This is a genomic window from Butyrivibrio sp. LB2008 (genome assembly GCF_000621565.1).
In the GTDB taxonomy this organism is placed as follows: domain Bacteria; phylum Bacillota; class Clostridia; order Lachnospirales; family Lachnospiraceae; genus Butyrivibrio.
The window spans coordinates 1-57,671 of record NZ_JHXZ01000022.1 but is presented as its reverse complement, the minus strand read 5'-3'; the positions used below and the strand labels follow the sequence as shown (position 1 = coordinate 57,671).

Sequence of the window (57,671 nt, the reverse complement as noted above, 5' to 3'; positions counted from 1 at the left end):
ATACGAAACGAACAACATAAATTTCAGAATATCTTTCTCGGCCGAGTACTTTTTTCTATATAAATCTATTAAATATCCCATTGATTGAAATGTGTAATACGAAATTCCTATAGGGATTGTCCACGAAAAAAAGAAAGGCTTATCTGAAAAGCCAAATAAAGAATTAATGCCGGCGAAAATGCCATTAAGCACATTACTATATTTTAGTGCAAAAAGGATACCAAAATTAAAGACAAGCGCAAATACCAAATACTTTCTTTTCTGTTTTTTACCATTTTGTTTTAAATCTTGCTTTTCGTCTTTTGAAACCAGTTCCCCTGCAATAACTTTTTTCTCTATAATTGCATCATATTCGATATTAATGCTATCTAGCTTCTTTCCCGTAAAAAACGTAGTCAAGCTTGTTAATATCAAAAAAACTATATTCTCCATCCCCGCAATCAGATAATACAAATAACTGATTATTAGCAATATTTTCCATTGAATTTTGCGCGGAACCACATAATACATAAATAGTGATACAAAAAGAAAAAATAAGAATTTTACAGATATAATCGACATAATATCATCCCTTATAAATTGATTCCCTTATTTTTTAGTATCGATATTCCTTGTTCATATGAAACAAACTCAATCATTTCTTCAGGTTCAAATTCTATTTCAAACTTATCTTCAAGCGCCGCCATAAGCTTCATATGCCCAATAGAATCCCATTGCTCAGTATCTTCCCTTTTAAAACTCGCAACACTATTCTTATCAGCTTCAAAAGCTTCAACAAATGCATTTATATATTTCTCCAAATTATCCATTATCCCACCTCCCTATTAGCCGTTTCATCTGTTCAGCAATCTGATAATCGCATATACCAGCCTGCTGCCATATGTACTTTCTTGATCCCGGATAATAAATCTCATCACGCATCCCCAATCTCACAATCCTTATTCCGCAACCTTTCTCGGCTAAATATTCTGAAACCGCCGTTCCAAGCCCTCCAATAATATTGTGTTCTTCAACAACAAAAATCATTCTATATTTTTGTATAACTATATCTAAGTATTCTGTATCAAGCGGCTTTACTGTATGAACATCAGCAACTGCTGCACCTATTCCGTTCTCTTTCAATAAATCTGCTGCCTTTAAAGATTCATTCACCATGCTCCCATGTGATAAAATCAGCGCATCCTCTCCGTCTTTCAAAACGATTGTTTTCCCTAATGAATACTCATAATCTTTCTCATAAACTATAGGATCATCTCTTACTCCACTAAGCCTTACATACATTGGTCCTTTGGTCTTTCCACTTTCTATCCCTACTTTATATGCTTCAAGATTATCCGAAGGACATACTACTTTCATATTGGGCAAGCACCTTGTCATTGCAATATCCTCCGTGGACCAATGTGATATTCCAAGATCTTCCATCGAGTATCCCGCATTAATTCCAACAATTATCAGATTTAATCCCAAAACCGAAGCATTATGCCTAACCTGTTCCATTGCTCTTAATACAACAAACGAAGCGTAAGTTACCACATACACTTTAGCACCTTGTAGTGCAAGCCCCGCAGCTATTCCAATCATATCTTGCTCTGCTATTCCAACATTTATTACTCTATCCGGAAACAGTTCTTTGACTTTAGATAATCCGCTATATCTACAAACATCAGCAACAAGAATATAAACATCAGAATCGTCACTCATGACTTCCTTTAACGCAAGTCCCAAAAAACTTCCACTACTTCCAATCTTTCTCATTGTCTTTATAGTAAGTTCATCAATATGCACCGTTTTTCCCCTTGCCATACACATTTTCTATTTCTGATATTGCATCTTCATATAACTTATCTGTCACAATTCCTCTATGCCATGCCGCAACATTTTCCGCATAAGAAACCCCTTTACCCTTTACCGTATTTGCTACTAATACAAATGGTTTTACAAACTTATTGCTATTGATACCCTTTATAAGTTGCTCAATATTGTTACCATCTTCAATCTCTTCACATTCCCATCCAAAAGCTTCAAATTTTGCTTTCAAATTGCCTAAAGACATAATATCTTCAGTTTTCCCATCACTCGATAAATGATTTCTGTCAACAATTGCTATCAAATTATTCAGTTTATAATGTGAAGCAGCCATAAACGCTTCCCATACCGCTCCCTCATCAAGTTCACCATCTCCAATTAGTGTATATACTTTATAAGCTTTTTGTTTTCGCTTTGCATCAAGCGCTACACCAACTGCAACCGGTAAAGCCATTCCCAATGAACAACATGAGTATTCTAATCCTAATTCAACATTTATTTGATGTCCCGCAAGTCTGTTTCCATCCACAGAACAATTATCCAAATCAGACTCTGACAAAAATCCCACTTCACATAACGCCGCATATTCCGCCAATCTCCCATGCTCTTTGCCTGCAATGAATCTGTCACGATTTTCCCAATATGGATTATCAACATCATATTTCAATATTTCTCCATATAAAACCGCATATATTTCAACAGCCGACAATGCGCCTCCTAAGTGAGCTCCTTTTTTTCCGGCATCATGTGCCATTTTTAGTACAATGCACCTCATGTTAAATGCCATTTTTTCAAGACATTTTATATCTGACACTATTTCACCCTGCCTCCATCAACCCTAATAATATGCCCACTAATATAACTTGCTTTATCAGATAATAAAAACATAACTATATCAGCAATTTCATCCGGATTTGCTTTTCTATGAATATTCATATTTGAAATAACCTTTTCTATTTCCACTTCATTACCTTTGTTAATATCCGTATCTGTAATTCCAGGTGCTACACCGTTAACAACGATCCCAAATGGTGCCAGCTCCCTTGACATTGTTTCCGTTGCCCAGTTAAGTGCATTTTTTGAAGCACCGTAGGCGAATGTCCCAATATTATGTTCAAATCCACTTGCAGAAGAAATATTTATTATTTTCCCACCACCATTTCTAATCATATTCTTTGCTAAAAGTTGGATCAGTCTTATTGGAGAATAGTAATTCACTTGAAATACATTCTTCATATCTTCTGCACTTGTCATCAAAAAACTATTTCTATAATTTATTCCTGCACAATTAATCAAATAATCAATCGCGTTTTTGTCCAAAAGAACTGTGCTGGCTGCTGTCCGGATACTATTCTCACTTGAAAGATCACAAAAAACATGCTTTATCCATACGCCATTTTCTTTTTCAAGCTTTTCAATATATTCAGAGAACTCCTCGGACCATGTCCTGCAAAGACACCATACATTTATTTTCTCTAATGCCAGCTTTTCAAGAATTTTCTTTCCTATACCTTTAGATGCTCCTGTTAAAACAGCATTTTTAACTTTGTCCATACAAAATCCACTCATCCATAATTGTTCCTGTCCATTTCGTTCCAAGTCTTTCGTGATATTGTAAAGAAGCTGTATTATTCTGCTCAACCCACGAACACATGAGTATTCCTTTTTGGCATATGAGTTTAAGCTGATCAACCATTAACATTGAAGCTAAGCCATAAACTCCTTTATACCTTTCAGCAACTCCAATCCAGCCATATGATTTATTTCCCTGCATAATAAGATGTCTTGCCGCTTGAATACTTCCTTTTGCATCAATTACGCAGGTCAACAATCCTTTTTCTGAATCAAAAACAAGTTCATCCGCAGAAAAGAAAGGTTGTTGATAAAACGGAATTTCTTTGATTGCATCCCTGAAGGCTAGCAACTCAGGCATCAGATTACGATGTACCTTCATCATCTTAAAACCTTCTTTCTCCATTATTCGCCTACTAATTTTTTCAGCTGGCAACAATTTTTCTAATACATTATTGGGATTTTCAAGAATAGCGTGCCTTAACACCCCTTCCTTTTTAAACCCGCTTTTTTCAAGGCTTATATCCATCTGGCATATATGATCTTTTTTCCTATCCGACTTATATATATTCTGTATAAGAATGGGTTTCTCATGCCTATCTATTTCAAATTTATTTACATCATCAATATAGTAATATCCCTGAAAAAAGCGTTCTTCATCTGAAAGAAACACTAACCCGCATTCCAATTTTTCTATCCATAGCCGCTTTAGATTAATGTATCTTTTCACAGCATCAGGAAACATGTAATCATTTGTCTTTAATCTTCCACGTTCAGCCTTTTCTTTTCTTATAATTTCGTAATAATCATCAAGGCTTTCAACCAGCCTCATCCCTACTCCTCCATTACTTTCTTTATTATTTTTTCTATTGTATCCAAAGAGTAAAAATTTTCAGGTATGATTTCTTCTACTGGGAAGTCAATATCAAAAACATCTCCAACTTCAGAGACAAACTCTATAACATCAAATGAATCAAGTAGTCCTCCTTCTATCAGATCTGTAGATTTTTCAATATCCAATTCCGGTTTTAATTCCTTAAAAATATCAATTATTTTCCCCCGTACATTCTCCATTTCTGTCTTCCTCCTGTTGTTTTTCTTCTTTTCTCTTTATGATTGTTGTTGCAATTAAACCAATCACACCGCCTGTGACAGCAATAATAATTGCAACTAAATATATAATGTTTCTAAGCCTCTCTTTTTGAAGTTCTTTTACTCGCTCATACGAATTTTCAGCAACTATATCTATATGCTCAAATTCCTGCTCAACTTCTTGCTGATTCTGCAAGTCATCTAGAAACATACTCCTTACATATCCATCGTAATCTTTGTAATGAACATAAGACCAATTACCATCATCGCTGATTCTAACTACAGTCATCCCCTCTTCTAACTCAAAAAGATTTTCTGCATTATATACTTTGTCTTTTTTGATTACTGTTGCAGTATTAACTACGGCAAGATTCAGTGGTGTAGTTTCCTCTTTTGCATTAGCAGTAACCATATAAAAACACGATAGAAATAAAAAAATAAACAAATACATATTCACCCAAACTATTGATTTGCCTCTTCTCACTGTAATCCCCTCTACTCTTTCTGATATAAATCAATAAGTTTTTTTCTATCGTATTTTCCATTAGGATTAATTGGAATTGCTCTAAGCTTTACTATCTCATCCGGTTGCATATACTTAATTAACTTATGTTTCGATTCATTAATTACCCCTTCTTCAGGCAATTCTCCCGAATAAAACAGTATCAATTTTTGCTTGTTACTAACATAAATGCATACACAATCTTCAACTCCATCGATTGCTGACATATTACTTTCTATTTCTCCAAGTTCAATCCTATATCCCATTTTTTTTATCTGAAAATCTTTTCTTGAAACATAGATAAGTAACCCCTCTTCATTGATGTATCCAAGATCTCCTGTTCTATATATTTTTTCAGGGAATCGCTTATTTAACGGATTTTGACAGAATACTTCTTTGGTTTTCTCAGGCATGTCTATATACCCACTTGCCAAAAAAGCCCCTCTAAAGCATATCTCTCCTTCTTCGTTTATCTTCGCCAGTTCATTTTTATCATTAAGCACAATACAGTCACAATTCACAAATGGTCTACCTATTGGCAAAGATTCATTATCCTCATATCTTCTATCAACAATATAATAGGTACCAGTATCTGTTATCTCAGTTGGCCCATATAAATTTGCAAACAAACAATTTTGCAAATTATCCATCCAATAATTCAAAAATTTTACAGGCATTACTTCACCTGCAAACAACACTCTTTTCAGATACTCAGGTTTAACAACTTTAAAAGTCTTGACTTTAGCAACAAAACTAAGCGCTGTTGGAACCCAATATATCGAGTTTACCTGCTTGTCATTCAAATATTCAATTAATTTTACAGGGAAACTAAAGAAACTCTTAGGTATTACAACATATGTTCCGCCCACCGCTATAGTGGTAAAAACATCTAAAATTGACATACTAAAATAAAGTGGAGTTTGACTTCCAAATATTACCGATTCATCAAACTTAAAAGTAGTAATTATTGAATCAATGTAACTTATAACTGAATTGTGAGAAACTACCGTTCCTTTCGGAACACCTGTAGACCCCGATGTATATAGAACATATGCCGGATCCGCATCAATGCTCTTGTTAACAGAATCGTACACTAATTCATCATCAAAAATATTTTTTATAATGTCTTCAATTAAAGCAATTTTAAAAGTACCTTCACAATCAGTCCTTAATTTCTCATAATTATCCGAATCAGTCACTATAACTTTGGGATTAAGCGAAGAAAAAATCGCATTCAAACGCTCTTTTGGGGATTCCACATCCAGCACGCTATAATAACAAGCTGAATACAGCGTTCCAAACATAGCAATTAGACACTCTATACCCTTAGGCATAAAAATAGCTATCGAATCTTTACAGAAACCTTCATTTATAAAGTAGTTTCCGAAACATTTAGATTTATCTATGAATTCTGAATAAGATATCTGATTGTCTTTTTCAACAAATACATATTTATCAGGATTATTCTTAGCACTTTCTTCCAGTAATCTTATAATGTTATTCAAAGCTGCCCCCCAAGTCAGTCTTAAATTTTTATGTAAAGGGCTGTCTCACAGCCCTTTACATATATTATGTCATCACTTCATGTGCCAAAACTTAATTCAAATTATTTATATGCAAGTGCAAATGCATTATTTCCAGGAATTGCATCGAACGTAACTGTATTTGGATCATCATCTAAATCTTTCAGGATGACAATCTTTCCTCCCGGCATTACAGCAATAAGGAAATATTCTTTACCCGGAATCAATGCACTATTGGGAATTCCCAGCACCATTGGAATAGTTCCTGTTGTTCCCGGAACATATTTACCTTTTTCAAGATACCCGGCATACATATTGATAACAGATACCAATGTTCCTGAGTATGCTTCAAGAGCACCATTTATACTCTGCATTGCAAGATAGCTTTTCTTTTTGTCTGTATCAAAAACCATAATATAAGGCTTCTGATCACCAGTAAGTCCCATTGACTGAGAAACAGTTGAAATGGGTGCAACAACAGCTATTCCCTTTACACTCCTTGCAGCATATATTCCATTCACTGAAGTTTTTACAACTTTTCCCCCCACATTTATCGGTGCATTTGCAACAAATACGTCGCTCAATGCAACAGATGTTTCCGAACTACTTGATTCTGATTTCTCATCAGATGAAGATGTACTTGATTTAGATGTTTCTTCAGACTTGGTTACTTCCTCTGAAGCGGGCGCATCTGAGCCACCAGAACCATCAACAGCGTAAGAAGTAACTGTTGAAGCTACCATCATGGACGCTGCCAATAAAACTGCCATAGCTTTCCTATTCATAAAACACCTCCTGTATCTTCGTTTTTTGTGAATATTCCTTGGCTTAATATCCACATTCTCAGCTTTATATCGCCAACCTTTTCTCGATATAAAGAACATCTATTAACATGATACCTCTCAAAAAAACATTTTGCAACACTTTAAGTGTTTACTTTTCACACCATTTGTGTTGCTTAGTTATACAAAATAGGCGGAGGGGTGTTTGTGTATGATAAATGGATTAAGCGAGAAATTAAAGACTCTAAGAAAACAATATAAATTATCTCAAAAAGAAGTAGCAAAAGCCTTAGATGTTTCGCCATCTATTATTTCAGGATACGAAACAGGCGAAAGAGCTCCAAGCCTTGAAAACCTTGTATCGCTCTCTTACTTATACAGATGTTCAACTGATTATTTGTTGGGAAAAGAAAAAAATATCTCTTTTGAACAGATTGATACCAGCAAACTCACAGCTCTGCAAATAAAACTCATATCAGATTTTGTAGACACAATTGAATGATAAAGGCGCCATCCTCAACATAAGGATGACGCCTGTTCTTATACTGACTTTTTCATCTCTTCTTACCCCTTCATCAGATCAAAGATACTGATCTGATTGGAGTCGGGAATATCGCCAAGGAGCCCCATGTCGGCCATCTTGTCGATAACTGCCTGAGGGCACTTTGTTCTTTGTTTAAAATCGTCCTTTGAGAGGAACGGACCGTCTTTAGCTGCTTCGACAATCTGATCGGCGGCTTTTTCACCCATTCCGTCTATGCTGTTAAGCGCCGGCATGATCTTGTCTCCGATAACCTGAAACTCTCTGGACTTGGCCTTAAAGATATCGATTGGAAGGAACTCTATTCCTCTCTCGTACATCTCTTCCACAAGTCTCATATCACCATACTCAGCCTGCTGTGCATTTGAAAGCTCATCTTTCCTGTTTTTGTAGTCATTCATAATGGCATGAAGGTGATTCTCTCCCTGGCACATATGCTCGTAGTTAAAGGCTTTCGCTCTTATACTGAACCACGCAGCATAGAATGCCTGCGGAACATAAACCTTAAAGTACGCGATTCTCCAAGCCATCATAACGTATGCGGCCGCGTGAGCCTTCGGGAACATGTACTTGATCTTTTTACAGGACCAGATGTACCAGTCGGGAACTCCCGCCGCTATCATGGCTTCTTCCATCTCAGGCTTAAGACCTTTCCCCTTACGCACAGACTCCATGGTCTTGAAGGAAAGAGACTTATCCATGCCCTTCTGAATAAGATAGATCATGATATCGTCTCGACAGCAGATACAGGTATCGATTGTCGCCTTACCCTCCTGAATAAGAGTCTGCGCATTTCCAAGCCAAACGTCCGTACCGTGTGAAAGTCCCGAAATCCTTATAAGGTGGGACAACGAGGTAGGTTTGGCGTCGATAACCATCTGCATGGCAAAGTCAGTACCAAACTCGGGAAGGCCGAGGCACCCAAGCTTCGTTCCTCCGAGCTGCTCAGGCGTAACACCGAGTGCAGTCGTATTCATAAACAGGCTCATTACATTCTTATCATCCAAAGGAACGAGCTTGGGATCAAGTCCCGTACAATCCTGCAAAAATCTTATCATCGTAGGATCATCGTGTCCCAGAATATCGAGCTTAAGCAGGTTGTGGTCGATCGAGTGATAATCGTAATGTGTCGTTATTGTTGCGGTTGTCATATCATTTGCGGGATGCTGAACAGGACAAAATGAGTTGATATCCTCTCCAACCGGCAAAACGATGATTCCGCCGGGGTGCTGACCCGTACCTCTTCTGATACCGGTACATCCCTGAACGATTCTGTTTATCTCGCACTTTCTCTTACTGGAACCTATAGCATCGTAATATTTCTTTACGAAACCGTAAGCTGTCTTATCGGCAAGAGACGCGATAGTTCCTGCTCTGAACGTCTGTCCGTAGCCAAAGATAACCTCTGTATACTTATGAGCCTTGGACTGATACTCACCCGAGAAGTTAAGGTCGATATCAGGCTCCTTGTCTCCCTTAAATCCAAGGAATGTCTCAAACGGGATATCAAATCCGTCCTTGTACAAAAGAGCTCCGCACTTAGGGCATCTCTTATCAGGCATGTCACATCCGGAATTACCGCCGTATTTAAGCACATCTTCCGAATCAAAATCGCTGTATTTGCACTTAGGACACACATAATGCGGGCTAAGCGAATTAACTTCCGTAATTCCCGAAGTAAAGGCAACGAAAGAAGATCCTACAGATCCACGCGATCCAACGAGGTATCCGTCCTCATTAGACTTCCAAACCAGTTTCTGAGCAATGATATACATAACCGCAAAACCGTTCTTGATAATTGAATTAAGCTCTCTTTCAAGACGCTCCTGAACAATCTCGGGAAGATTGTCTCCGTAGATCTCATGCGCCTTGTCATAACAAATTTTCGTAAGGATCTCATCACTGTTTTCAATGACGGGCGCGCACTTATCAGGTCTTACAGGCGATATGCTGTCGCACATATCAAGGATCATCCTGGTATTGTCTATTACGATCTCTTTTGCCTTATCTCCGCCCAGATAGTCAAACTCAGCCATCATCTCATCTGTCGTTCTAAGGAAAAGAGGTGATTCTTCCTCATCATTCATTCCCTTTCCCGCCATGATGATAGTCCTGTATATCTCATCCTCAGGATTTAAAAAGTGCGCATCACAAGTAGCGACTACAGGCTTATTAAACTGCTCGCCGAGTCTCACTATCTCTTTATTTATATTCTTGATATCTTCTTCACTGTTTATATCTTCATATCTCTCGGAGTCGATCATAAAGCGGTTGTTCGCTATCGGCTGTATCTCAAGATAGTCATAGAAATCAACAAGCCTTGCTATCTCTTCGGGCGGCCTTCCCTCAACCACAGCCCCGTAGAGTTCGCCCGCACAGCAGGCACTTCCGACGATCAGCCCTTCCCTGTGCTTTATAAGTTCGCTCTTTGGAACAAGAGGAAATCTCCTGAAATAGTCAACATGAGACTCACTTACAAGAGTATACAGATTAACCCTTCCGAGAGTATTCTTTGCAAGAATAATGCAATGATTGGGGCGAAGATGCCTTATCATCTCTTTTGTGGGCTTTCCTAGTATATTTACATCAGTAAGCGTCTCCGCCTTCTGCTCTTTTAGCATAGGCACGAATTTATTGAATATAAGCGCCGTACACTCCGCATCATCAACAGCTCTGTGGTGATGCTCAAGCACAACTCCCAAAGTCTTTGCGACAGCATCAAGCGTATGTTTTGCCTGAAGCGGGAAAAAGTATCTTGAAAGCCACAGCGTATCAACCGTTGTATAGTCAACATCAAGCCCCAGTTCCTTACAGTTCTGGTTGATAAAGCTTATATCAAATCCAACGTTATGTCCTACAAGAACCGCATCCTTACAAAACTCAACAAACTGCGGTATTATAACCTCTCTCGTCGGCGCATCAATAACCATATCATCCGTGATACTTGTAAGCTTGGTGATCCTGTACGGAATCGGAACCTCAGGATTTATGAACTCAGAGAATCTCTCAAGTATCTCTCCGTTTCTTACCTTAACGGCACCGATCTCGATTATCTTATTCTTAATAGGCGAAAAACCTGTCGTCTCAATATCAAATACAACGAAGGTCGTATCCTCGATAGGCTGCCCCTTGTCATTTACAACTATCTCTTTAAGATCGTCGACAACGTAAGCTTCCACACCAAGAATCAGTTTAAAGAAATCCTGCCTCTCTATAGGCGGCTCTCCCGCCTCTTTTCTTCTCTTTTTTTCGGCAGAATATAAATCTTCCCAAACGTGATTGGCATCTGTGAGTGCCTGTACTACGCCGTGGTCCGTAATGGCAATTCCGGGCATCCCCCACTTATAAGCCTGCTTAACTATGTCTTTAACTTCGGAAACACCGTCCATATCGCTCATCTTGGTATGGCAGTGAAGCTCAACTCGCTTTACCTCCGCTCTGTCAACACGCTTAGTCGTAAAGTCGGGAATCTTCTTAACTCCGGCAACCGACTGTATCGAAAGCTCGTGATCGAACTTATCGACCGCAGCAATACCCTTGATCTTAAGGAACGCTCCCATCTTGATATCCTTGGTTATCTCAGGAACATCCTCTGTCTTTACGAACATTTTTACCGTGATAGAATCGGTAAAGTCTGTTATATCAAAGATAAGAATACTCTTTTCGTTTCTTATATCTCTCTTATCATAAAGGATCACCTTGCCGTGAACGCAAACTTCTCCCAGCTCTCCGACAAGATCCGAAAGCTTCATTGTCTCATCGTCAAAGTCTCTTCCAAATACAACATCAGGATTATCCGACCTCTTGAAGCTTCCGCCAAAATCTCTCTTTCCGCTCCATTTGCCCTTTGAAAATCCGCCTTCTTTGCCGACCGGCTTTCCGGAAGGCTTCTCCACTGCAGCCTTCTTTGCCGAAGCTGCAGCCTCTTTTGCTGCTTCCTGCTCTTCTTTCTGCTTTTTCTTTTCCTCGGCCTTTTGCTCAACATCTTCAAGCTTCTTGGCCATCTTGGCAGATTCAGCGGAGTAATCGGGAGCTTCGGTGCTCTTTTCAACTTCTACAAATTGAGGAGTAATGGACGCAGAAAGACCGCATCTTTCATTGACTATCTTTGAAAGGACTCTGACAAGATCGGGAGCTTTTTTCTGCCCGACAACACTGTCTTCAAGCTGAATGACGATATTTCCGTCCTCGGGATAAACAAACTGCGCAGAACGAAAAAGACTATATTCCATATGGTCATAGTCTTTTAGCTCCAACTCAATACTTTCTTTGTAAATATCAATGAGATTCTTAGGCGTATACTGCGCCGAGAGGGAGAATTTCTCGTAAATCTTGACCGTAAGATCCTGATTTCCGAAAAACTGCTTCTTTATCCCCGTCTCAGTCTTAATAATATCCGCCTTATCAATCAGATTGTTACTGGATATATATATTCTTAAAAAATCCTGCTTTCTTGTTGTCGAAACCTTTTCAACCACGGTCTGTTCCATGATCTCTTTGGTCTTGGCATCAAGTTTAAGCGTAGGAAAAACCTCAAAAAAACTTTTTGACATCTACTCCCTCACCCGGTGTTTGCCGATTCCCCAAAAACTTCTTTCAATCTGCGTTCTGTTCGCAAAATCTTTTTTACTTCCAGTTGTCCAGTTCTTCCTTAAGAACAGCAAGAAGTTCATCTTCTTTAACCTTTTTAATTATCTCGCCCTTCTTGATAAGGAGCCCCTCTCCGATACCACCGGCAATTCCGATATCAGCTTCTTTTGCTTCTCCCGGGCCGTTTACGGGACATCCCATAACAGCAACCTTGATATTAAGATCAGGATAGTTCTGAACGAGCGTCTCTGTCTGATTTGCAAGTGAGATAAGATCTATCTTGGTTCTTCCGCATGTAGGGCATGAAATAACCTCTATTCCGCCCTCTCTTATTCCAAGAGTGCGAAGAATAGCTTTGGCTGTCTTAATTTCTTCTACAGGGTTACCTGAAAGAGAAACTCTTATTGTATCGCCTATTCCCTGATTTAAGATTATTCCGAGTCCTACCGACGACTTGATGTTTCCTCCCCACAAAGTTCCGGCTTCAGTGATACCGACATGGAGCGGGTAACTGCATTTTTCTGCAAGAAGTTCATGTGCCTTTACGCAGAGCATAACATTAGATGACTTGATACTTACAACCATGTTGTCGTATCCGAGCTCTTCAATTATGCCGATCTTATCAAGGGCACTCTCAACAAGTCCCTGCGCTGTTACACCGTTATATTTTTCTACGAGATCTTTTTCCAAAGAACCACTGTTAACGCCGACTCTTATAGGAATATTTCTCTCTTTTGCGCAGGAAACAACAGCTGCGATGCGGTCTTTTGAACCGATATTTCCGGGATTGATCCTGATCTTATCGGCGCCGTTTTCCATTGCAGCTATAGCCATCTTGTAGTCAAAATGAATGTCCGCAACAAGAGGAATAGAGATCTGTTTCTTTATCTCTTTTACAGCTTCGGCCGCTTCCTGAGTGGGAACTGTACATCTGATGATATCGCATCCCGCTTTTTCAAGCTCATGAATCTGGGCAACCGTTGCCTTAACATCCTCTGTTCTTGTATTTGTCATAGACTGAATGAGAATAGGATTGCCTCCGCCTATCACTCTGTCGCCTATCTTTATAACCTTAGTATTGTCTCTGTATGCCATAATAAGTCTCCTTCAAAAAATCATCTGGTAAACTTGGTAATATCATTAAATAATACAAATACCATAAGTGCTATGAGAAGTATCATTCCTATCATGTGAACAATGCCTTCTTTTTCGGGAGGAACGGGCTTTCCGAAAATAACTTCTATAAACTGAAATACAAGTCTTCCCCCGTCAAGAGCCGGTAACGGAAGGAGATTCATTACTCCAAGGTTTACCGACAAAAGAACCGTAAGTGACAACATTGTGAGAATAACCGCAGAAACACCGTACGGCTTAACTTCTTCATAAGTATCATCAACAATCTTAACCATTCCGACAGGTCCAGAAACATCATCCTTGGAAAGCTTACCCTTTACAAGGAGCGCAAGGCTTCTGTAAGTTGCCTTGAAATTGTATCTGACCATGTACCATGCATATTTTAAAGATGCAGGTCCCTTGATATCCTCATATTCTCCGAGGTAAACGCCCATGTAATAGCGCTTATCCTCATCGCTGTACTTTGGAGTAAGAACTGTTTTCTTAACTTCGCCGTTTCTCTCATAGACGATATCCATAGGTGAGCCTTCGGCAAACTGAGAAATCAGCATTACTTCGGATGCCATATAGACCTTCTCGCCATCGATGCTTATGATCCTGTCTCCAGCATCCATTCCTGCTTCCAAAGCAGCCGAATCATCTGTAAGAGCATTTATTGTGGGCATATCCCACGGTGAAAAAGTAACCAAAACAACCGCCAAAATATAGGCTATTATAAAATTCGCAAAAGGTCCTCCGAACAATGTCGCTATTCTGCGCCACACAGGTGCATACAAAAATGAATGCTCGTCATATCCTTCTTTTTCCTCAGCAACAGGATCCATGCCGTCAAACACGCACGCACCGCCTATGGGAAGAAGCTTTATGCTGTATAATGTATCTCCCTTTTGCTTTTTCCAGATCGTCGGTCCCATTCCGACAAAAAACTCGTTTACACGTATCCCTCCGAACTTAGCGATTATAAAATGTCCGAATTCATGCGAAGTTACCAAAACTCCGAATATTATAAAAAATATAATTACACTGGCTATCATTTTTTATCCTCAAATCCCATATTTACCGCCAAGGAAATCATAAACTTCCTTCTCGGCATCAAGTATCTGTGCCACATCAGGGTTCTCAATCTTGTTATGATGTGTCATTGCCTCTTCTATCATATCGTATATTTCAAGATACTTTATATCCCCCTTTAAGAATCTGCGAACCGCCATCTCGTTTGCGGCATTAAATACAGTAGGCATGCTGCCTCCCGCATATGCAGAATCAAAAGCAAGCTTAAGTCCTCTGAAAGTATCCGTATCGGGCTTTTCAAATGACAAAGTACCAAGCTCAAAAAGATCCAGTCTCTTTTCCGCCATAGGACGTCTGTCCGGGTAAAAAAGTGCATACTGAATCGGAAGTTTCATATCAGGCACTCCAAGCTGCGCAATAACAGCTCCGTCAACATACTGAACAGCGCTGTGAACTATGCTCTGAGGATGTACCAGAACCTCAATATTATCAAGGCTGACATCAAAGAGCCATCTTGCCTCCATGACTTCAAGTCCCTTATTTACAAGAGATGATGAATCTATCGTCACCTTAGGGCCCATATCCCAGTTAGGATGCTTTAACGCATCAGCCGCTGTCATCGCAGCAAGTTCTTCTCTCTTCTTTCCTCTAAAAGGCCCGCCGCTTGCGGTAAGAAGAATCTTCTCAACCTTATCCTTAGGCTGTCCCACAAGAGACTGGAAAATCGCACTGTGCTCACTGTCAACGGGAAGAATCTGTACATTCTTCTCCTTAGCAAGAGGCATGATGATATGTCCCGCACAAACAAGAGTCTCTTTGTTCGCAAGAGCTATATCTTTTCCGCACTCAATAGCCTTAATGGTCGGTCTTATTCCAATCATTCCGACAACTGCGGTAAGAACGGTATCGGCTTCCGGCACCGATACGATTTCCAAAAGGCCGTCCATTCCGGACATAACCTTGATACCTGTATCGGCTATCTTTTCCTGAAGCTCTTTAGCTGCTTCAGTGTCAAACATGCAGACATACTTAGGTTTAAATTCCCTGACCTGCTGCTCTACATCGCTTACCCTCTTATTTGCCGCAAGTCCGACAACCTTAAGCTCATCCTTATTGTTTCTAACAACGTCAAGCGTCTGAGTTCCAATGGATCCGGTGGATCCCAGTAATACTATACTACGCATCTTTTCTCTCTATTCTCCCAATACAAAAAAGATTTTCTATTACAAAAAGAGCATTTCGCTATCAAATAATAAAGAGCCGCTTCAGTTACTGCCTGCGACTCTCTAATGTCTTGCCTTATAACAAACGGTATAACACCGCAGCCAAAAAATATACACATGGTATCACAAAGATAACGCTGTCAAAGCGATCCATGATACCGCCGTGTCCCGGAATAACATTTCCGTAATCTTTGATTTTGTGGTCTCTCTTAATACCTGATGCAAGAAGATCACCAAGTTGTCCGATAATACTTCCCACAAAAGTAATAATGATCATAACGATAAGGAATTTGATATCATGTATCTTTTTAAGATAAACAACATATCCTATCACAAATCCCACTATTACCGAGCCAAGAACGCCACCGACTGCGCCTTCCACAGTCTTCTTCGGCGAAAGCTCAGGTGCAAGCTTATGCTTGCCGAAAGTTCTTCCCGCAAAGTAAGCACATGTATCACTTACCCATGCAATAAACGGTACCCACGCAAAAATCCATCCGTTATCGGGACGTATCCTGAGCAGATACACAAAAGACATGTTCACAGGTGCATATACAAAACTAAAAAATGCCGACATTGCCTTTGTCGAATTAAACTTAGGAAATGTCAAAACATAACATGCCATTATCAGGAAAAAAGCAAACATCAAAGAAAAAATATAATATCTGTAATCTCTTAGCAGTATCATTTGAAGATAATGTACCACTATCGATATATATCCGCATGTCTCAAGCGGATTAACTTTGGAACCGGAGTCATGAACTCCGGTAGCTTTTGTAAGTTCGTTATAACTGACAAGCGAAACAACAAACAGAACTCCTGCCAGAAAATAGCCCCCTGAAATCAGAACCGCCGCAAGTACAGCTGCGATCACAATTCCACTAATCACTCTCTCTTTCAATACACTAACCCCGCCTATTCACTCAATTTCATTTAGGATCTTAAATCTGATCCTGCTTGAGACCGCCGAATTTACGGTTTCTGTTTCCGTATGCTTCTACTGCCTTTTCAAGTTCAGCCTTATTAAAATCAGGCCAAGCAACGGGAGTAAAATAAAACTCCGTATATGCAAGCTGCCATAACAAGAAGTTTGATACGCGCTGTTCATTACAGGTCCTGATCAAAAGATCCGGATCCGGCATATACTCAGTATCAAGATTGGAAGCTATCATATCTTCTGTGATCTCACCGGGCTCAAGTTTGCCCGCTTTTACCTTATCTGCAAGTTTAATAAAGGATCTTCTGATCTCATCTCTGCTTCCGTAATTGATGGCAATAGTAAACGTAAGGCCGGTGTTTTCGGCTGTTGCATTCTCAAGATTCTCGATTGCCTCGATGATATCTTTTGCAAGAAGACTTCTGTCGCCGATAACACGACATCTTACATTGTTCTTCATAGACTTCTTTATACTTGTCTTAAGGTAATTACGAAGGAGCATCATGAGGGCAGAAACCTCTGCCTCAGGACGACTCCAGTTTTCTGTTGAAAAAGCATATACCGTGAGATACTTTATACCCATATCCTTGGCATCATACAAAATATCCTCAACAGCCTTTGCTCCCTGCAGATGTCCGGCATTTCTGGGAAGCCCCTTTGCCTTGGCCCATCTTCCGTTTCCGTCCAGAATTATCGCAACATGTGCGGGTATATTTTTATTTTCTTCCATAACAACTATCCTATTTAGCGGAAATCAGACTGTCATGATTTCCTTGTTCTTATCTTCTACAGCGGCATCAATATCCTTGATGAACTTATCTGTTACTTTCTGAAGCTCATCATTAAGATCGTTGATCTCATCCTCAGATACATCAGAGCCCTTAAGCTTCTTGAGTGCATCATTGCCGTCACGTCTTACATTTCTGACTGCAACCTTTGCATCCTCACCCTTCTTGCGAATATCCTTTGCAAGCTGTTTTCTTCTCTCCTCTGTAAGCTCAGGGAAAACAAGTCTTATTACAGCTCCGTCATTGCTCGGTGTGATTCCGAGATCTGATGTCATGATTGCTTTCTCGATATCCTTGATAAGTGTCTTATCCCAAGGTGCGATCTGGATGATACGGGCTTCGGGAACTGAAACGTTACCAACCTGCTGAATAGGTGTAGGTGTTCCGTAATAATCTACTTTTATCTTATCAAGCACATGGGGGTTGGCTCTTCCTGCGCGGATAGAAGCCAGCTCTTCCTTGAGAAAATCGAATGATTTCTGCATCTTATCGTTGTATTCTTTAATTCTTTCGTTCATAAATATGCCTCCATTAATTAAGTACCCAAAACGTCAAACAGTAACAGTCGTACCGTTAAATTTGCCGTCGGCGGCGTTTACAATGCTTTTTTCCTCCTGAAGAGCAAATACTCTCATAGGAATCTTGTTGTCTCTTACCATTATTGAAGCTGTCATATCGACAACCTGCAAGTTCTTGGCAATAACTTCGTCGATAGAAACCTCAGTATATTTCTTTGCATCGGGATTTGTGGCAGGATCGCTGTCATATACACCGTCAATTGCCTTTGCAAGCAAGATGCAATCAGCCTCTACCTCTATTGCGCGAAGAGCAACTCCTGTATCTGTTGAGAAATAAGGATGTCCCGTACCTCCCGCAAAAAATACAACCATTCCCTTAGCAAAGTACTTGTTTGCTCTGTCTTTGGAAAAGAGCTTGGTAAATGAGCCGCACTCAAAAGGAGTAAGTATATTTGTCATCATTCCTTCACTTCTGAAAATCTCAGAAACATAGATGCAGTTCATTATGGTTGCAAGCATACCTATCTGATCCGCTTTAACACGGTCGATATTTTCGCTGGTTCTTCCTCTCCAGAAATTACCGCCTCCGATAACAATTCCAACCTCGGTTCCTTTCTCGGTAAGTTCTTTAACCTGAAGGGCAACCTTTCTGACAGTTTCTTCGTCAAATCCTGTCTTCTTGTCACCTGCGAGTGCTTCACCACTAAGTTTTAATAATATTCTCATAATCTCTCCATATGCTTTAATTACTTATGCATTCTTGAACATGAAGTTCAAGAATGCATCAACCAAGCCAATTTAAATCGACTCCGTCGATAAGGCTTGATTGACTCCTGACTCATTTTCTCACGAAATCCGCAGCAGGTGCGGATTTCTGTAATTTCTTTTTAGAAGTCATCTATTCTTAAGTCCCTCGAAGAACTCTGAAGGATTTACATCAGCATATGCCTGTGAGCACATACCTTCAATAACAGCACCGTTATTGATCTGTACTGACTGAGACTTGATATTACCCATAACAATGGCTGTTGTATCAAGAACAACCGGTCCGTGAACGTCGATATCACCCTTTACAGCTCCTGCAATAACTGCGCTTGAGCCAAAGATATTACCAACGATAACAGTGCTCTGTCCAACCTTAACGCTGCCCTTACTCTTAACCTCACCTGTGATTCTTGCTGACTCGGCATAAATCTCTGCCGCATCCGAATCACCTACGATCTCACCTGTAACATTGAGTTTTCCAAGACATTTAACGTTACCATTAATCTTACCGATAAGATCAAGAGAGCCTGTTGTCTGCAAATCTCCTGTAAGTACCATTCCTTCTGTAATGCTGGCTGTTTCATCTGTAGGTGTCTGCTGATCAAATTCCATAGTTTCTTCTCCCCCGTTATTAGTATTTTTATCTGTAGCATTGCTCTCCGCAATGTACTCATCGATATTAGAATTATTGATAGCCTCAAGCGCGCTCATCGGCTCACCTGCCTTTACCTCTGATGTTGTCTGTGCCTCAATAAGCTGCTCAAGCGCACGCTCTTCACTTACTGTTTCAGCCTGTTCGTCAGAAGCCCCTTCATTTGTATTTTCATTATCGGAAGTTTCGTTATCAGCAGATTCCTCTTCGGAAGCCTCTACCGACACTGCCTCTCCCGTTTCTTCAGAATTATCAAGAGTCTGCTCCGACTCTTCAGATAAACCCTCTTCCTCGTTCACCACATCATCAAGCTTGATTTCATCAAGACGATCAAGCATACTGTCAAGATCCACATCTTCAGGTCTAACAGTTTCCCCATCAACACTTTCCTTATCAAGAACCCTTGTCTCATCAGCCTTATCATCAGGCATGAGAGTGTTAACTGCTTGGGATAAATCGCTCTTTAGCTCAGAAAAAAATCCCATTGTTTCTCCTCCGTTCACTTTTTCTTGTTAATACTTTTATTTGATATGTTGAACCGGTAACGTATTATCTGTTATCGGAACTATCACGGTATCATCCATAGCCTTGATATCTCTTATGATATCAGGCAAAGCGTCAACGGTACTACGCTTGTCTGCAGCGTCATGCATTAACACGATGCAGTGTTTAAATTTTGGGACATTATCTACTATATTAGCATAAATCGACTCTTTGGTGTTGCCCGCTTTGTCATCTTTCGCAGAAATATTCCAGTCATAGAAAGTGGCATCGGTACCTTCCAAAAAGTTCTCAAGCTCCTTGATATCAACCTTACTTACGGCATTGGAACTTCCTCCGGGAAATCTGTAATACTTTGCCCAGACGCCCGTGGTCTCATACAAAAATATTCTTAGCTTATCGAAATCCTCTTTAAATGAATCAAGGGATGCGTAAATATCACTGTATTTGTGGCTGTAAGAGTGCATTCCAAGTGTATGTCCCTCTTCTACAATTCTCTTGTAGGCATTGACATACTTGGCATCAGGTTTACCGCACACAAAGAAAGTGGCCTTTACATCATTCTCTTTTAAAATATCCAATATCTCTTCGGTATAAATACTCGGACCGTCATCGAAAGTAAGATATACATATCTTGTACCCTCGATGTCTTCGGGATTTTGAGCTCCACTGGTATCGACATCGGCATAGTCCTGTTCAAAGCCTCCCGTCTCAGCTCCCAGATCGCTTCCTGCAGCTCCTGCTGCATCTTCATCCGGTTGCATTGCGGAAAGAATTGAAAGTTCACTACCGTATCTTTGTCTATACCATTCAAGATCCGCAGTGCTCTGTTTATACTTGGCATTTAACCTGTCATACCTAACGGAAAGAATAATACAGATACACGTCGGGATTAGACACGCCGCCACAACAGTTATAACAATACCTCTGCGAAGGCGTTTAATCTTTTTACTATATGTTTTCTTTTTGCGATTCCCATCCAACATCCGTGTGTCTCTTTCATACCGTAAATGTATAACCAGTGAATAGTATAGCATATAAACGCCGCGGCAAAAAGAAAAAAATAAGGCTATTTCGTGGTGCAAACTGCATAGTAGCGTTACGATTTAATGCTATCCACTACTATGCCACTGCCTCGAAGGGGAATTGATGGATTCGCTTAGATTCTTGGCATTGCAGCATGTGCCCTGAAAAGGCTATGACTCAAAAACTCCGATCTTCCGGCTGATCGCCGAAAGATGCGTCAAACAGTTTGAGTCATAAACAGCCTTTTCAGGGCACATGCTGCAACGCTCAAGAATCTAAAGCTCATCCAAAAATTCCCCTTCGAGGCAGTGGCAAAGAGCGGAAGGCTAAATCGCACCTAACTTATCTACTAAATGCAGATAGAAAATTCTTTATATATTTTTTATATAGTAATCTATAGCTTCTTCACCGTTCTCAATCTCAAATATCACTCTATTTTCTAAATCTATTGCAGAAAAATCACTGAACATTTCGTTCTCAAAATAGATATAAAAAAATTCTTTGATATCAATTACGATAACCTCATACCATTTACTTCCTCCTCCAAAGCCAGGAATCAACCACTTAATGTTTCTATTATTTAATTTCAAATTTTCATATAAATAATCTACATATTCATAAGGATTATCAAAATACTCTGTTGTATACGATTTACTATACTCAAGCCTCCTAATTTCATCCAAGGCATTGATGAAAACTTTATCAACATCATCTCTTTCTTTTGTATTTAAAATCCTTATACAGTCTAGATTACTGTATTTTTGATATATTTTTTTATCTGTTATCTCCTGTTTTTTTCTTCTTATATTTTCATTCATAATTATCCCTTTCCTTAATTACCATAGTAAATATGTTCATTTTTATCAGGAATAGCAATGTTTTGATATCTATTATTTTTAAAATCATATGTAAAAGGGTCTGCACCAGGCTTGGCTCTTCCTGCATGATAATGCGGAACTCCATCACTTGTATGCTCTACAATTACAACCTTTCCATTAGGCGTATCGTACTCATAATACCTTCCGTGCGCCCCTGGATTAGCATCATACTTGTAATTTGCCAGATCGTATCCTTTTTTCGACACATCGTTACCAACCTTCCATTGCCTTACGGGCTGTTGCCCTCTTGGAATACCTGCTCTTTCTTTAGCTTCATTAAAAGCTTGTTTTCTTGTTCGCTGAGGAGCAGCATTTTTACCTTTACTATTAGTTTCTCCGCTTCCTGAAGAATTACTATTTCCATTTTGTTTAGATCCCGCCGCACTACTTCCTGCAGCAGCTTCTGTATATACCGCTTTATTTGTTGATGCATTTTCACAGGAGCAATAATCTGCATACCCATCTGCCAATACAGGCTCAGGAATAAATGAATATGGATTAAAAAGCCTATTCAAATTGTTCCTGAAGTTAAACATACTTTCTTGTAACCCTTTGACCATTCCCTGTTTTAGTTCATTATAATTCGACTTTACAGTATTTTTATACTCTGTGATTTTCTTACACTGTGCATTTATCTTCTTTCCGGTATTAGAAATCTCTTTTCCTGATAATACTCCTCCCAATGCCTTAAATCCAAGTATGGCCGTACCCGTCTCTGCCACGCCTCCGACTGTATGCCTTGCGACTCTTCCCCATCTAACTCCTTCTTTGTCGTCTGTTAATTCCTCACGAAGTGCCATTCCTCCTTTTACGATTCCACCGACAACCATTGCTGCCCCGGCTCCGAGTTTTCCAAAAACAGTTCCCATTACTCCACCGACTACTCCTCCTGTTGCAGTCGATGTTGCGATAGTTCCAAGTCCGTTTACAACAGATCCTGCTATATCCCTAGCTGAACCGCCTTTTTTTACTGTATCTTTGACATCATTTATAGCCTGTGCTGTGCCTGTTACAAATCCTGAGGCTGCTCCTGCGGCAGCTCCTACTATTGTCGGATCTACAACGCCCGATCCAATCAAGGCTCCTGCAGCGGCTCCTCCTGCGGCAGAGGCCAGCATCTGTGTAGCATCTATCTTTTCTCCACTGACAACAGCTCCGACAGTATATGATACAGCTCCAACTATCGCTCCGCCTACTGCTCCTACAAGGACTGTTGGCCACAATCCGTTTGTATCCACCATTATTATAGGATTTGACAGACAGTATGAATAATGGTTCTGTGTCTCAGGTATCGCTAGTATGCCTCTTACTTTATCCTCTCCCGTGAACCTTCCCGCTCCGGGATCATAGCTTCTTGCCTGCGCATAGTACAGGCCGCTCTCTTCTTCTCTATACCCTGTGAAAGCAAAGGGCTGTATAAGGTTTCCTTCTATGCTATAGCCGTGATTTTGAGATGTTGTCCTTCTCTTTCCTGTCACCGGGTCTATCCTGTTTCCAAACGGATCATATGCATACGGACTGTATGCTCCTCCGTCTGTTCCCGTCAGATACATAGTACTTCCCAGTTCATCAAGCTGATAGTAGTTTCTTTTTCCCTCCTGTTCAAAGCTTACTACATTATCGTCATATATAAAAGTTTTTGTTTTTCCGTTTTTTGTCTCTCCAAGGAGATTATAGTGGTCTCTTGTTACATCCGTAAGATATCTTACTTCTTCAAGGCCGCTCCTTTTTGACACCCTCTGTCCCGCAAAGTTATACGTATAGCTTATCTCTTTTCTAAGTTCGCTCTCCGGGTCAATGACTGTCTTTTCAAGCATTCCCTGATCGTTATAATCATAGATAGCTTTTAAGATATCTCCCTCATACTCACGTGTGAGGTTTCCTCGTCTGTCATAAGCATATGTGAACGTATTGTTTCCTGATGCTCTTTCTTCTGTCTTACTTATCAGTCTGTCTAGAACATCATAGCTGTATACCGTCCTGTTTCCTTCTTCTGTAAGGCTCTCCCTGTTTCCAAAGGCATCATATGTATAACCGGCACTCTTTATGCCATCTTTCTCTATCCCGGTAAGTCTTCCAAGCTCGTCATAGCTGTATGCATATACCCCACTTACGTTTGCAAGGCCTCTTCTGTATCTCTTTATCTGGGTTCTGTTTTCCTTTTCGTTATAAGCGTATTCGTACCTGTCAAGTATGCCTTCCTTATCAGCGCTTGTAAGGCTCTTTAAAAGCCCTCCCTGATAGTAGTCATAGAACGTTCCCGTACCGTTGGGGAATATCCTCTCTGACAGGTGTCCGTTTTCATTATAGGAATACCTTATACTTCCCTCTTCTCTGTCTGATACTTCCCTGAGCTCAATGAGATTTCCGAATGCATCATATCTGTACTCTGCTTTCTTTCCGTCAGGGTATACTACGGCCGTCTTTTCATCACGTGGTCCGTACTCATAGCCAACAGTCTCTCCGTTTGGATCTGTGACCAAGATAGTTCTTCCTACTTCATCTGTCTCTATCTTTGTAAGGCCTATCCTGTCCTGTACTTCCTTAAGGATATTTAATGCATTGTACTTATAGAGTATCTCTTTTCCGTCTGCATACTTTATCCCTGTTATGTTTCCGTTCTTATCCCTTGTATAGACGGTCTCATTTCCATCTCTGTCTGTAAGGCTCTTTAAGTCTCCCGCCTCATCATAGGTATATATGGTCTTCTGGCCAAGAGCATCTGTCTCGCTTACAAGTTTTCCTGAAAGGTCGTGTTTAAATACAGTCACATGACCGTTTCCGTCAGCAGAAGGATATCTTCTGTCCTGTTGTGTGTTTTCTTCTGTATCCTGTCCGTTTCCTTCTCTTTCTATCCTGCAAAGAAGGTCTAGTTCGTTATACTCATACGTTGTCCTGTTTCCAAGAGCATCTGTGACGCTCTTTAACTTTCCTGTTCCTGTATAGGTATAACGGGTCTTTGCTCCGCAGTCATCAGTCTCTACTACTCTTCCCATCGGATCATAGGAGTAAGTCATGACTCTTTTGTTTGAGCCTGTTACTGTTTTTATCCTTCCTGCCTTATCGTATTCATAGGCAAGTGCAAAGCCGTCTCTTTCTGTCTCTTTACTGATACGTCCACACAGATCATACTCATAGCTCTTTAGTGTGATCTCTTCTGTATCTTCCGCTTTCCGGGTGACCTTAATAAGCCTGCCTTTTTCATAGTGGTTTGTCGTCACTACTTTTGCAGGATCTGTGACTGTCTCTAAGTTACCGCTCCTGTCATAGGTATAGCTCGTGTTCCTTCCTATGGCGTCTGTCATACTTACGACTCTTCCGGCTGCATCGTACTCATAGCAGGTCCTTCCTCCAAGAGCATCCATCCTGCTGGTAAGGTTTCCGTTCTTATCATAGCTATAGGATGTCGTGTTTCCTTCCCCATCCGTTTCCGTCTTTATACGTCCAAGTTTATCATAGGTATAGGAAGTTCCTATCCTTACTTCTTTGTTTTCATCTTCTGTTCCCACGCTAAGAACGTTTCCGTTATTATCATGGCTGTATACGGTCTTTCTTCCTTCAGGATCTGTTACCTTTATCATATTTCCCAAAAGGTCGTAGGAATAGTGTATCTCTCCACCGTTTGGAAGGGTGATATTTTCTTCCTTCCATGATGTGTTATAGGTTATATGTGTTGTCCTGCATTCCTCATCTGTATAAAAAGCAGGCTTTCCTATCTCGTTATAAGTCCACGTCTTTATCGTCCCATTAGGGTTTACTATTTCTTCAAGAAGACCTGCTGTGTTATAGGCATATCTTGTGATATTTCCCAATGGATCTGTAACGGATGTGAGGTTATCATTCTCATCATATGTATAGCTTGTCTCATTTCCCTCTGCATCTATAGTTTTTGTTACTCTTCCGCTGTTATCACAGATATAACGTGTAGTCACGCCTGCCTTATCAATGATGGAAGAAATATTTCCTTTTTCATCATAAGTTACTGATATAGCATTGTTCTCAGCATCCCTTATTCTTACAACCCTGCCATCCTTATAGTCATACTTAATCCTGTTTCCGAGAGGATCGGTTACACTATAGAGGTTGCCATCAAAGTCATAAATATATCTATAAGAGTTTCCTTCTGAATCCTTCTTTACGATAAGTCTTCCTTCAGCATCATAGGTGTAGCTCTCGCTAAGACCTTCGGGACCTACTATCTTTGTAAGATTTCCTCTGTTGTCATAGCTAAATCTTACCGTATGACCGTTCTTATCTGTAACGGAAGTCTTCTGGTTTCTGTCATTGTATGTATACTTTTCTTCAATGATATTCCCTGCATCAGCTACATCCTGAGATGTATAGTCATCTGAAAGGCCTACATATCTTGTTCCTATATGTCTTCCACGCTCATCAGAGAGGTACTCTACCTTAAGTCCGTTCTGCTCTGTTGCTGTTGTTATATTCTTTTCATCGTCATAGCTGTAAGACATCTCACCACCATCAGGAAATATCTGATGGATGACACGTCTTTGTTCATCGTACTCGTTTGTGAGTGCAATAATACCATCAGGGCTTATTACTTTATGTATAAGGCCTGATTCGTTATAAGTATATCTTCTTGTGCTGCCGTTTGGATATGTAGCAGTTGTAAGGAAGTATTCATCTTCTCTTTTCTCGTATTCGTATGTTACATTCTTTCCTTGTGATGATGATACCCTTGTAAGGATTCCGTCTTCATTGTAGAAAAGTGAGATGTATGAGCCTTCCTTAGTCTCTATCTTTACCGGAAGACTGTATCTTATGCTCTCTCCATCATTATCTGTCTTAGTAAAGACGTCTAAAGTATATCTTGTATTCTCGCCGGTATTATCACCCTTAGCTACAAGATATCCGTCTTTGTCATACTCTTCATATGAGAAGTCTTCCTTTATGAGCTTATAGCCGTAGTTATCCTCTACAAGTTTCCCGGGTTCTCCATGAATCTCGTAGTAAGTCTCAGAAACAACAGATGTCTTCTGGGTATCTTCTTTCGCTCCATCAAAAGTAAGCTCAACAGCAGTCTCTTTCTTAGCCAGCTTACTATTTTCAGGCTTTCTGTAAATACCTTCTCTACCATCGATATAAATCGCTCTTATATCGCCGTTATCTTCTTTTATAAGGCGCACGTCAGAATTACAACTCCAGCCGTGTCCCATTGCGCCCTTAAAATCAGATCTTGCGTTATAGAACCTTCTGAAAGATATCTTTGTATCAGTTCCTATTTCAAAATCAGTTCTGTCATTTATATAGTTTCCGCTACTCATATTAACAGGATCGTATTTATAAACCTGACATCTATCTACCAAGCCCTGCAAATAAGCTTTATAAGTTTTAAGATATTCTTCCAGTCCTGCTATATCCTTAGGGTTAATCCACTTGATATTATCCCTAGTCTGTTCATACCTTGTAATATCAAATGTTCCTTTTTCCATGCCGGTAATTATAGACTTAAGAAGCTCTACAATCTGATCAAGTAGATCTTTGAATTCACTGCCTTCTATATCATTCGAATGTTCTTCATGGAATTTTAGGAATTTTTCGTTAAACTTAGGCACAAAACCATCTGTCTTATCCTTAACTGTAAAATCATCAAGTGCTTTTATCAATGCCGAAGGATTCGGTTTCGTGTAACTTTTTCTAGATACGGCGCCACATCCTTTTACAACTTCCTCAACATTATCATGTATCTCGCTAATCTTAGGATGCACTTCGCAATAGACTGTATTAAATTTTGCAAAATCTTCTATAATCTTAGTAAGGTGCTGAGTTTTTATAACAGGATCAGCTTTCTCTTCTTCTGAAAGATCCGAAAGAAAATCTTCAAGAAGAGGTACTGAACCCTGAAAACCTTTCCCTTGCATTTTGCCCTGAAGTTGCTGAATGCAGTTTACAATCATACCAATAATCTCAATCTGCTTATCATTCAAAAAAGTCTTAGCTGATTCAGCTTCAGGTCCTGTATGCGTCTCGTCATTTATAAAATCCACAAGAGCCGGAATAAGAAGAGTATCCGACATACTCAGAAATGGATTGTATACAGTGTTAAAACACTCGTCGAAATACTCTTTTATTTTCTTATGGTGCCATTCTATGTTCTCCCCCGAATAATTATTGTTCCCCATGATTCGTTAATTCTCTCCATTACCTAAAATAGCTTACGCTAAGTTACTAAAGATATCTTCCCCTCACAAAACGTGCTTATATCAAATAATATTACCACACAGTAAATTAGCATTTAACATTTGAATTATACGGTTTTCTAATTACTTATGCAACATTTTTCTCCCTCACATTTGTGTAAGGGAAATCCCAAAAAAATGGTCTATCAGCATTAAAACAAGCTGATAGACTCACTTTAAAAATGATATTTATGCCTTATATGGGAATAAGGGATATCTTAACTCGAATTTGTTTTATGGGATATACAAGTCAAGACAATAAATATCGAATGGCAACATTATGTTAATATTCCATCAACATTCTGTCAATATTTTTTTGATTACAACAATCATCCCTGAAAAATGACTATAATTTGTTTTTCCTCAAAAGAAAAAAGCCGCATCTCTGCGGCTTTTAACTCTCTATTATCAATTCTTATTAAATTCTTCAGCAATAGCATCAAGGAACTCTTCGCTTCCAAGCTTTACAGGGTTTGGAAGTGATGTGATAAGTGCGAGGTCTCCTGTCATGCGGCCTGACTCGATAACGGAAAGGGTTGCCTTTTCCATCTTGTCGGCCCAATCCATAAGCTCCTGAATTCCATCAAGCTCGCCTCTCTTGCGGAGCGCGCCTGTCCATGCAAAGATTGTTGCGACAGGGTTTGTTGATGTGGGCTCGCCCTTAAGGTACTTGTAGTAGTGTCTCTGTACTGTTCCGTGAGCTGCTTCGTACTCGTAAACGCCTGTGGGTGATACGAGAACTGAAGTCATCATTGCGAGTGAACCGAATGCGGATGAAACCATGTCACTCATAACGTCACCGTCGTAGTTCTTGCAGGCCCAGATAAATCCGCCCTTTGACTTCATAACGCGGGCAACGGCGTCATCGATAAGTGTGTAGAAGTATGTGATTCCTGCCTTCTCGAAGTCAGCCTTGAATTCATTTTCAAACACTTCATCAAAGATCTCTCTGAATCTTCTGTCGTATGTCTTACTGATTGTATCCTTTGTTCCGAGCCAGAGCTCTTTTTTCTCGGCAAGTGCATACTTAAAGCAGGCTCTTGCAAAGCTTCTGATTGAAGCATCCTTGTTGTGGATACCCTGGATGATTCCGGGCTCATTGAACTCGTGGATGGTTTCTCTTATCTCTGTTCCGTCAGCACCTGTAAATACAAGCTCTGCCTTACCTGCACCGGGAACTCTGATCTCTACATTCTTGTAAACATCGCCGTATGCGTGTCTTGCAAGTGTGATGGGCTGCTCCCATGTTCTTACATTGGGCTCGATTCCCTTTACCATGATGGGTGTACGGAAAACAGTTCCGTCAAGAATTGCTCTGATTGTTCCGTTAGGACTCTTCCACATCTTCTTGAGCTTATATTCCGTCATTCTCTCATTGTTGGGTGTGATCGTTGCGCACTTAACGGCTACACCGTATTTAAGTGTGGCATTGGCACTGTCTACAGTAACCTGATCGTCTGTTTCATCTCTATATTCAAGTCCAAGATCGTAGTATTCGCTCTTAAGATCAATATATGGAAGGATAAGCTTGTCCTTGATCATCTTCCACAAAACTCTGGTCATCTCGTCGCCGTCCATCTCAACGATGGGGGTTGTCATCTGAATTTTTGCCATATTCGCCTTTCCTTTCGATTCAATAATTTAGTATTATTCGAACATTTTAAGAAGTCCCTTGTCCACCATATTCTCATAGGCATTGATCATATGCTGGTTTGCAAGTTCCTCTGCCTTGTCGGGATTCTTCTCTTTTATTGCTTCCATTATATATTTATGTTCAACATTTGAGACCGCGCCTCTGCTGCTTGAAAGTGTCTTCTGTCTGACTCTCCATACATACTGATGATAGTCCTTTAGAAGATGCTCAAGCATCTTGGAATTGCATGCCTCATATAAGATGTTATGGAAACGGTTATCGAGCTCTGCCATCTGCTCCATATGTCCCCTTGCGGCATGAAACTCTGCAAGGTAGATATTCTCTTCCATTTCCTCAAGCTGTTCTTTTGTAATATTACCACAAGCCCATCTTGCGCAAAGGCCTTCAAGCTTGGATCTGATCATATAAATATCTTCGATGTCTTTAACTTTTATTCCGGTGACATACGCGCCCCTGTTGGGGATTATCTGAATAAGTCCCTCGAGCTCAAGCTGCCTGAAAGCTTCTCTAACAGGAGTTCTGCTGACTCCGAGTTCCTGACCTATGGCAACCTCTTTAAGTTCCTCGTGGTCCTTGTACTTACCGTTCAGTATATCCTCACGGATTCTGTGAAAAACTCTGCCTCGAAGGGAATACTTATCCGTAACCTCATGTTTTAAGTCTTGATTTTCCATATTTGCCCTCATTATTCGGAAATCTCTGTAATCTCTCCATCCCTGATAACTATGCCAAGTTCAGCGCTTGCCTTGTCAATTTCTCTTACAAGCTCTTCGTCAGTCATTACTGTAACTCTACCGCCTGCATACTCACTGTCAACCCACGCCTTTATCTTGGTAACGATAGGTGAAGTCTTTGAAACGGCATGTTCTTCCTTAAGCTTGTAATGTACATTCATCCAATGAGCGATGCCTGCAAGTCCCGAAGTATTGGAAACCGCACTTACAGGTGGCCTGTTAAGGAACTTATCCGTATCAAAGATATTGTAAATCTCCTCATTCTTCAAAAGACCGTCCGCATGGATACCTGCTCTTGTTACATTAAAGTTCTTTCCTACAAAAGGTGTATTTGCAGGAACTGTAAATCCGATCTCTTTCTCATAGTACTCAGCAAGTTCCGTGATAACCTGAGTATTCATACCGTTGAGAGTTCCCTTGAGCTGTGCATACTCAAATACCATAGCCTCAAGAGGTGTATTACCCGTTCTCTCACCGATTCCGAAAAGAGATGTATTAACTGAAGAACATCCGTAAAGCCAAGCTGTTGTCGAATTGGTAACAGCCTTATAAAAATCGTTGTGTCCGTGCCACTCAATAAGTTCGCAAGGAACACCTGCGTTTGTATTTATTGCATAAATAATTCCCTGTACGCTTCTTGGAATAACCGCACCTGAGAAGTTAACACCGTATCCCATTGTGTCGCATGCACGGATCTTAACAGGGATTCCGTACTCATCCTTGAGCTTCATAAGCTCTACACAGAAGGGAACTACAAATCCGTAGATATCCGCTCTTGTAATATCTTCAAGATGGCATCTCGGGCTGATTCCCGCCTCAAGGCAAGATCTTACGATACTAAGATAATGATCAAGTGCCTGTCTCCTTGTCATCTTAAGCTTCAGGAAAATATGATAATCGGAACATGATACGAGAATACCCGTCTCCTTCATTCCCATCTCTTTTACAAGCTTAAAGTCATCTTCGCTCGCCCTTATCCAGCTTGTGACCTCAGGGAACTTATAGCCTCTCTCCATACACTTATAGGCCGCATCGCGGTCGCTCTTACTGTATAAAAAGAACTCACTCTGCCTGATCATTCCATTTGGTCCGCCAAGCTCATGAAGCTTGTCATATATGGTAACGATCTGCTCTGTTGTATAAGGCGCTCTGGACTGCTGCCCGTCACGGAATGTAGTATCCGTTATCCATATGTCCTTTGGCATATTATGAGGAACAATCCTGTCATTAAAAGGAATCTTGGGAATCTCCTCATATGGAAACATATTTCTGAAAACGTTTGGCTTCTCCACGTCGTCAAGAATATACATATGCTCTTCTATCTGGAGCAAGTTATTCTTGTCATTCATGGTCACCGGTCTGTTCTGAAATGCACTTGTATCGTTCATAGTAAAGTAAACCTCTCTCTTATGTACAATAGCTAACCTCGTATAATTGTATACAATCATACGAGGTGTGTCAAGGCGCGTATTTAAGCAGATTTTTTCATTACTGCTTGATGTTTTTTGTTCAGAAATAAACTTCACACTGATAATTTATCAGTAGCTATGATGTAACTAGTGTCGTGTCCCTTAGCAATAGATCTGGCAAGAACGCATAGTCTCAAGAGCCGCAAGATGCTTTTCTACCGTCACACCTGCGCAGCAATCCTTATCTACGCTGATCTTAAGTTCAGGCATATTTGCCTTGAGCAAAAGAGCATTTGAAACAACACAGATATCTGTGCAAAGTCCGATGAGCTCAACTTCGATCTCTTCCTTTTCATATATATCTTTTATTGCCTTAACAAGATCAACAGATCCGAAAGTAGGCTTATTGATAAATGTAGCGCCTTCAACTTCTGCTGCCACAGTCTTATCAAGCTCCCAGCCTTCTGTATTTTCAACGCAGTGAACTACGGGAAGATTCTTTCCCTCCTGAGTCTCCATATAGTTCTCCTGATGAGTATCTCTTGTGACAAAAATGTCTTTTTTATCATACTGTCTGATCTTCTCAACAACAGCAGGAACAATCGCAACTGCCTCCTTTGTTCCAAGCGCTCCGTCAACAAAATCCTTCTGCATGTCAACAACAACTAATAATTTTCTCATGTTTCTTTCCTCTTTTCTTTTTACTTGCGTATTGTAAACTTCCGCAAAATTACATTACTTCAGCACTTCCGGTCGCGATAATATCACTTCCGGTCCCCGCAACATTTCTTATTATAACATCTCCGATCGAAATGGGTGCATGTGCAGAAGTTTTATTAATTTCTTCCATGATATCAAAAATTTTATTTTTGGGAATATCTTTATTTGTTTTTACAGAAACTCTGCTTTTGTCCCCTCCCGAAACTTTCACGGTACTTGTAACTATCCTCGTGGGATCTACAACTTCCTTTCTGGCATAGATATCACCTTTTTGACAGGTATTCCCTGAAACTGATACAGCTTCTCCGTTTTCTAACATAACTGTGAGAAAGCATCCCATGGGACAACCTATACATGTAAGTTCTCTTTTTTCCATAGCCACCGTCCTCCGTAAAATACATTATTACTTATTACGTCTGCATATCCTTAAGCTTATTTGCCTGCATAAAGATCTCGCCCAGAATGCTCTTAAATTCATCGAACTTCGTGGCAGCATCGTCAGAGGACTGAACTCCCTGATTAGAAAGAGAAGCAACTTCTTCACTGGTTGCGGACAGATTCGAGATTGAATCGTTGATCTCAGTTGTGGAAGCGGCTATCGACTTCATTCCTTCGCCGATTTCCTCAAATCTTGCAAGCATTTCCGTGACGTTATTATTTATGCTGTCAAAATTATCGCCAACAGTCTGAATCATCTGATTCTGCTCGGCTACGCTGTTTACAGTGTCATCAATACTCGCCATTGCCTTCTGGACATCTTCCACAAGCTCATTAATGATCTCTTTTATCTCACTTGACGCCGTATTGGTTTCTTCTGCAAGTTCACGAACATCATTTGCAACAACCGCAAAGCCTTTTCCTGCATCTCCCGCTCTTGCGGCCTCAATACTCGCATTAAGCGCAAGAAGATTTGTCTGCTTTGCGATAGACATAATGGATCCGACAATCTTCTGCACTTCCTGAACTTTATTTATAACCGCCTGTGTAGCCTCAACCGTCACATTGCTGGTCCGCTCAACATTAGCCGATTTTTCTTTTAACTCGGAAATTACCTGTACACCTTCATGAACTGTCTTCTGGGTATTCTCGGAAGCCTCTGTCATCTCTTTTCTGTGCATCTCCGTCGTCTCTGTCTCTTCCTGAATCTGCTGAACCTTCTGAGCCTGAGTGGTCACAGCCTGAGCGGTACTCTCCATACTGCTCGCAATGTCCTGCATTCCCGAATGCTGTGCATCCATGATATTCTGAAGATCGACCATTTCATCCTGAGACTTATTAAAAAGATCTGTGATCGTATTTGCAATATCAGCCATGGTATTTCCGGTCTCAAGTGCCTTCTCGGCATTCCTTGTGATCTTTTCATTATTCTCTTCATTAAACATGGTAAGTAACGTAACCGTACACAAACTCGCAATAAATGCAAGTGCCAGCGTGATCGCCGCCGGAATAAGTTCAAGATTGAATGAGCCGGAAACCACAACTTTTTTTATACATGTAATGATAAAAGAAATAATGATCGCACTGATACCGAATTTACAAAGCCTTACATTCAGATAGATAATACTGCAGATAAGAATAGGCAATCCGAAGGCAAAGTAAATCAGTGAATCTTCCGCGATAAGAATCACAAAATAGAATATAGTAGCGCCTCCCATTATCAAAATGGCGCCCTTCTTTTCTTCCGGATGCTTATAATTCCCGGCAGCACATATTCCCGCACACAAGAATGCGCTTATGACGATCGCCATTCTTCCTATATTTGCTCCGTACTGAACCAGAGAAAAAATTGTGAGAAAAAGTCCGCTCACTATGATTATGATTGTTACGTAAAAACTATTATTATTAGCTCTTTTGTACTGTTCTGCATTCATAAAATAATCCCTTTCACATACAATCTCATTGTTTAAGCTTCGTCTTGTCTTATACAGTAAAATTGTATCATGAAAGGGATTTGAGTAACGTTTTTTGAATATTAAATTAGTATAAAAAAGTCATCACGCACTCTTCTTTTCTTCGCCCGATTCTTCGGAAATTTCTTCTTTGACTTCTCTGTTTAAATACTTAATCAACATAAGACCTAAGATTACAACAGCTAAACCTGCAATTCCAAATATTGGTCTTGTGATCATCTCAGAAAAATGCTCAGTAGCGTATTTTCCGGCAATAACTGAGATGAAATTAATCGTAAAATGAGCAAACATAGAAGGGAAAATGCTTCCACTGTAATACAAAGTAAGGCAAAGGATAACACCCAAAATTCCTGTTGTAAAAAATTTAAGCACATCCATATGAAACACTCCAAACAGCACAGATACGATCATTACGGAAAATACAGGTTTTAACTTCTCCTTTAACGCACCAAACAAAACTCCTCTAAAAAACATCTCTTCCGCTATTGCAGGAGTAAGTGCTATACAAACAGTTGCTAAGACTACGTTATGCGAAAAGTATTTTTCAAATGTCTTAGCAAGAGCATCACTCACTGTAAGCCCAAACATATTTGAGATAACATTACCAACAAGCGCTGCGAATAAAAAGCCTCCGACTCCTATAAGCACACCAACTGCCGGGCTCAGCGGATTACACTTATTAAAGCTGTATACTTTCTTTAGATCCTTCTTGGAATATATGAAGAACGCAAGCGGTATACCCGCAAGTATCAGGAACTGGCCTAAAACAATTCCCGCAAGTTCATACTTAACCTGAAGCAGCCCGCCAAACAACAGATACATCAATAAAACAAAAGGAAAAATAAAGCACGCATCTCCGATTGTTACAGTCATACCTTTCTTTATATTACTTCTCTTTTCAAAAAGAGAAATCCCATTTTTCCCGTCACCAAACAGTAAGTTCTCACTGCTGTATGCTTTGGAAAGGAACATGATCGCAAACACCGAATACAGTACCATACTGCACAGTACCGGAATAACCATTGAGTAATTGAGTCTGAAATTCAGCGCCTCTCTGATCAAAAGTGTTACATTTAAAACAGGAACAACTGAAGTATACTGATTAAGTTCCAGGCTCGGAATCATTGAGCCATACGCAATGATCATAATAAGCATCATTGCGGGGCTTAAATAATTATTTGCTTCCTTATATGATTTGGCAAAACATGTAAAGCACATGATCACAGCACTCAAAAACAGTGCAGTTACCAATATTACAGGAAGTATCACGAGCATCGCTGAAATAAACGATGAAACTCCAACACCTGTTCCGTCCGTTCCCAAAAGCGCTTTTTGCTGCTCCAGAATAACACTGAACACAATCGACATCGACAAGATATTAAGAATTGAAGTAACCACACCACACAATGAAGTTGTGAGAATTTTAGCAGTCACTATCTGCTTTCCCGAAACAGGAAGCATCAAAAGTGTTTCAAGTGTTCCTCTCTCTTTTTCTCCGGCCGTAAGGTCTATACAAGGGTACATAACGCTAAGAAGTATAGAAAGAATAATTATCATCGGCAATATTGTACCAAGTAAAAATCCCGCAATCTGTTCATCACTTGATAAGCCGTTCTGTTCAAACGCTATCGGATTCAAAATACTATTCGCATCAAGCCCTGCATTTTCTACATTCTTTTCCCTGATAACATCGGAAATGTCATCAATTGCCGTTTTTACTCTGTTCATAGCCATCTGAGATTCATTTTCCGATTCCATATAAAAAGCCTTAACTCCAGCTTTTCCTTCACTATCTGATATTTCAAGATAAACATCAAAATCCTTGTCTTTAATCTTGTTTTTGCAATCTTCTTCGCTTATCTTTTCTTCAGTAGTTTCAAAATTTATCTTATAAAGCTGTTCTTCGCTGCCGTCTTTTTCGTTCGTCTCTATGGCATTATCATTTAATACCCTCTCAAGATTGTCCGTATCGAAATTCGAACTTTCATTATAGACAACAATGTCATAGACAGTGTCCTTATTTCCATACATCATGCTTGAAACCATTAACAAAACAAGCATAATAAGCGGATATACAACCACAGGGATAAGTACCATCATCATCACAGTCTTTTTATCTCTGAGAACATCTCGTATTTCTTTTAAAAACAGTGTTTTGGTAATCTTCCAGTTATTATTCATTTGCCGCACTCTCCATCTTGTTTTCTATAAGTTTCCTAAACACTTCTCTTAAATTCTGTGAACCTGTTTCCTTCTTTAAATTATCAGGGGAATCATTACATACAACTTTTCCGTCGCATATCATAACAATCCTGTCGCACATATACTCTGCTTCTTCCATGTAATGTGTCGAATAGATGACTGTCTTTCCTTTTTCTTTTTCAGCTTTCATAAAATCAACTATCGCTGAAGAACTGAGTATATCCAGTCCCAAAGTCGGCTCATCAAATATATAGATCTCGGGATCGTGTATAAGACACCTTGAAATTGAAGTTCTCTGAACCTGTCCCGTAGACAACTTATCAATCCTGTTGTCAGCAAATTTCTCCATATCAAGAACATCAATGATTTCTTCCGTACGTCTGTCAATATCCGCTTCCGTCATGCCATAAACCTGTCCATAGAATTTAAGTATCTCCCTTGCGGAAAAACGCCCGTACAGCTTTGTGTTGGCGGACATATAACCGATATGTCTCTTCAGATTTTCACCCTTTCTTATTACACCCGAATCGGTTTCTACAAAAACCTCTCCTTCCGTTGGCATCATAAGTCCCGCAAGCATCCTAAGAAGCGTAGTCTTTCCCGCACCATTTGGGCCGAGTACACCTACTATTTCTCCTTTTCCGGCTTCAAAAGAGATACCATCAACCGCATTGAACTCAATTTTTTTATTTTTTTGAACTGTCTTGGTGAATTTTTTTACAAGATTATTTGCCTTGATCATATGCACCCCTTCTTTTCTCATTGCTTATATGGTTCATTACTCATGTAATCAACCATATCACCACCTACATGAAGTGTCAACTTTTTTCTGCGATAGTGTGATAATTTTAAAAAGCAAAAAAGAACAAGCGGTGCAATTCGCCTGTTCTCTTAAGTTCACATCATTTATTCATTCTCGATCATGACAGTAATTTTCTTTAATTCTTTTCGCTTTATCAGTTCATCTTTCTTAAGAACTATCTGTTCCATCTCACCCGGAGACATGATGCGCTTCTTATTATGAACCACTCTTTCATCATCAAAATATACCGATACAAAAGAATCTTTGTATACATCACCGACTCTGAATCTCACGTTCAAAAGATCTTCCATTCTGCCGACATCTATGGTCTTTGGCACAGTATATCTTGCGCCATTTTCTGCTGATATTTCAACACTTCCCGTCGTATCGCCTTCTCTGCAGCCGTTTTCTATATATTTAACCGCATTTTGTCCCGCTCTCTTTGCTTCTTCAGAGACATAGTCAACAAGATCGTGTACATGAAGCACATTTCCGCAAGCAAACACTCCGGATATATTTGTCTCAAGAGACTCATTTACAAAAGGCCCTCCCGTCACAGGGCTCATCTCTATTCCCGCTGACACGGATAACTCATTTTCCGGAATAAGGCCGCAGGATAAAAGAAGCGTATCACACGTATACCTCTCCTCAGTTCCCGGAACCGGCTTTCTGTCAGATCCTACTTCTGCAATTGTGACCGCCTCAATATGCTCTTTTCCCTCAATATCAACGACTGTATGCGAAAGTTTTAAAGGAATTCCGAAATCATCAAGGCACTGAACGATATTTCTCTTAAGTCCGCCCGAATATGGCATTAGCTCAGCAACAAGTTTTACTTTGGCACCTTCAAGCGTCATTCTTCTTGCCATGATAAGTCCTATGTCTCCGGAACCTAAGATAACGACCTCTTTTCCCGGCATATAACCTTCGATATTAACAAGACGCTGCGCGCATCCGGCGGAAAAAATACCTGCAGGGCGATACCCCGGTATATTTAGCGCACCTCTTGCTCTCTCCCTGCATCCCATCGCAAGGATAACAGCCTTCGCAGGTATGGTGAACATGCCGTCTTCCCTGTTCATGGCCGTAACAGTTCTGTCGCGTTCAATATTCATCACCATAGTACCAAGCTTATAGTCTATTCCAAGTTCAAAAACTTTCTTTTTAAATCTGTCGGCGTACTCAGGGCCTGTCAGTTCTTCCTTGAAAGTATGAAGTCCGAATCCGTTATGAATACACTGATTGAGTATGCCCCCGAGTTCTTTGTCTCTTTCGATAATGAGGATGCTGTCATTTCCCGATTCTCTTGCTGCTACCGCAGCCGCAAGTCCCGCAGGGCCACCTCCGACAATAACTATATCGTATGAATTCATGGTCTTCACGCCTCCTCTTTCGTTCTCTCAAGAACTATATTGGAACTTCCGCCCGACTTAGTGATATCTTCATACTTAATCCCGAGTTCTCTGCTAAGTATCTCCATAGTCCTTGGCATGCAAAAGCCCGCCTGACACCTTCCCATTCCGGCTCTCGTCCTTCTCTTTATACCATCAAGTGTCGTTGCACCAAGAGGTCTGTGTATCGCATCGAGTATCTCACCCTCAGTTATCGACTCACATCTGCAGATTACATTGCCGTACGCGGGATTCTCTTTTATAAGAAGATTCATCTCTTCAGTTGAAAGACCTTCCGTCCGTCTTACTGCCTTTCTCTTTGTTATGACATTCTCTTTCTTCTTAAGATTCATAAGCTTATCAAGGATCACACACACCATCTCGCCAATTGCGGGACAGCTTGAAAGTCCCGGCGATTCAATGCCGGCGCAGTCGATAAAGCCCGGTACATCCTCAGCTTCTCCGATAATAAAGTCATTTCCGTCCTCATGTGCCCTTAGCCCCGCAAAAGAGGTTATAACTTTATTCATCGGAATGTTTTTTACATGACTTCCCGCTTTTTGCGTAAGTTCTCCTATTCCCTCAGCCGTTGTTCCCGTGCCCTCTTTATCTTCCGTCTCAATCGCGGTCGGACCGACGATCAGATTGCCGTGAACTGTAGGTGAAATGAGTACGCCTTTTCCAAGTTCCGTCGGCTGCGGGAAAATGACATGGTTTACATAGCCACCGGCCTGTTTATCAAGAAGACAATAGTCCCCTCTTCTTTGCGTTATATGCATCTTTTGAGTGCTGACCATGTTGTGAATTACATCCGCATAAACTCCTGCCGCGTTTACCACATATCTGGCTGTATATTCTCCATTACTTGTAATGATACGGAATTTACCGTCATTATCTTTTTTTATGTCTTTAACTTCCGTATTTAGCTTAAACTCCGCTCCGTTCATAGCTGCGATTTCTGCCATTCCGATATTTAGCTCAAACGGACAGATTATTCCCGCACTAGGAGCAAAAAGAGCTCCCTGCGTATCATCCGAAAGATTGGGCTCCATCGTAAGAGCTTCCTCTCTTGAAAGGAGCTTTAACCCCTTTACCCCGTTCTTTATGCCTCTGTCATAGAGTTCTTTCAGCCCCGGAAGAGCTTCTTTATATATGCAGACAACAAGAGAACCTATTCTCTTAAAAGGAATATCAAGATCTTCGCAGAGCTTATCCATCATCTCGTTTCCCCTGACGTTAAGCTTTGCCTTTAAAGAGCCCTCTGCCGCATCATATCCCGCATGAATGATCGCAGAATTTGCTTTTGAAGTACCTTCGCACACATCGCTGCATTTTTCTAAAATGCAAGTTTTGATATCGTATTTTGCAAGTTCACTTGCAATAGCAGCTCCGGTCACGCCTGCACCGATAATTACCACATCATACATAGCCCTCATCTCCTCTGCTTTTTGCGTAAATTACGAAATCAGAATAAGCATATCAGTCCTCTTTTGCCCAAAGAAGCGTAGCTTTGACGGCCTTATGCCAGCCCTTTAGCTCTTTTTCCCTCTTTTCTGAAGTTATATTTGAAGTAAATTCCTTATCTACCGACCGGTTCTTGATAACGTCCTCTTTGCTCTTCCAGTATCCAACAGCAAGTCCCGCAAGGTATGCCGCGCCCATCGCGGTAGTCTCAACGCATGAAGGGCGAAGAACCTTTGCATCAAGGATATCTGCCTGAAACTGCATCAGGAAATTGTTGTTTGATGCGCCTCCGTCAACTTTAAGAGAAGATATCTTTTTACCTGTATCAAGCTCCATGGCATGTAGAACGTCATATGTCTGAAATGCCAGCGACTCAAGCGTTGCCCTTACTATGTGATATTTGTTCACGCCGCGGGTAAGTCCCATTATCGCCCCTCTTGCATAAGGGTCCCAATAAGGAGCTCCAAGTCCCGTAAATGCAGGCACAACGTAGCATCCGTTCGTATCTTCAACTCTCGTTGCTAAATACTCCGAATCGGGCGATGAATCCACTATCTTAAGTTCATCCCTAAGCCACTGGATAGCCGCTCCAGCAACGAATACCGAGCCTTCAAGGGCATATTCGACTTTGCCGTCAATCCCCCATGCTATTGTTGTAAGCAGATCGTTCTTGGAAAAGATAGGCTTATCCCCGGTATTCATCAGCATAAAGCAGCCTGTTCCGTATGTATTCTTGGCATCGCCCTCAGAAAAGCACGTCTGGCCAAAAAGCGCCGCCTGCTGATCTCCCGCTGCTCCCGCAATCTTCACAGGGCCTCCGAAGAACTCGGGATCCGTCTCGCCATATATGCAGCTCGACGGCTTAACTTCGGGAAGCATGGACATCGGAATCTCCAATATGCTGCAAAGTTCCTCATCCCACTTAAGTGTATTTATATTAAAAAGAAGTGTTCTCGATGCATTCGAATAATCCGTGACATGAACTTTTCCTTTGGTGAGCTTATAGATGAGCCATGAATCAACCGTTCCAAAGCAAAGTTCACCTTTCTCTGCGCGTTCTCTCACTCCGCTCACATTTTCAAGAATCCATCTTATCTTGGTTCCCGAAAAATATGGATCAAACTTAAGTCCTGTCTTTTCCTGGAATTTCTTTACTATCTGCGGATTTTCTTCCATCTTCTCAGCCGCGTAATCCGCTGTTCGTCTGCACTGCCAAACTATCGCATTGCTGACGGGGTGTCCTGTTTTTCTATCCCACACTATGACTGTCTCGCGCTGATTGGTAATTCCTATTGCCGCGATATCTTCGTAAATTGCCCCAACATTCTGCATTGCAGCTCGCGCCACAGAAAGCTGAGTCTGCCAGATCTCATTTGCATCATGCTCAACCCATCCGGGTTTTGGAAAAAACTGTGTGAACTCCTTTTGGGATACGCTGCACATTTCCCCTTTTTCATTAAAAAGAATGCATCTGTTGCTGGTAGTTCCCGCATCCAATGCCATGATATATTTTGCCACGCGCTGTTCCTCCTTCAGCATATTCTTTACATTTCAGTGTGATGTCTTGTTGACAATTTGATGTATTATTTCACTTCGTAATTGATCAAAAGTCAGCAAGACAGCACCGGTTTTTCATATATTTTTTGACTATTCTTTCATGTATCATATACATTCTTGAACATGAAGTTCAAGAATGCATCAACCAAGCCAATTTGAATCAACTTCGTCGATAGGGCTTGGTTGACTCCTGAATCATGTTCTCACGAAATCCGCAGCCAGTGCGGATTTCTGTAATTTCATTTAAGATGTCATATTCCATTGTAAAATTCTATTAATTCAATTATACTTAAAAAGCTGCGGTATTGTATAAATACTGTTAAATAAGATATAATTTAGAAAGGAACAAACGAATATGGGGAGGGCGAGTATTATGGCAAACGAAAGAGAAGATCTCATTCATTCACTTGCAAAATCCATGGGCGTTGGCGATGCGCAAAAAGCACGCGGTACATCCGGAAAATATAATGCAGAAACCGGTACTATGTACTGTAACGGCCACATTATTTCCCGTACTACCATCGAGCAGGCAAGCGCATATTTCAATTCACAATATAGAAGACTTGCCGAGATTGATGACGAAAATGTCAAGCAGATGGCTTCAATCTATGAAGTCGCAAAAGAAGCAATCAACATGATCGTTACACCGTCAGATTCGACAGAATTATAAACATCAAAAAAAGGGCTACCATGCGTTTGTGTGGTAGCCTTTTGTTACGCCGGGGCGTGGAGGTATCCGTTTGGAAATGCTTGTTTTTCGTCTGCGGTGTGTTTTTCTAAAACTTATAAAGCTGCAAATGCCTCATTTCGACGTTGCTCAGAACAATCGGCATTTGCAGCTTTATAAGTTTTGAAAAACATCATCCTCGTACGAAGACGGCGCATTTCCAAACGGATACCTCCGTGCCCCGGCTGTTTACGAAATACTGCGGACATATAAAATTGCTATTTTGCCATCATTTAGTATGCTTTTGCGCCCCTGTGCCTTAGGAAATCGCCTATAACATGCATACTGAACTATTATGAATCAAGCAACGCGGTTTTATCTCAGCTCAAAATCCTTGCTCACCATGAAGGACATATGTAAGATGCTCAGGTTCTCCAATTTGCTTCCGGAGTTGAGGGCGTTGTTCAAAACATTGCATATGGAGCTGGTTGTGACAAGTTCTTGCCAGAGTTTATCTGTATTGCCGCCGAAATCTCTTTTGTTGATTATATCTTTCAGGCAATCACATAGCATATTGTAATCGGATAAACTTGAAAGGCATATTTCCGTCTCGCTTCCATCTTCCTTTACAAGCTTTACAATGTCAGAAACCTTGACCTTGTCCATGAATGCATTCATTGCTGCTACTTCTGTGAGGAAGCAATAGCATTCCCAAGCGAGTGTTGCATCGCCGATCTTGGCAGTAGCATCTTCGCCAAGTCTTCCGTAGAGTTCCTGTGTATCGGCAGCTGCAAAAAGTTTCAGATATTCGACCACATGGGAACGCATCTTTTGAAATCCATCAGGCCCGTCATATAAGGAAGGCATATAGGACTCGGCGTTTTGTTCTATAAAGAAAAACTGCTTTGTGGAGACAAATTGCTGCACGTTCCATGTTTCAGCCATCCTGCGGACCATCTCACTAAGCTCATGGATCTCAACATCATCTATTCTCACTTCACCGATGGCATTTTCCGGAAATCTCGCAGCATATACTTTCACAAATGATACTCTCTGATTTCCCAAACGCTTTTTGAGCTCAGGCTCCAGCAGCTCCCAAAAAGCTGATCTTTGCTCACCTGAACAGTCTTTTTCCTTATCTCCCATACCGACAGAAATTGTGTCACTTATATAGCAGTTCCACTCATGATGCTTACCTGCAAAGTCTGTAACTAAAGCTGTCGGCTCTTCCTTCATGATCATGCGCTTGTATCCATCCATGAAGCAGAATACAAATGAAGATACTGCCATACCTACAGCTGACCTGGTATCAGTTCCTGCTCCTGCACTATATTCATAAAAGTGTTTTGCAAATGACTTGTTGAATACAAAAAACTCAAGGCCAACCTGCCGCGGATCAGGCATATTTACATTGACTGACAGTTCGGTATTCAGCTCGGGAAGATATAATACATCACCCTGCCTCTGCACCTGACATGCCAAAGTGGCAGGAAGGATATCTCCCAATAAATGCTCCTTTATTTCTTCAGTGCTTGTAAAATCCTTAATCTGCACTTCATCCGATTTCGATTTCTTTTTAAACTTATCAAATATACCCATTATTCTTTCACTACTCTTTTTCTCATTACTGTATGGATGGCAACATCCTTCTAGTGCAGTGTTTCGCTGACTTTTCATCTCTGCAAAGTGGAATAATTCTTCAAATTGTCAACAAGACGCTACACAAGCTCCATTATATTGATATTTTACGTATAACACACTTTAGTATTCCGGTAAAATTCACCTTAGAAGAAGACTTTACGAAAGACGCGGAAGATTTTACAGGACTTTACGGGAAGACTTTTTTATACGTAAGGCTTCTATCCTGCCACTACCTTTATATTGTCCAAATAGGCATTTGATTTTTGGGGTGTTATTCTGCCTATATCAGGGAGACCGCGAATAGAGGCATTTGAATTTCGAATTTGAATCATGCCTATATAAAGGCTTTTGGGAATAGTAGCAGTTGTTTTTAGCTTAATTCAACTACCTATATTTCAAATGTCTTGATATAGGCAAAATCTTAGCCATAAAATCAACTGCCACTTTTTCATCAACATAATATACAGGCAGAACCATAACTCATGAACTTAGTTCTACGGGTATAAATCAATTTCCGGAATTCTATGCCCGTAAAATCAATCCTATATTCACTTGTTTCTACGTACATAAGTCGGTTTACGAGATTCTATGCACGTAAAGTCATTCCACATTCACTTATTTCTACGTACACAAATCGATTTCCGAGATTCTATGCCCGTAAAATCATTCCAACATTCACTTATTTCTACGTACACAAATCAATTTCCGAGATTCTATGCCCGTAAAGTCATTCCCACATTCACTTATCTCTACGTGTACACATCATTTTTCGGGTTCTAATGTCCGTAAAGCTACTTCAATATTGAAACGTTTATTTTGGCCAATGCAGTCATGAAATTTGATTGTCCTTTTCCTTTTTATTAACTAACAATCCGCTTATAATTACCGGTACCAGCAAAAAGATAATGCTCAGGCTAATAATATAGATATATATCACTATGTTTAACCCGACTTTATCGCTCAAAGATCTACCACCAATCATGCATATCAAGTAAAAAAATATAATGTTTAGTAAAAATGTTCCGCCAACACAGATAATGCTGTTTTTTATATTTTTTACACCAATTGTACTTCTCACAACCAAATAATTTATAGCAGTAAGAATGAGTATTGATAATAATACTATGAATTTACCCTTAAAAATTTTATCAAGTGTTATAGGCAGAAAAAAGATAAGTATCCAATCAATAACACATATGAGTGTTCCTGTTATGAACTTCGATTTTGCGATAGTTTTCATCTCTCACCTTTATGTGCATTGTAGTCTATTCTTCGTTAGCAAGCTTTATGAGAAGTGGCTTAGCATCAAATTTAGTAAAATCCTGATTACATCTCATCGCATCTGCCAGATCAAGGTTATCAAGAATCTCTTTCCCTGTTAGTTTCAGTTCTTTTTTATAATTAACCAGATCTTCATAATCTTTTCCGTCTGCCCGATACGAAGTAAAGGTACTCATTACTCGCTGTATAAACCAGGCAATTCTGATATCAAGATCGTTCCACCTTTTTTCACTGCCATACTTGGCATACATCTTTTCATAGTCTTCGCGGCTCTCTATTTTAAGGAGTTCCGGTAAGATGTATTTTTCAAGATCGGTTCTAAAATACTCTTTGACCTCATCAATCGGAATATCAATCGGCAGATAGTCGCGGTATCCGTCGATACGATAGCCTAAAACATTATATAGTGGAGATTCCATTCCATAATAAGGCAAAAAATATCTGCTATCTATGGAGAGTTCTCCTATTCCGTGCTGTGGCTTTAATTTTTCTTTACTCTCAAATAAACTGATGATCAGTTGAAATATAGCGCCCGATGCAGCAAAAGAAAATCTATATCCTTCCATGTGTATCACTACCTTTAAACTATCGGTAATTTTCCTGCACCAGGTATTACCACCGGTTTTAAAGCCGTGTTCCTTAAGAAGGGGCTTTATAAGTTCTTTAACAACGATATCTCTTTTCTCAAAAGGGGTATATGAAAGGTTTGCGATAAGCTTATTTCTGTAAGCTTCCGTATCTTCCTCTGTTATTCCATGCTCAGCCATATATCTGTCATGGCTATACCTAAGCTCTTCCGGTCTTGTAATATAATCATAATACTCACGTATTATTTCATCTTTAGTCATTTCAATCTTCCTCATTTGGGTCATAATGTCCGCCGGCTCCTTCAACTCCGACACCGTTATATTCCGCAAGGTATTTTAATTTCTCAATATAAATTGTCCCTTCGGAATCATGGTCCATAAATACCATCTCAAAAAAGTATTTCAAGAAATCCATATTTTTTATAAAAGAATGTCCTGTAAATTCATCCAATTCCTTGTACACTTTCAAGCAGCTCCGACCCAGAATAGTTTTTAGATTTTTTCATTTTATCAATAAACTCTTTATCAACTATAGTAAACGGCAAATCACTATATTTATCTCTTAATCCCATTTCATGCACTACATATTGATATACCTGAGAATATTCCTTAGGATCGCCATTTATCATTTCTTCCAATGCTCTTTTGGTAAGTCCGGCCAATCCAAATCCGTATTTTTGAAAAACAGGATATAAACCCGCTTCGATCAGATATCCTACATCCGTTAAATCACAGCTACCTGTATCACGTCCCACAATCCTGTAATCGCTGTCCATTCCGTAGAAATAGGATCTAAGGTTCCCTTTTCTTATACCGTATACCACTGCTTCTTCAACTGCTTCTCCACCATTGCAATTAGTTATAGTATATGTCTCTTTCATATCTTTTCTCTCTCCTTTAATTTATTCGCGGACTCATAACCGCGCTATAAGCGTTAATATTTAACTCCCCTAAAATTCTCTTTTCCCCAAAATCTTTTTATTCCTGAAGCGCTCAATATCTGCTCCTAAATAATCAATCAGCATAGCCAATCCGGAAATCCACATGTAATCGCCTTCATCATCTGCAACAACAAGAAATTCATCTATTGTTTTTACAAGAAGTTCTTCTGGATACGCACTCTTAAAAAGCTCCAGTAATTCATTGAAAAAGGGCCAGTTTGCATCCTGAAGTCCCTTCATCAGATCTTCGATAAAAACACTGTTCTTTGGATAACCAATGCGTTTCACTACTCTTATGTAATTAAAAACAGCAAACTTGTTCTTAAAGAGACTGAAATTTAAAATTTCCTCCGGATGATCCATAGCTTGCAGTTCTTCACTGTATTTATTAATTATTTCAGCCGATAATTCGGCACTATAAAATTCGTTCCAAGCACCCATGTCTACAGCATTTTCACCCAATATTGCGCTTTTTTATATGTTTTAAATAGTTAATATATCCATAACGTATTATACACATTTAATAAACATTTGTACAGCAAAAAAAGAACTGACAATCGTCAATGACTGTCAGCTCTTTTTTCATTGTAAGACTATATAAATGGCATTGCTCTTACTAAACGTTTTTTATGAGAATATAGGTCTGATCTTCTCTGTTATTCCAAGAATTGCGAGAAGGATGATCCACCACCAATTCATCTCTACGTTGTTTTCTTCTGTGTCTCTTGCAAGTGTTCCTGCATCGTCTGCAACAATTACACCTGTGTAAGACTTACCGTTGTTCATTTTTCCAAGTTTAACGTTCTTGTTGTTATTGTTGTTATTATCGTTGTATCTTCTTGCTCCAAGGATCTGCTCGATCATATCGCTATCGCCGCTAACTGTTGACTCTGTGTTCTGTCTTACTGTTGATGCATTTCCACCGTTTGCTCTCTCTGAACGTGAAGCTCTTTCTGTTCTGTTCTCATTTGTGTTATCTGCTACGATGTTCTCTACAAATTCAGGAATTGCAACTACGGGAGCCTCTACATTTACAAAGTACTGTGCGATTACTGCTACGATTGTCTCGATTACGCTCTTGTTCTCTGTCTCATTAACCTCTGCTGCCTCTTCGTTCTCTTCTGCCTCTACAACTTCTGCTGTCTCTGCTACCTCTACAACCTCAACTGTCTCTTCTACTGTCTCAACCTCAGCCTCAACTTCCTTCTGTCCGATCTGTCTGCCGATCTCTTCGCGCTTCTCGATAAGCTCGTCAAGCTCTGCTTCTGCATCATCAAGCTCTGCTTTTGCACTCTTAAGGATCTCCTCAAGGATCTCTACTGCCTTCTCATCTGAATCAGCTGCAAGAATTCTTTCGATGTCTGCTTCGCTTACATATGTTCTGAGACCTGCAACGAAATCTGATGTTACAACCTTTGCTACTCTAAGTCCGTCCTCTTCGATACCGTCGATTGCTTCCTCTAATGCCTCAACCTTATCTGAAGCCTCTTCGATCTTGTCCTGTGCATCTGCGATGTTCTCGCCATACTTCTCATACTTCTCAACAAGCTTTGAAGCGTTCTCGATGAATGCCTTAAGACCTTCATCATCCTTTGTTGAAACTCTGATTCCCTTTGCATTTCCGCTTGTTGTCTGAACGATCTTACGAGCTGCAGTGCCGTTCATGTAGTAAACACCGTCTACTAACTCGATCTCTCCGCTTTCAACTCCGGCCTTCAACTCATCGATGCACTTGTACTCGTTTGTTCCGTCTGCATAATCAAATGAATATACATCATACTTTCCAGAATTTACATCTGCCTTGAACTGGCTTGTAACACTAAGATTTCCAAAGTGATTCTTCTGATAAACTGAAGATGTGATATCCTCTTCAGGCTTCTCGTATACTACGATCTCTCTTGAGCTTCCAAGCTTGTACCACTGATCGTTGTCCTTGAACTGTCTGTCTGTTCTGTCAATGTTGAAATAGCGCTTTACTGTGTTGTTGTCCTTATCTAAATATGTAACAACAGTATATGAGCTGTTCTGACGATCAAATCCTCTGAGCATCTCTGTGTATGTAATATTTGTTGCATCCTTATCGATGAAAGTAGGAATGATATATCCGCTGATAATGCTCTCCATGAGCTTATCCTGTGTCTTCCAATCCTTGTTCTTATCAGAAATAGCCTTCTTTGCAAGGATATCTTCTACTGCTGCCTGCTCTTTCTCAAGATCTTCCTTAGCATTGTCGCAAGCCTCTGCAAGAACTTCTACATTCTTCTTAGCATCCTCAAGCTTCTCAGCTGCCTTGCTAACATTTCCGTCTGTGCTCTTAAGGCTCTTTACTGTCTCTTCGTATACTTTCTGAGCGCCCTCGAGCTCTTTCTTTGCATTCTCAAACTTGTCGCAAAGTGATTCAAAAATAACTTTCTTAATCTCGATGTCTTCTTTTGCATCAGCTGTAAGCTTGTCATATGCCTCAAGTGCTTCGCTTACCTGCTCTGCTGATGAATCTGCGTTTGTGATGATCTCTACAAGATCGTCTGTCTGTGCCTTTGTCTCAGCAACTTTCTTTGTTGCCTCTTCTGCTACATACTGTGCTGCTACTACGTTCTCAACAGTCTCTACAGCCTTCTCATCTGCTGTGCGATCAGCCTCATCTGCAACCTCAAGCTCTTCTTCTGCTGCCTGAAGATCAGCTGCTGCTTCGCTAACTGTCTCTGCTACGTTGAGATTTTCAACTGCCTCAGCAAATGCCTCAACGCTTTCCTGTGCAACTGCTCCGCCGTCCTCAGCAGATACTGCCTCGAATCCTGCCTCTTCGTTTCCGTCTGCGATTGACTCAACTACTTCGCAAGCTTCCTCTGCTGTCTCAACAGTTTCTTCTGCAACTTCTTCAGCTTCCATTGCTTCTTCTACTGATTCATTATATGTATCTTCATTTGACTCTTCGTTTGAGCTCTCCTGAAGATCTTCTGAACTCTCAATAACTTCGCCTTCCATGGCCATTACATTTACAGGTATACTTGTTGTTGCGATCAATGTTGCAATTCCGATTGTTACGATTTTCATGATTTTATTATTCTTCATTTTCTACCTCCAAGTCATGTTGGCTTGTTATCAATTTGTTTTTTTCTTTCGCACATTATTTTTATCGGAGCCAATTTTTTTTTCTTAAACAAAAAATTCTAAAATAAAAATAAACACCTCGAAATACGCATGTTTCAAGGTGTTTACGCTTTATTTTTTTAATGTTCATTGTGTAAGGGCGTTTGTGGAACCCCCTTGGCTTTTATGCCTTGCACAGTCTGCAATAACCAGTAGTTAAAGCTCCTGTGCCTTTACGATTTTGGTGCACACGCGCTTAGCAAGTGCAAGATTGTGGGTGATAATTACCATGCCCATATTGCGTTCTTTTGCAGTATCCAGAAGGATATTCCAGACCTGTGCCTGAGTGATCACATCAAGCATGGTTGAGATCTCATCACAGATGAGAAATTTGGTTTCAGGGGCAAGTGCCCTGGCGATGCAAAAACGCTGAAGCTCTCCGCCTGATAACTCTGAAGGCCATCTTTTCAGCCATTCTTTTTCAATTCCCATTTTCTCAAGAAAGAAATCGTCCGGATGCCAGCACTCATTGAGCGTCTTTGCCATCTTCCATCTCGAATTTACAGCAAGTTCCGGATGCTGATATATCATCTGTACAGGACAAAAACTCTTCATTGGAAGCGGAGCTCCGTCCAAAGTCACAGTTCCGGATGTAGGCTTCTCATATCCCGCGAGTATCTTGGCAAGAGTACTTTTTCCGTATCCTGAAGGTCCCACGATGCCGATTCTGTCACCTTCTGCCACATTGATAGATACGTCTCTTAAGATCAAAGGTGATTTCTCTGTATATCTGAATGTTATATTATTGGCTTCAAGAAGCATGCGCACACCTTACCTTTCCGGATCTTATCTCGCGTTCCGCTTGTTCTGCAGTGCAGGCATCATCTTTGTACGGACATCTATCTAAGAAAAGGCACCCTTTCGGAAGACTTCCGGCATAAGGCTGGGAGCCGGGAATTGGTTTAAATCCGTTTTGAGGAAGTGCATCGATAAATGCCTTACTGTATGGATGCCTCAAGGCATCTTTCCCCGCAAGGAAATCAGATTTGGGCGCAACTTCTACTATGGTTCCCGCATAGAATACCGCAACTCTGTCTGCAACGTTAAGCGCAAGATCTATATCATGAGTTATTAGAAGTACCGCAGCTCCGTTGTCAGCAAAAGATCTAAGGTGATCCAGAGTTTCTTTTGCCATCTCAAGGTCAAGACCGGGAGTAGGTTCATCTGCGATTATAAGATCGGGTTTTCCCATAACTGCGCCTGTTATAAGAACGCGCCTTGCCATTCCGCCCGAAAGCTGAAAAGGATATTTATTCTTTGTATCTTCTTCAAGGCGATATTTGGAAAAGAGCTCTTTTCGTCTTTCATCTGTCCCGAATACACCTTGAACCTGCTTTCCGACTTTCATCAGAGGATCGAGGTAATCAACCGACTGAGGGATGAACGCGATTTCTTTTCCAAATAATTCCTTTTGTCTTTCTTTCGTGATTTCTTTTCCCTTGTAGGTAATCTTGCCTCCTGTAACAGCATTTCCCGGAAGCAGATTAAGGACCGCGCTTGCAAGGATACTTTTTCCCGAGCCGCTTGAACCAACTACCGCAACAATCTCACCTGCATCCACATCAAGAGAAAGAGAATGTATTACTTCAAGTTTTTCTTTTTTAAAGGTGCCACTTTTGTACATACTGAATGCGACAACCAGATCTTCAATCTTTAATATGTTTTCTTTCATAGCGCCTCCTTACTCATTTCCGCTTTCGGGATTCCAGAGCTTCTTTAAAGTCTCGCCGATAAGGTCAAATAAAATGACAACAATAAGAAGCATGATCCCCGGAAAAACAGCAAGCCACCATTTGCCCGTTGTGATGTAGTTCATTGATTCGGACAAGATCACACCGATGGCCGGAACCTCTTTTGACAAGCCAAATCCCAGAAACGTAATGGACGCTTCGTGCATGATGGCATGCGGGAAAAGAAGTACAAGGCCAATCAGGTAGGCCGGTATAACGTGCGGAAGCATATGTGTGACAGCTATGGTAAAAGGACTCTTTCCCATTCTTGCAGCCGCTTTTACATATTGTGAAGATCTAAGCTGAAGGACCTCTTGTCTTACTATTCGGGTAAGCGAAGGCCAATGAGTAAGCGCGACAGAAAAAGTTATACCAAGGCTTCCTTTTCCAAGCATACATGAAATAAGGATAAGGAGAACAAGGTGCGGAAGTCCCATGCAGAGGTCAACCGCAAGTTTTATAACTTTATCTGTGACGCCGCCAAGTACCGCGGAAGCTATACCAAAGATAAGTGCAACGACCGAGCTGAATACTGAAGCTACAAGTCCTATCACAAGGCTGTTTGAAAGACCTTTTATGCAGCGGTTGAACATATCCCGGCCCATCGCATCCGTTCCAAAAAGATGCTCTTTGCAGGGGCCAACCAGCTTATCGGCGTAGTTGACACCGTATTTTGCGGGATTCATAAACATTCCCCATAAAAAGATAATTATCAGATAAAAAAAAGCAAGGCATATAAATATTGAGATCACAATTTTTCTGTTTAATGTCTTTTTCATCATTTTGCTTCGCTCTCCCTTATCCTGGGATCGCATACCCCATACAAAATATTTGCTATCAGGTTACCTGTGAATACGAAAACGGCACTTATAAGTGCAATCCCAAGAAGCAGCGGAGCATCTCCGTTAAGCGCCGCGGCAGTTGTGGCGGTGCCGATTCCGGGATATGCAAAAACGTTTTCCGCAAGAGCCATTCCGCCGAACAATTCACTAAAAGATGAAAACTGGAGCGTGATAGCCGGAAGAATAACATTTCTAAGGACATGACGAGTAATTATCTGCTTTTCATTTTCGCCTCTCGCCCTTGCGTAGAGAATAAAATCGCTGTTTATAATCTCAACGACGCGCTGTCTTGTGTAAAGCACGATCTCGCTGATATTTGCAACCGTCAGTGTTATTACGGGAAGGATCAGGTGATGGAGCCTGTCCCAGATAGTAACCTGACTTGCAAGCTTGCCCATGGGGACAGCCATTCCTATAGGGAAAAGCCCCAGCTCAACCGCGAATATGACAAGGAACATAAGTCCCAGCCAGAAGGTCGGAGCTGATTTAACTGTCAGGCAAAAGAGCTTTATGATACGGTCGAAAAATCCGCCCTGCCTTATTCCGCATATTATTCCAACGATAAAGCCAAGTATTCCCGAAAATGCCCATGCAAGCATCATAAGTACTACCGAATATGCAAATCTTGTTTTGATGACGTCGATAACAGGCTTTTTGTATGTTATAGATGTGCCCATATCACCGTGCAGAATATTTACAAGCCAGGTAGCAAAGCGCTCGGGAAGGGGATCGTTAAGCCCCCAATATTCCACAATCTCATCTTTTGCCTCCTGAGAAAGAGTCGATTCGGTTCCGATATACGAAACGAGCGGATCTATAGGTGATTTCACAATAAGAACAAATGCAAGGAAACTCACCAGGAAAAGAAGTATGATCATTCGCAGCGTTTCGGATAGTACGTTCTTCTTTTTTATCATAGTGTCCTCGTTTTATTGTCAGTTTAATACCCAGTCCTTGAGGTTACAGATAATAGGTGTTCCGTGACCGTGTGGATGAGGTATCTGCGTGTCTTCTTTGATATCAAGATTGTCTTTTACAAAATAAGAATGCTCAATATTTACAAGATAAAGATAAGGATACTCCGCATCGCATATAGCCTGAGCCTCTTTCCATGCTTTATAGGCTTCTTCACTTGATGATGCCGATAAAGCTCTGTCCATTGCAGCATCACACTCGGGGCTTGTATATCCCGATACATTTGCGTACTTTTCTTCAAGGAACATGTTTGAAGAAAAGAGTTTATAGAGAACTGTAGGACTAAACTGTCCCCATCCCCATACGATGGGAGTTGTGTTCTGCTCTTCTACCGCTGCGTCCCATGAATCGTTTCTGACCGAAATCTCGATTCCAAGATCCTTTGCGTTTTCAGCAAGAGCGGTTGCAAGTTTGTATCTGTCCTCGTCATTACCTGGAGCAATTATTTCAAAGGCGCATTTAAGCCCGTCTTTTTCTCTGATACCGTCGCCGTCTGTATCAACCCATCCGGCATTTTCAAGAAGCTCTTTTGCCTCATCTGCCCTGTTGTCCTCGTAGTCATCTGTTGAAGCCCAGGGAAGATTGTCGGTAAAGTTTACTGCGGGGCGTCCCTCGCCGTTAAATGCGTTGTTGATGATCTCCTGTCTGTTGATTCCGATAGCAAGTGCGTTTCTTACTGCCTTGTCGCAGGTAACCGCGTTTCCGACCTTGTGTTCTTCACCCTTGCTGTCCTTCATTGTGCCGGGTTCAAGTGTGGGAAGGCTGACATTTCTAACGTCCATGGTTTCGAGTTTATGAAGGGACATGCCCTCAATTTTTTCATTGATATATGTTGAGCTGACCATAACTACGTCGAGCTGACCGGATACAGCGTTGGAATAAGCGGTGTCCTGATCCATCTTGATGAAGTTTACCTGCTCGATGTCGGGCTTTTCACCTCTGTAGTTTTCGTTTACCTGCACAATGATCTGCTGGTTTGCATCGTACTGTGCAACCTTATATGCGCCTGTTCCGATGGGCATTGTGTCGAATGTTGTGCTGTCGTAAGCATCACTTGGAACAATCTGCAGCATTGATGTTATATCGAGAAACGGTGAATAGCATTCATCGAGTTTAAATACTACTTTGTAGTCTCCGTCAGCTGTAACAGACTCAAGATGTGTGAGATCTGCTTTTGAGTTGTTGGCTTGATTTGCTTTTACCTGTTCATAGGTAAAAACAACGTCTTCCGCTGTAAAATCGCTCCCGTCGCTGAACTTTACATCGTCACGAAGATTAAATGTATAAGTCAGTGCGTCATCCGAGATTTCCCAGTCTTTTGCAAGACATGCGGTATACTCTGAATCTGTATTTACTTGAATTAGTGGTTCATTTATAAAGGGATACCCCTGAGACATGAATCCTTTGATCGGATCCATTGCATTATCGAAAACAGTCGTTCCGATATAGATGTTGATGCTTTCATAGTCGTCCGTGTTCTGACTTGCAGAAACGTTATTTGCGACCTTACCGCATCCAACGGATAATAACATGAGTGTTGCAGTAATCAGTGCTGTAGTTTTCTTTTTCATATTTTCCTCCGCGATTATTTAATTGTCGTATGCATTATATGTTAGATAAGCGGCGGTTTTAAGCCCCCCAGGGGGTTAAAATCAGACGTAATCGCGAAAAAATATTTTTGCATATGAAGATAAGGCGGATAAAATACGCCGTTAAATGTTATAGAAAAATTGACATCTCGTTTTTGGCATGATATATTTCCTCTAAAAAACGTGCACAAACACTCTGTGCAGAAATAAATAATTGATTTTACTGTAAATATAAATATGAATGACAATAAAAAGAATAAGAATATAATAATAAAATGGGTGCTTATAGTTTTACTGATGTTAACGGCATTTTCTAAAGCTAAGAATGCCTACTGCAAAAGAGAAATCAGCTCGTGGATGCATGATTTTTATAGCTGGGAAAATTTTGCTTTTGATGAAAAAAAGCCTGCAAAAAGTGAATTCTGTACCATCGATGGAATATGGCAGTTATCGGACCTTGCACAGTACAAAGAAGCTGCTGAAAAAGATATTGATTCTTCCGCGCATGATAATTACATGGCTTATTTCAAAAATAGCGATAACTCTTTACAATGGGATAACATAGCCAAATGGTTGTCCGATGAATCAACTGCTCCTTCATATATTGAATGTAATGCCTTGGCAGAACTTATGCTTAATATGACCGATGACGATCTTGAAAAAGTTATTGAACTTGGGCAGATAAAGAGTTCAGGCTTTCATAAATATAAAATAAGCAATTCTTTAAAAAAAGTAGCCTCTGTATTCGTTATAAAAACAAGCGAAGAAAGAAGAAAAGTTTTTCCAAAATATGATTTCTATTCAGAAGATTTTTTTCGTCTTGATGATGCAGAGACAAGAGCATTAGGCTTTTTACAAACAGTTATAGAGATTGATAAGCTAAATGGAAATCAAGTAACTGTTGAAATCTCATCAGAAGAATATAAGCCTCCGACAATCGTCTGTAAATGTTTTACCTATAAGATCATTCCAAAAGGGGCAGACATTTTCAAGTTATATTCTCCTGTTATAACAGCATATCCAAGGCAAACAAGGGACGGGATTCAATCAACACTTACTGATATTTTTATCTATGACGCTTATACTTTGAAAAGTTTCCAAAAGTCAGTCAAATTGCCAATAGAACAGTTCAAACAGGCAATGACATTGATGATTGATATCGGACTTGATAATAGATGTATGCAGACCTCAGGTCAGATTGTACAAGTAACACGCGAAAACTGTGCAATTGCTTATATCGCCGATATTGAGTTTTATGATGATGAACTATTTTATTATGCAAAGGCTTATGGTGTACATTGTCGAAAGGATGTAAGCCCTCAGGAACTTAAGGATCATTTTTTAAAATATGACGAAAGTTTTCAATATTACTATAGCTGGTGGGTTAACTATGGCGAAAAAGAGAGACGCGCTTACATAGACAATATGATTTTTGAATTAAAGGACCGCGGGATACCATATGATGAAGCAACACCTGAACAACTTGAAGAAGCCGCAAAAGTTGTAGATAAAAAGCTTAAAGAGAATTGATAGTGCTATAACTCGCCGGCACTTAGAAGCTTTTCAGCAAAACGTTTATGCCCTTCAACAGAGAAGTGGACTCCGTCATAGCCCATCTCTATGTTCCATGAAGAGGCATCAAGAGCTTTTATATCATACTCTTTTGCAAGTTCCATAAAGTGCTTATTCATTTCAATACTTGCATCGTTATACCTTTGCAAGCCGGGCTCTGTAGCTTCAATGTATGGAGGCGCGATCATAATGAACGTGCCTTTGAAACTGTCCTTTATGTATGACAGGATATTCCTCATCTTTTCTATGGCCTGCTTCGGATCCGGATTATAGGTAAGCAAGATATCATTTGTGCCAAGCATCATTAAAAAGACGTCTTCGCATGTAAGCTTTGAAAGGATACCCGTAAAGTAACTGTCCGACACATAAGGAAGCTGCCGTCCGTTCATTCCCTCCTCTATTACTTCATATGAGCCTTCAAGCTCTTTTCTCACAATCGTAGCCCACCTGGTTTCTTCAGGATATCTGCCTCCCATGAACTACCCTCACCGACTCCACGTCGGAAAGGGTTTCTGTTATGCCGCAGAGCGGCATGAACCTGTAGGATGCTCTATGCATCCTGCAGAACAAGGCATGTCCACTATGCCTCTATCCCATTGACTTACCTTTGGGAATACTTTCCTTAAGATGTTTGCAGCTCCATTTATGTCTGCATTTGTTATTGTACCATCGTAGTGCCTGTAAAGTCCTCTCTGTATCCTCTTTCCTGAGAAAAAGTAGTTTCCTGAACTGTTCTTTTTATACACAGGGATATAGTCTTTTGCAAGAAAGTCTGCCTTTGATGTGTAGCTTTCTTCCGTGAGAACAAACTT

Annotated in this window: 49 protein-coding genes and 1 pseudogene (1 of these 50 running past the window's edge); 3 read left to right on the top strand and 47 right to left on the bottom strand. The window is 40.4% G+C overall.

Features of this window, described 5'->3' with window-relative positions:
- The 10 genes from T356_RS0108715 to T356_RS0108670 form a co-directional block, all read right to left on the bottom strand.
- Positions 1–561, bottom strand: the 5' end (the start) of a protein-coding gene (locus T356_RS0108715) for an MBOAT family O-acyltransferase (protein ID WP_026514169.1). 1,047 nt of this gene lie to the left of the window's left edge; only the first 561 of its 1,608 coding nucleotides appear in the window; it begins with the start codon at positions 559–561; the stop codon falls past the left edge of the window.
- An 11-nt stretch (positions 562–572) separates the two neighbouring features.
- Entirely contained in the window at positions 573–809 is a 237-nt protein-coding gene (locus tag T356_RS0108710; protein WP_026514168.1) for a hypothetical protein, read from the bottom strand.
- Positions 802–1,803 carry a transketolase family protein gene (locus tag T356_RS0108705; RefSeq protein WP_197020896.1) on the bottom strand — a complete coding sequence of 334 codons (1,002 nt, stop codon included), beginning with the start codon at positions 1,801–1,803 and terminating at the stop codon, positions 802–804. Before T356_RS0108705 ends, T356_RS0108710 begins: the two co-directional genes overlap by 8 nt.
- The gene (locus T356_RS0108700) at positions 1,775–2,620 is read right to left on the bottom strand and encodes a transketolase (RefSeq protein ID WP_197020895.1); all 846 of its coding nucleotides are present in this window, start codon (positions 2,618–2,620) and stop codon (positions 1,775–1,777) included. The genes T356_RS0108705 and T356_RS0108700 overlap by 29 nt, the downstream gene beginning before the upstream one ends.
- A complete protein-coding gene (locus tag T356_RS0108695) occupies positions 2,620–3,360 on the bottom strand; it encodes an SDR family NAD(P)-dependent oxidoreductase (RefSeq protein WP_026514165.1) in 741 nt (246 codons plus the stop codon). The genes T356_RS0108700 and T356_RS0108695 overlap by 1 nt, the downstream gene beginning before the upstream one ends.
- Positions 3,347–4,210, bottom strand: a complete 864-nt coding sequence (locus T356_RS0108690) for a hypothetical protein (RefSeq protein ID WP_026514164.1) — start codon at positions 4,208–4,210, stop codon at positions 3,347–3,349. Before T356_RS0108690 ends, T356_RS0108695 begins: the two co-directional genes overlap by 14 nt.
- A gap of 2 nt (positions 4,211–4,212) precedes the next feature.
- Entirely contained in the window at positions 4,213–4,452 is a 240-nt protein-coding gene (locus tag T356_RS0108685) for a phosphopantetheine-binding protein (RefSeq protein WP_026514163.1), read from the bottom strand.
- On the bottom strand, positions 4,424–4,954 hold the full coding sequence (locus T356_RS0108680) for a hypothetical protein (protein ID WP_026514162.1): 531 nt from the start codon (positions 4,952–4,954) through the stop codon (positions 4,424–4,426). Before T356_RS0108680 ends, T356_RS0108685 begins: the two co-directional genes overlap by 29 nt.
- 11 nt (positions 4,955–4,965) lie before the next feature.
- Positions 4,966–6,477, bottom strand: a complete 1,512-nt coding sequence (locus T356_RS0108675) for an amino acid adenylation domain-containing protein (RefSeq protein ID WP_026514161.1) — start codon at positions 6,475–6,477, stop codon at positions 4,966–4,968.
- A 101-nt stretch (positions 6,478–6,578) separates the two neighbouring features.
- A complete protein-coding gene (locus tag T356_RS0108670; protein ID WP_026514160.1) occupies positions 6,579–7,280 on the bottom strand; it encodes a hypothetical protein in 702 nt (233 codons plus the stop codon).
- A 208-nt stretch (positions 7,281–7,488) separates the two neighbouring features.
- Between T356_RS0108670 and T356_RS0108665 the strand changes: the two genes are divergently transcribed.
- Positions 7,489–7,779: a helix-turn-helix domain-containing protein gene (locus tag T356_RS0108665; protein ID WP_026514159.1), complete on the top strand. Its 291-nt coding sequence runs from the start codon at positions 7,489–7,491 to the stop codon at positions 7,777–7,779.
- A 62-nt stretch (positions 7,780–7,841) separates the two neighbouring features.
- On the opposite strand, the gene T356_RS18915 is transcribed toward T356_RS0108665, so the two are convergent.
- The 23 genes from T356_RS18915 to glpK all read right to left on the bottom strand — a co-directional run bounded on the left by T356_RS18915 (position 7,842) and on the right by glpK (position 41,845).
- Positions 7,842–12,371: a PolC-type DNA polymerase III gene (locus T356_RS18915; protein ID WP_035780812.1), complete on the bottom strand. Its 4,530-nt coding sequence runs from the start codon at positions 12,369–12,371 to the stop codon at positions 7,842–7,844.
- 73 nt (positions 12,372–12,444) lie between these two features.
- On the bottom strand, positions 12,445–13,503 hold the full coding sequence (gene ispG, locus T356_RS0108650) for a flavodoxin-dependent (E)-4-hydroxy-3-methylbut-2-enyl-diphosphate synthase (RefSeq protein WP_026514158.1): 1,059 nt from the start codon (positions 13,501–13,503) through the stop codon (positions 12,445–12,447).
- A gap of 20 nt (positions 13,504–13,523) precedes the next feature.
- Positions 13,524–14,576 carry an RIP metalloprotease RseP gene (gene rseP / locus T356_RS0108645; protein WP_026514157.1) on the bottom strand — a complete coding sequence of 351 codons (1,053 nt, stop codon included), beginning with the start codon at positions 14,574–14,576 and terminating at the stop codon, positions 13,524–13,526.
- A gap of 9 nt (positions 14,577–14,585) precedes the next feature.
- Complete coding sequence (locus T356_RS0108640; RefSeq protein WP_026514156.1) at positions 14,586–15,737, bottom strand: 1-deoxy-D-xylulose-5-phosphate reductoisomerase; 1,152 nt, start codon at positions 15,735–15,737, stop codon at positions 14,586–14,588.
- A 115-nt stretch (positions 15,738–15,852) separates the two neighbouring features.
- Positions 15,853–16,677 carry a phosphatidate cytidylyltransferase gene (locus tag T356_RS0108635; RefSeq protein WP_026514155.1) on the bottom strand — a complete coding sequence of 275 codons (825 nt, stop codon included), beginning with the start codon at positions 16,675–16,677 and terminating at the stop codon, positions 15,853–15,855.
- Between the two features lie 40 nt (positions 16,678–16,717).
- Positions 16,718–17,443, bottom strand: coding sequence for an isoprenyl transferase (locus T356_RS0108630; RefSeq protein WP_026514154.1), 726 nt, complete (start codon positions 17,441–17,443; stop codon positions 16,718–16,720).
- Positions 17,444–17,467: 24 nt separating this feature from the next.
- Positions 17,468–18,019 (bottom strand): ribosome recycling factor, encoded by a 552-nt coding sequence (gene frr / locus T356_RS0108625; protein WP_026514153.1) that lies wholly within the window; start codon positions 18,017–18,019, stop codon positions 17,468–17,470.
- 33 nt (positions 18,020–18,052) lie between these two features.
- Positions 18,053–18,745, bottom strand: coding sequence for a UMP kinase (gene pyrH, locus T356_RS0108620; RefSeq protein ID WP_035780807.1), 693 nt, complete (start codon positions 18,743–18,745; stop codon positions 18,053–18,055).
- A gap of 168 nt (positions 18,746–18,913) precedes the next feature.
- The gene (locus T356_RS21525; protein ID WP_026514151.1) at positions 18,914–19,921 is read right to left on the bottom strand and encodes a polymer-forming cytoskeletal protein; all 1,008 of its coding nucleotides are present in this window, start codon (positions 19,919–19,921) and stop codon (positions 18,914–18,916) included.
- A 36-nt stretch (positions 19,922–19,957) separates the two neighbouring features.
- Positions 19,958–20,923, bottom strand: coding sequence for a polysaccharide deacetylase family protein (locus T356_RS0108610; RefSeq protein WP_026514150.1), 966 nt, complete (start codon positions 20,921–20,923; stop codon positions 19,958–19,960).
- 411 nt (positions 20,924–21,334) lie between these two features.
- A complete protein-coding gene (locus T356_RS0108605; RefSeq protein ID WP_026514149.1) occupies positions 21,335–21,781 on the bottom strand; it encodes a hypothetical protein in 447 nt (148 codons plus the stop codon).
- A 14-nt stretch (positions 21,782–21,795) separates the two neighbouring features.
- A complete protein-coding gene (locus T356_RS0108600; protein WP_026514148.1) occupies positions 21,796–27,984 on the bottom strand; it encodes a DUF6531 domain-containing protein in 6,189 nt (2,062 codons plus the stop codon).
- 465 nt (positions 27,985–28,449) lie between these two features.
- Complete coding sequence (locus T356_RS0108595) at positions 28,450–29,655, bottom strand: NADP-dependent isocitrate dehydrogenase (RefSeq protein ID WP_026514147.1); 1,206 nt, start codon at positions 29,653–29,655, stop codon at positions 28,450–28,452.
- 33 nt (positions 29,656–29,688) lie between these two features.
- Positions 29,689–30,369 carry a GntR family transcriptional regulator gene (locus tag T356_RS0108590; RefSeq protein WP_026514146.1) on the bottom strand — a complete coding sequence of 227 codons (681 nt, stop codon included), beginning with the start codon at positions 30,367–30,369 and terminating at the stop codon, positions 29,689–29,691.
- A gap of 11 nt (positions 30,370–30,380) precedes the next feature.
- Positions 30,381–31,817 carry a 2-isopropylmalate synthase gene (locus tag T356_RS0108585; RefSeq protein WP_035780805.1) on the bottom strand — a complete coding sequence of 479 codons (1,437 nt, stop codon included), beginning with the start codon at positions 31,815–31,817 and terminating at the stop codon, positions 30,381–30,383.
- A gap of 183 nt (positions 31,818–32,000) precedes the next feature.
- Entirely contained in the window at positions 32,001–32,519 is a 519-nt protein-coding gene (locus tag T356_RS0108580) for a cysteine hydrolase family protein (protein ID WP_026514144.1), read from the bottom strand.
- Positions 32,520–32,568: 49 nt separating this feature from the next.
- A complete protein-coding gene (locus T356_RS0108575) occupies positions 32,569–32,934 on the bottom strand; it encodes a DUF1667 domain-containing protein (RefSeq protein ID WP_026514143.1) in 366 nt (121 codons plus the stop codon).
- Between the two features lie 34 nt (positions 32,935–32,968).
- Complete coding sequence (locus T356_RS20335) at positions 32,969–34,429, bottom strand: methyl-accepting chemotaxis protein (protein WP_026514142.1); 1,461 nt, start codon at positions 34,427–34,429, stop codon at positions 32,969–32,971.
- Positions 34,430–34,552: 123 nt separating this feature from the next.
- Complete coding sequence (locus T356_RS0108565; protein ID WP_026514141.1) at positions 34,553–36,649, bottom strand: ABC transporter permease subunit/CPBP intramembrane protease; 2,097 nt, start codon at positions 36,647–36,649, stop codon at positions 34,553–34,555.
- Positions 36,642–37,412, bottom strand: a complete 771-nt coding sequence (locus T356_RS0108560) for an ABC transporter ATP-binding protein (protein ID WP_026514140.1) — start codon at positions 37,410–37,412, stop codon at positions 36,642–36,644. Before T356_RS0108560 ends, T356_RS0108565 begins: the two co-directional genes overlap by 8 nt.
- A gap of 164 nt (positions 37,413–37,576) precedes the next feature.
- Positions 37,577–38,845, bottom strand: a complete 1,269-nt coding sequence (locus T356_RS0108555) for an NAD(P)/FAD-dependent oxidoreductase (protein WP_026514139.1) — start codon at positions 38,843–38,845, stop codon at positions 37,577–37,579.
- 5 nt (positions 38,846–38,850) lie between these two features.
- Positions 38,851–40,290 carry an NAD(P)/FAD-dependent oxidoreductase gene (locus tag T356_RS0108550; RefSeq protein ID WP_026514138.1) on the bottom strand — a complete coding sequence of 480 codons (1,440 nt, stop codon included), beginning with the start codon at positions 40,288–40,290 and terminating at the stop codon, positions 38,851–38,853.
- 52 nt (positions 40,291–40,342) lie between these two features.
- Positions 40,343–41,845 carry a glycerol kinase GlpK gene (gene glpK, locus T356_RS0108545; protein ID WP_026514137.1) on the bottom strand — a complete coding sequence of 501 codons (1,503 nt, stop codon included), beginning with the start codon at positions 41,843–41,845 and terminating at the stop codon, positions 40,343–40,345.
- A 412-nt stretch (positions 41,846–42,257) separates the two neighbouring features.
- Between glpK and T356_RS0108540 the strand changes: the two genes are divergently transcribed.
- Positions 42,258–42,554: a hypothetical protein gene (locus tag T356_RS0108540; protein ID WP_026514136.1), complete on the top strand. Its 297-nt coding sequence runs from the start codon at positions 42,258–42,260 to the stop codon at positions 42,552–42,554.
- Between the two features lie 372 nt (positions 42,555–42,926).
- Here the strand turns inward: T356_RS0108540 and T356_RS0108535 are convergent, their stop codons facing one another.
- The 12 genes from T356_RS0108535 to T356_RS0108480 all read right to left on the bottom strand — a co-directional run bounded on the left by T356_RS0108535 (position 42,927) and on the right by T356_RS0108480 (position 55,269).
- A complete protein-coding gene (locus T356_RS0108535) occupies positions 42,927–44,150 on the bottom strand; it encodes a DUF6348 family protein (RefSeq protein WP_026514135.1) in 1,224 nt (407 codons plus the stop codon).
- Positions 44,151–45,021: 871 nt separating this feature from the next.
- On the bottom strand, positions 45,022–45,432 hold the full coding sequence (locus T356_RS0108530; protein WP_026514134.1) for a hypothetical protein: 411 nt from the start codon (positions 45,430–45,432) through the stop codon (positions 45,022–45,024).
- Between the two features lie 25 nt (positions 45,433–45,457).
- The gene (locus T356_RS0108525; protein ID WP_026514133.1) at positions 45,458–46,321 is read right to left on the bottom strand and encodes a hypothetical protein; all 864 of its coding nucleotides are present in this window, start codon (positions 46,319–46,321) and stop codon (positions 45,458–45,460) included.
- A 1-nt stretch (position 46,322) separates the two neighbouring features.
- On the bottom strand, positions 46,323–46,523 hold the full coding sequence (locus tag T356_RS0108520; RefSeq protein ID WP_026514132.1) for a hypothetical protein: 201 nt from the start codon (positions 46,521–46,523) through the stop codon (positions 46,323–46,325).
- Positions 46,504–46,941 carry an NAD glycohydrolase toxin immunity factor gene (ifs, locus tag T356_RS0108515; protein ID WP_026514131.1) on the bottom strand — a complete coding sequence of 146 codons (438 nt, stop codon included), beginning with the start codon at positions 46,939–46,941 and terminating at the stop codon, positions 46,504–46,506. Before ifs ends, T356_RS0108520 begins: the two co-directional genes overlap by 20 nt.
- Before the next feature lie 69 nt (positions 46,942–47,010).
- Positions 47,011–47,442 carry a DUF5071 domain-containing protein gene (locus tag T356_RS0108510; protein WP_155839006.1) on the bottom strand — a complete coding sequence of 144 codons (432 nt, stop codon included), beginning with the start codon at positions 47,440–47,442 and terminating at the stop codon, positions 47,011–47,013.
- 186 nt (positions 47,443–47,628) lie between these two features.
- Positions 47,629–50,073 (bottom strand): hypothetical protein, encoded by a 2,445-nt coding sequence (locus tag T356_RS0108505; RefSeq protein WP_026514129.1) that lies wholly within the window; start codon positions 50,071–50,073, stop codon positions 47,629–47,631.
- Positions 50,074–50,307: 234 nt separating this feature from the next.
- Entirely contained in the window at positions 50,308–50,913 is a 606-nt protein-coding gene (locus T356_RS0108500) for an ABC transporter ATP-binding protein (protein WP_026514128.1), read from the bottom strand.
- Positions 50,903–51,823, bottom strand: a complete 921-nt coding sequence (locus T356_RS0108495) for an ABC transporter ATP-binding protein (RefSeq protein WP_026514127.1) — start codon at positions 51,821–51,823, stop codon at positions 50,903–50,905. The genes T356_RS0108500 and T356_RS0108495 overlap by 11 nt, the downstream gene beginning before the upstream one ends.
- Positions 51,824–51,832: 9 nt before the next feature.
- Positions 51,833–52,663, bottom strand: coding sequence for an ABC transporter permease (locus tag T356_RS0108490; protein ID WP_026514126.1), 831 nt, complete (start codon positions 52,661–52,663; stop codon positions 51,833–51,835).
- Positions 52,660–53,640: an ABC transporter permease gene (locus T356_RS0108485; protein ID WP_026514125.1), complete on the bottom strand. Its 981-nt coding sequence runs from the start codon at positions 53,638–53,640 to the stop codon at positions 52,660–52,662. Before T356_RS0108485 ends, T356_RS0108490 begins: the two co-directional genes overlap by 4 nt.
- An 18-nt stretch (positions 53,641–53,658) precedes the next feature.
- Positions 53,659–55,269, bottom strand: a complete 1,611-nt coding sequence (locus tag T356_RS0108480; protein ID WP_026514124.1) for an ABC transporter substrate-binding protein — start codon at positions 55,267–55,269, stop codon at positions 53,659–53,661.
- A 255-nt stretch (positions 55,270–55,524) separates the two neighbouring features.
- Between T356_RS0108480 and T356_RS0108475 the strand changes: the two genes are divergently transcribed.
- Entirely contained in the window at positions 55,525–56,817 is a 1,293-nt protein-coding gene (locus T356_RS0108475; protein WP_026514123.1) for a hypothetical protein, read from the top strand.
- Positions 56,818–56,822: 5 nt separating this feature from the next.
- On the opposite strand, the gene T356_RS0108470 is transcribed toward T356_RS0108475, so the two are convergent.
- Together T356_RS0108470 and T356_RS21285 are read right to left on the bottom strand one after the other, a co-directional pair.
- The gene (locus T356_RS0108470; protein WP_026514122.1) at positions 56,823–57,335 is read right to left on the bottom strand and encodes a GDSL-type esterase/lipase family protein; all 513 of its coding nucleotides are present in this window, start codon (positions 57,333–57,335) and stop codon (positions 56,823–56,825) included.
- 39 nt (positions 57,336–57,374) lie between these two features.
- Positions 57,375–57,671: pseudogene (locus T356_RS21285) on the bottom strand (RNA-guided endonuclease InsQ/TnpB family protein); the annotation flags it as partial.

What these genes read in the sequence shown, in the direction of transcription:
- T356_RS0108710 (WP_026514168.1), bottom strand. Translation starts at nt 809, where the DNA reads ATGGATAATTTGGAGAAATATATAAATGCATTTGTTGAAGCTTTTGAA.
- T356_RS0108705 (WP_197020896.1), bottom strand. Translation starts at nt 1,803, where the DNA reads ATGGCAAGGGGAAAAACGGTGCATATTGATGAACTTACTATAAAGACA.
- T356_RS0108695 (WP_026514165.1), bottom strand. Translation starts at nt 3,360, where the DNA reads ATGGACAAAGTTAAAAATGCTGTTTTAACAGGAGCATCTAAAGGTATA.
- T356_RS0108690 (WP_026514164.1), bottom strand. Translation starts at nt 4,210, where the DNA reads ATGAGGCTGGTTGAAAGCCTTGATGATTATTACGAAATTATAAGAAAA.
- T356_RS0108685 (WP_026514163.1), bottom strand. Translation starts at nt 4,452, where the DNA reads ATGGAGAATGTACGGGGGAAAATAATTGATATTTTTAAGGAATTAAAA.
- T356_RS0108670 (WP_026514160.1), bottom strand. Translation starts at nt 7,280, where the DNA reads ATGAATAGGAAAGCTATGGCAGTTTTATTGGCAGCGTCCATGATGGTA.
- T356_RS0108665 (WP_026514159.1), top strand. Translation starts at nt 7,489, where the DNA reads ATGATAAATGGATTAAGCGAGAAATTAAAGACTCTAAGAAAACAATAT.
- T356_RS18915 (WP_035780812.1), bottom strand. Translation starts at nt 12,371, where the DNA reads ATGTCAAAAAGTTTTTTTGAGGTTTTTCCTACGCTTAAACTTGATGCC.
- ispG (WP_026514158.1), bottom strand. Translation starts at nt 13,503, where the DNA reads ATGGCATACAGAGACAATACTAAGGTTATAAAGATAGGCGACAGAGTG.
- rseP (WP_026514157.1), bottom strand. Translation starts at nt 14,576, where the DNA reads ATGATAGCCAGTGTAATTATATTTTTTATAATATTCGGAGTTTTGGTA.
- T356_RS0108640 (WP_026514156.1), bottom strand. Translation starts at nt 15,737, where the DNA reads ATGCGTAGTATAGTATTACTGGGATCCACCGGATCCATTGGAACTCAG.
- T356_RS0108630 (WP_026514154.1), bottom strand. Translation starts at nt 17,443, where the DNA reads ATGGAAGAAAATAAAAATATACCCGCACATGTTGCGATAATTCTGGAC.
- frr (WP_026514153.1), bottom strand. Translation starts at nt 18,019, where the DNA reads ATGAACGAAAGAATTAAAGAATACAACGATAAGATGCAGAAATCATTC.
- pyrH (WP_035780807.1), bottom strand. Translation starts at nt 18,745, where the DNA reads ATGAGAATATTATTAAAACTTAGTGGTGAAGCACTCGCAGGTGACAAG.
- T356_RS21525 (WP_026514151.1), bottom strand. Translation starts at nt 19,921, where the DNA reads ATGGGATTTTTTTCTGAGCTAAAGAGCGATTTATCCCAAGCAGTTAAC.
- T356_RS0108610 (WP_026514150.1), bottom strand. Translation starts at nt 20,923, where the DNA reads ATGTTGGATGGGAATCGCAAAAAGAAAACATATAGTAAAAAGATTAAA.
- T356_RS0108605 (WP_026514149.1), bottom strand. Translation starts at nt 21,781, where the DNA reads ATGAATGAAAATATAAGAAGAAAAAAACAGGAGATAACAGATAAAAAA.
- T356_RS0108600 (WP_026514148.1), bottom strand. Translation starts at nt 27,984, where the DNA reads ATGGGGAACAATAATTATTCGGGGGAGAACATAGAATGGCACCATAAG.
- T356_RS0108595 (WP_026514147.1), bottom strand. Translation starts at nt 29,655, where the DNA reads ATGGCAAAAATTCAGATGACAACCCCCATCGTTGAGATGGACGGCGAC.
- T356_RS0108590 (WP_026514146.1), bottom strand. Translation starts at nt 30,369, where the DNA reads ATGGAAAATCAAGACTTAAAACATGAGGTTACGGATAAGTATTCCCTT.
- T356_RS0108585 (WP_035780805.1), bottom strand. Translation starts at nt 31,817, where the DNA reads ATGAACGATACAAGTGCATTTCAGAACAGACCGGTGACCATGAATGAC.
- T356_RS0108580 (WP_026514144.1), bottom strand. Translation starts at nt 32,519, where the DNA reads ATGAGAAAATTATTAGTTGTTGTTGACATGCAGAAGGATTTTGTTGAC.
- T356_RS0108575 (WP_026514143.1), bottom strand. Translation starts at nt 32,934, where the DNA reads ATGGAAAAAAGAGAACTTACATGTATAGGTTGTCCCATGGGATGCTTT.
- T356_RS20335 (WP_026514142.1), bottom strand. Translation starts at nt 34,429, where the DNA reads ATGAATGCAGAACAGTACAAAAGAGCTAATAATAATAGTTTTTACGTA.
- T356_RS0108565 (WP_026514141.1), bottom strand. Translation starts at nt 36,649, where the DNA reads ATGAATAATAACTGGAAGATTACCAAAACACTGTTTTTAAAAGAAATA.
- T356_RS0108560 (WP_026514140.1), bottom strand. Translation starts at nt 37,412, where the DNA reads ATGATCAAGGCAAATAATCTTGTAAAAAAATTCACCAAGACAGTTCAA.
- T356_RS0108555 (WP_026514139.1), bottom strand. Translation starts at nt 38,845, where the DNA reads ATGAATTCATACGATATAGTTATTGTCGGAGGTGGCCCTGCGGGACTT.
- T356_RS0108550 (WP_026514138.1), bottom strand. Translation starts at nt 40,290, where the DNA reads ATGTATGATGTGGTAATTATCGGTGCAGGCGTGACCGGAGCTGCTATT.
- T356_RS0108540 (WP_026514136.1), top strand. Translation starts at nt 42,258, where the DNA reads ATGGCAAACGAAAGAGAAGATCTCATTCATTCACTTGCAAAATCCATG.
- T356_RS0108535 (WP_026514135.1), bottom strand. Translation starts at nt 44,150, where the DNA reads ATGGGTATATTTGATAAGTTTAAAAAGAAATCGAAATCGGATGAAGTG.
- T356_RS0108530 (WP_026514134.1), bottom strand. Translation starts at nt 45,432, where the DNA reads ATGAAAACTATCGCAAAATCGAAGTTCATAACAGGAACACTCATATGT.
- T356_RS0108525 (WP_026514133.1), bottom strand. Translation starts at nt 46,321, where the DNA reads ATGACTAAAGATGAAATAATACGTGAGTATTATGATTATATTACAAGA.
- ifs (WP_026514131.1), bottom strand. Translation starts at nt 46,941, where the DNA reads ATGAAAGAGACATATACTATAACTAATTGCAATGGTGGAGAAGCAGTT.
- T356_RS0108510 (WP_155839006.1), bottom strand. Translation starts at nt 47,442, where the DNA reads ATGGGTGCTTGGAACGAATTTTATAGTGCCGAATTATCGGCTGAAATA.
- T356_RS0108505 (WP_026514129.1), bottom strand. Translation starts at nt 50,073, where the DNA reads ATGAAGAATAATAAAATCATGAAAATCGTAACAATCGGAATTGCAACA.
- T356_RS0108500 (WP_026514128.1), bottom strand. Translation starts at nt 50,913, where the DNA reads ATGCTTCTTGAAGCCAATAATATAACATTCAGATATACAGAGAAATCA.
- T356_RS0108495 (WP_026514127.1), bottom strand. Translation starts at nt 51,823, where the DNA reads ATGAAAGAAAACATATTAAAGATTGAAGATCTGGTTGTCGCATTCAGT.
- T356_RS0108490 (WP_026514126.1), bottom strand. Translation starts at nt 52,663, where the DNA reads ATGATGAAAAAGACATTAAACAGAAAAATTGTGATCTCAATATTTATA.
- T356_RS0108485 (WP_026514125.1), bottom strand. Translation starts at nt 53,640, where the DNA reads ATGATAAAAAAGAAGAACGTACTATCCGAAACGCTGCGAATGATCATA.
- T356_RS0108480 (WP_026514124.1), bottom strand. Translation starts at nt 55,269, where the DNA reads ATGAAAAAGAAAACTACAGCACTGATTACTGCAACACTCATGTTATTA.
- T356_RS0108475 (WP_026514123.1), top strand. Translation starts at nt 55,525, where the DNA reads ATGAATGACAATAAAAAGAATAAGAATATAATAATAAAATGGGTGCTT.
- T356_RS0108470 (WP_026514122.1), bottom strand. Translation starts at nt 57,335, where the DNA reads ATGGGAGGCAGATATCCTGAAGAAACCAGGTGGGCTACGATTGTGAGA.